The 57671-nt window shown below is 71.9% G+C and carries 45 protein-coding genes and 1 pseudogene (1 of these 46 running past the window's edge); 20 read left to right on the forward strand and 26 right to left on the reverse strand.

From position 1 onward, the window contains the following. Nucleotides 1-220: 220 nt before the first annotated feature. The 10 genes and pseudogenes from ACWGKU_RS13855 to ACWGKU_RS13900 form a co-directional block, all read right to left on the reverse strand. Nucleotides 221-550 (reverse strand): hypothetical protein, encoded by a 330-nt coding sequence (locus ACWGKU_RS13855; RefSeq protein WP_331768773.1) that lies wholly within the window; start codon nucleotides 548-550, stop codon nucleotides 221-223. Between the two features lie 2200 nt (nucleotides 551-2750). After that, nucleotides 2751-3029, reverse strand: coding sequence for a type I-E CRISPR-associated endoribonuclease Cas2e (gene cas2e, locus ACWGKU_RS13860; protein ID WP_331768775.1), 279 nt, complete (start codon nucleotides 3027-3029; stop codon nucleotides 2751-2753). Continuing rightward, complete coding sequence (gene cas1e, locus ACWGKU_RS13865; RefSeq protein ID WP_331768776.1) at nucleotides 3026-4048, reverse strand: type I-E CRISPR-associated endonuclease Cas1e; 1023 nt, start codon at nucleotides 4046-4048, stop codon at nucleotides 3026-3028. Before cas1e ends, cas2e begins: the two co-directional genes overlap by 4 nt. Nucleotides 4049-4051: 3 nt before the next feature. Continuing rightward, nucleotides 4052-4825 (reverse strand): type I-E CRISPR-associated protein Cas6/Cse3/CasE, encoded by a 774-nt coding sequence (gene cas6e / locus ACWGKU_RS13870; protein ID WP_331768777.1) that lies wholly within the window; start codon nucleotides 4823-4825, stop codon nucleotides 4052-4054. A gap of 4 nt (nucleotides 4826-4829) precedes the next feature. Further along, the gene (cas5e, locus tag ACWGKU_RS13875; protein WP_331768778.1) at nucleotides 4830-5696 is read right to left on the reverse strand and encodes a type I-E CRISPR-associated protein Cas5/CasD; all 867 of its coding nucleotides are present in this window, start codon (nucleotides 5694-5696) and stop codon (nucleotides 4830-4832) included. After that, nucleotides 5696-6835, reverse strand: a complete 1140-nt coding sequence (gene cas7e, locus ACWGKU_RS13880; RefSeq protein ID WP_331768779.1) for a type I-E CRISPR-associated protein Cas7/Cse4/CasC — start codon at nucleotides 6833-6835, stop codon at nucleotides 5696-5698. Before cas7e ends, cas5e begins: the two co-directional genes overlap by 1 nt. 71 nt (nucleotides 6836-6906) lie before the next feature. Continuing rightward, nucleotides 6907-9252 (reverse strand): type I-E CRISPR-associated protein Cse1/CasA, encoded by a 2346-nt coding sequence (gene casA, locus ACWGKU_RS13885; protein ID WP_331768780.1) that lies wholly within the window; start codon nucleotides 9250-9252, stop codon nucleotides 6907-6909. Nucleotides 9253-9485: 233 nt separating this feature from the next. Next, the gene (locus tag ACWGKU_RS13890) at nucleotides 9486-10586 is read right to left on the reverse strand and encodes a helicase-related protein (RefSeq protein ID WP_331768781.1); all 1101 of its coding nucleotides are present in this window, start codon (nucleotides 10584-10586) and stop codon (nucleotides 9486-9488) included. 36 nt (nucleotides 10587-10622) lie between these two features. Then, nucleotides 10623-11501, reverse strand: a complete 879-nt coding sequence (locus ACWGKU_RS13895) for a hypothetical protein (protein WP_452191442.1) — start codon at nucleotides 11499-11501, stop codon at nucleotides 10623-10625. Then, a pseudogene (locus tag ACWGKU_RS13900) lies at nucleotides 11456-12371 on the reverse strand (CRISPR-associated endonuclease Cas3''). The gene ACWGKU_RS13895 and the pseudogene ACWGKU_RS13900 overlap by 46 nt, the downstream one beginning before the upstream one ends. A gap of 1136 nt (nucleotides 12372-13507) precedes the next feature. On the opposite strand from ACWGKU_RS13900, the gene ACWGKU_RS13905 reads away from it, so the two are divergent. Beyond that, nucleotides 13508-15994: a hypothetical protein gene (locus ACWGKU_RS13905; RefSeq protein WP_452178423.1), complete on the forward strand. Its 2487-nt coding sequence runs from the start codon at nucleotides 13508-13510 to the stop codon at nucleotides 15992-15994. Between the two features lie 432 nt (nucleotides 15995-16426). On the opposite strand, the gene ACWGKU_RS13910 is transcribed toward ACWGKU_RS13905, so the two are convergent. Next, nucleotides 16427-17149, reverse strand: coding sequence for a hypothetical protein (locus ACWGKU_RS13910; protein ID WP_401050710.1), 723 nt, complete (start codon nucleotides 17147-17149; stop codon nucleotides 16427-16429). 322 nt (nucleotides 17150-17471) lie between these two features. Here ACWGKU_RS13910 and ACWGKU_RS13915 point away from each other — a divergent pair, with 322 nt between their 5' ends. From ACWGKU_RS13915 to ACWGKU_RS13930, 4 genes are all read left to right on the forward strand, one after another. After that, nucleotides 17472-19274 carry a hypothetical protein gene (locus ACWGKU_RS13915; protein ID WP_452178422.1) on the forward strand — a complete coding sequence of 601 codons (1803 nt, stop codon included), beginning with the start codon at nucleotides 17472-17474 and terminating at the stop codon, nucleotides 19272-19274. A 690-nt stretch (nucleotides 19275-19964) separates the two neighbouring features. After that, entirely contained in the window at nucleotides 19965-20438 is a 474-nt protein-coding gene (locus ACWGKU_RS13920) for a hypothetical protein (RefSeq protein ID WP_331768788.1), read from the forward strand. Nucleotides 20439-20527: 89 nt separating this feature from the next. Beyond that, nucleotides 20528-20893 (forward strand): hypothetical protein, encoded by a 366-nt coding sequence (locus ACWGKU_RS13925; protein ID WP_401050716.1) that lies wholly within the window; start codon nucleotides 20528-20530, stop codon nucleotides 20891-20893. Nucleotides 20894-21259: 366 nt separating this feature from the next. Beyond that, nucleotides 21260-21844: a DUF6434 domain-containing protein gene (locus ACWGKU_RS13930; protein ID WP_331768790.1), complete on the forward strand. Its 585-nt coding sequence runs from the start codon at nucleotides 21260-21262 to the stop codon at nucleotides 21842-21844. Nucleotides 21845-21922: 78 nt separating this feature from the next. Here ACWGKU_RS13930 and ACWGKU_RS13935 read toward each other — a convergent pair whose 3' ends face one another. After that, nucleotides 21923-22735: an isocitrate lyase/PEP mutase family protein gene (locus tag ACWGKU_RS13935; protein WP_331768791.1), complete on the reverse strand. Its 813-nt coding sequence runs from the start codon at nucleotides 22733-22735 to the stop codon at nucleotides 21923-21925. Nucleotides 22736-23126: 391 nt separating this feature from the next. After that, the gene (locus tag ACWGKU_RS13940) at nucleotides 23127-23738 is read right to left on the reverse strand and encodes a hypothetical protein (RefSeq protein WP_331768792.1); all 612 of its coding nucleotides are present in this window, start codon (nucleotides 23736-23738) and stop codon (nucleotides 23127-23129) included. Nucleotides 23739-23926: 188 nt separating this feature from the next. On the opposite strand from ACWGKU_RS13940, the gene ACWGKU_RS13945 reads away from it, so the two are divergent. After that, complete coding sequence (locus tag ACWGKU_RS13945) at nucleotides 23927-24100, forward strand: ATP-binding protein (RefSeq protein WP_331768886.1); 174 nt, start codon at nucleotides 23927-23929, stop codon at nucleotides 24098-24100. An 81-nt stretch (nucleotides 24101-24181) separates the two neighbouring features. On the opposite strand, the gene ACWGKU_RS13950 is transcribed toward ACWGKU_RS13945, so the two are convergent. The 4 genes from ACWGKU_RS13950 to ACWGKU_RS13965 form a co-directional block, all read right to left on the reverse strand. Beyond that, entirely contained in the window at nucleotides 24182-24670 is a 489-nt protein-coding gene (locus ACWGKU_RS13950; RefSeq protein ID WP_452178420.1) for a hypothetical protein, read from the reverse strand. Between the two features lie 416 nt (nucleotides 24671-25086). Then, nucleotides 25087-25491, reverse strand: a complete 405-nt coding sequence (locus ACWGKU_RS13955; RefSeq protein ID WP_331768794.1) for a DUF6009 family protein — start codon at nucleotides 25489-25491, stop codon at nucleotides 25087-25089. Continuing rightward, nucleotides 25488-27098 carry a DNA primase family protein gene (locus ACWGKU_RS13960; RefSeq protein ID WP_452178419.1) on the reverse strand — a complete coding sequence of 537 codons (1611 nt, stop codon included), beginning with the start codon at nucleotides 27096-27098 and terminating at the stop codon, nucleotides 25488-25490. Before ACWGKU_RS13960 ends, ACWGKU_RS13955 begins: the two co-directional genes overlap by 4 nt. Next, nucleotides 27095-28198: a bifunctional DNA primase/polymerase gene (locus ACWGKU_RS13965; RefSeq protein WP_331768796.1), complete on the reverse strand. Its 1104-nt coding sequence runs from the start codon at nucleotides 28196-28198 to the stop codon at nucleotides 27095-27097. Before ACWGKU_RS13965 ends, ACWGKU_RS13960 begins: the two co-directional genes overlap by 4 nt. 931 nt (nucleotides 28199-29129) lie before the next feature. Here ACWGKU_RS13965 and ACWGKU_RS13970 point away from each other — a divergent pair. From ACWGKU_RS13970 to ACWGKU_RS13980, 3 genes are all read left to right on the forward strand, one after another. After that, a complete protein-coding gene (locus ACWGKU_RS13970) occupies nucleotides 29130-29678 on the forward strand; it encodes an RNA polymerase sigma factor (protein ID WP_331768797.1) in 549 nt (182 codons plus the stop codon). Beyond that, nucleotides 29675-30172, forward strand: coding sequence for a transmembrane transport protein (locus ACWGKU_RS13975; RefSeq protein ID WP_331768798.1), 498 nt, complete (start codon nucleotides 29675-29677; stop codon nucleotides 30170-30172). Before ACWGKU_RS13970 ends, ACWGKU_RS13975 begins: the two co-directional genes overlap by 4 nt. 654 nt (nucleotides 30173-30826) lie before the next feature. Then, nucleotides 30827-35413 carry an ATP-binding protein gene (locus ACWGKU_RS13980; protein ID WP_331768799.1) on the forward strand — a complete coding sequence of 1529 codons (4587 nt, stop codon included), beginning with the start codon at nucleotides 30827-30829 and terminating at the stop codon, nucleotides 35411-35413. A gap of 156 nt (nucleotides 35414-35569) precedes the next feature. On the opposite strand, the gene ACWGKU_RS13985 is transcribed toward ACWGKU_RS13980, so the two are convergent. Then, on the reverse strand, nucleotides 35570-36217 hold the full coding sequence (locus tag ACWGKU_RS13985; protein WP_331768800.1) for a transglycosylase family protein: 648 nt from the start codon (nucleotides 36215-36217) through the stop codon (nucleotides 35570-35572). Nucleotides 36218-37227: 1010 nt separating this feature from the next. Between ACWGKU_RS13985 and ACWGKU_RS13990 the strand changes: the two genes are divergently transcribed. Both ACWGKU_RS13990 and ACWGKU_RS13995 read left to right on the forward strand, forming a co-directional pair. Then, entirely contained in the window at nucleotides 37228-37737 is a 510-nt protein-coding gene (locus ACWGKU_RS13990; protein ID WP_331768801.1) for a hypothetical protein, read from the forward strand. A gap of 265 nt (nucleotides 37738-38002) precedes the next feature. After that, nucleotides 38003-38482, forward strand: coding sequence for a nuclear transport factor 2 family protein (locus tag ACWGKU_RS13995; RefSeq protein WP_331768802.1), 480 nt, complete (start codon nucleotides 38003-38005; stop codon nucleotides 38480-38482). Between the two features lie 98 nt (nucleotides 38483-38580). On the opposite strand, the gene ACWGKU_RS14000 is transcribed toward ACWGKU_RS13995, so the two are convergent. Then, nucleotides 38581-38766 carry a hypothetical protein gene (locus tag ACWGKU_RS14000; protein WP_452191439.1) on the reverse strand — a complete coding sequence of 62 codons (186 nt, stop codon included), beginning with the start codon at nucleotides 38764-38766 and terminating at the stop codon, nucleotides 38581-38583. Nucleotides 38767-39663: 897 nt separating this feature from the next. On the opposite strand from ACWGKU_RS14000, the gene ACWGKU_RS14005 reads away from it, so the two are divergent. From ACWGKU_RS14005 to ACWGKU_RS14030, 6 genes are all read left to right on the forward strand, one after another. After that, entirely contained in the window at nucleotides 39664-40449 is a 786-nt protein-coding gene (locus ACWGKU_RS14005; protein WP_331768803.1) for a maleylpyruvate isomerase family mycothiol-dependent enzyme, read from the forward strand. Nucleotides 40450-41115: 666 nt separating this feature from the next. Further along, nucleotides 41116-41532: a hypothetical protein gene (locus ACWGKU_RS14010; protein ID WP_331768804.1), complete on the forward strand. Its 417-nt coding sequence runs from the start codon at nucleotides 41116-41118 to the stop codon at nucleotides 41530-41532. Between the two features lie 608 nt (nucleotides 41533-42140). Then, entirely contained in the window at nucleotides 42141-42551 is a 411-nt protein-coding gene (locus ACWGKU_RS14015) for a hypothetical protein (protein WP_331768805.1), read from the forward strand. A gap of 176 nt (nucleotides 42552-42727) precedes the next feature. Further along, entirely contained in the window at nucleotides 42728-45061 is a 2334-nt protein-coding gene (secD, locus tag ACWGKU_RS14020; protein WP_452178416.1) for a protein translocase subunit SecD, read from the forward strand. 75 nt (nucleotides 45062-45136) lie between these two features. Beyond that, nucleotides 45137-45271 carry a hypothetical protein gene (locus ACWGKU_RS14025; RefSeq protein ID WP_452178415.1) on the forward strand — a complete coding sequence of 45 codons (135 nt, stop codon included), beginning with the start codon at nucleotides 45137-45139 and terminating at the stop codon, nucleotides 45269-45271. Between the two features lie 152 nt (nucleotides 45272-45423). Further along, a complete protein-coding gene (locus ACWGKU_RS14030) occupies nucleotides 45424-46782 on the forward strand; it encodes an erythromycin esterase family protein (RefSeq protein ID WP_331768807.1) in 1359 nt (452 codons plus the stop codon). 324 nt (nucleotides 46783-47106) lie between these two features. On the opposite strand, the gene ACWGKU_RS14035 is transcribed toward ACWGKU_RS14030, so the two are convergent. From ACWGKU_RS14035 to ACWGKU_RS14060, 6 genes are all read right to left on the reverse strand, one after another. After that, a complete protein-coding gene (locus ACWGKU_RS14035) occupies nucleotides 47107-48327 on the reverse strand; it encodes a cytochrome P450 (RefSeq protein WP_331768809.1) in 1221 nt (406 codons plus the stop codon). Between the two features lie 92 nt (nucleotides 48328-48419). Beyond that, complete coding sequence (locus tag ACWGKU_RS14040) at nucleotides 48420-48638, reverse strand: ferredoxin (protein WP_331768810.1); 219 nt, start codon at nucleotides 48636-48638, stop codon at nucleotides 48420-48422. A gap of 468 nt (nucleotides 48639-49106) precedes the next feature. After that, nucleotides 49107-49571: a transposase family protein gene (locus ACWGKU_RS14045; RefSeq protein WP_331768811.1), complete on the reverse strand. Its 465-nt coding sequence runs from the start codon at nucleotides 49569-49571 to the stop codon at nucleotides 49107-49109. Next, nucleotides 49550-49732, reverse strand: coding sequence for a hypothetical protein (locus ACWGKU_RS14050; RefSeq protein ID WP_401049058.1), 183 nt, complete (start codon nucleotides 49730-49732; stop codon nucleotides 49550-49552). The genes ACWGKU_RS14045 and ACWGKU_RS14050 overlap by 22 nt, the downstream gene beginning before the upstream one ends. A gap of 381 nt (nucleotides 49733-50113) precedes the next feature. Then, a complete protein-coding gene (locus ACWGKU_RS14055) occupies nucleotides 50114-50797 on the reverse strand; it encodes a response regulator transcription factor (RefSeq protein ID WP_331768813.1) in 684 nt (227 codons plus the stop codon). Beyond that, the gene (locus ACWGKU_RS14060) at nucleotides 50794-52149 is read right to left on the reverse strand and encodes a sensor histidine kinase (protein ID WP_452178414.1); all 1356 of its coding nucleotides are present in this window, start codon (nucleotides 52147-52149) and stop codon (nucleotides 50794-50796) included. Before ACWGKU_RS14060 ends, ACWGKU_RS14055 begins: the two co-directional genes overlap by 4 nt. Here ACWGKU_RS14060 and ACWGKU_RS14065 point away from each other — a divergent pair. After that, entirely contained in the window at nucleotides 52148-52894 is a 747-nt protein-coding gene (locus tag ACWGKU_RS14065; protein ID WP_331768815.1) for an ABC transporter ATP-binding protein, read from the forward strand. The genes ACWGKU_RS14060 and ACWGKU_RS14065 overlap by 2 nt on opposite strands. Nucleotides 52895-53039: 145 nt before the next feature. Beyond that, the gene (locus ACWGKU_RS14070) at nucleotides 53040-55385 is read left to right on the forward strand and encodes an ABC transporter permease (RefSeq protein ID WP_452178413.1); all 2346 of its coding nucleotides are present in this window, start codon (nucleotides 53040-53042) and stop codon (nucleotides 55383-55385) included. A gap of 212 nt (nucleotides 55386-55597) precedes the next feature. On the opposite strand, the gene ACWGKU_RS14075 is transcribed toward ACWGKU_RS14070, so the two are convergent. Continuing rightward, entirely contained in the window at nucleotides 55598-56788 is a 1191-nt protein-coding gene (locus ACWGKU_RS14075; RefSeq protein WP_331768817.1) for an alpha/beta hydrolase family protein, read from the reverse strand. A gap of 167 nt (nucleotides 56789-56955) precedes the next feature. On the opposite strand from ACWGKU_RS14075, the gene ACWGKU_RS14080 reads away from it, so the two are divergent. Beyond that, nucleotides 56956-57671, forward strand: partial view of a sensor histidine kinase gene (locus tag ACWGKU_RS14080; protein WP_452178412.1) — the 5' portion only. Its footprint extends 424 nt past the window's final position; only the first 716 of its 1140 coding nucleotides appear in the window; its start codon is at nucleotides 56956-56958; the stop codon falls past the right edge of the window.

Genomic DNA, 57671 nt, shown 5'->3' on the forward strand with positions numbered 1-57671 from the left:
CCCTCGGAGGTGCCGCGCCCCGGTCGTTCTGTGCTCGGCCCGCATCCACCACCCGGTGGCCGTGGCGGAAGAGGGGGCGCGGGGGCGAAGGGCACGTCCTCGCCGGAGGCGGCGACGACGGCGTCCGAGGCGGGCAGGTCGAACGGGAGGGTCGCGGTCATCGGGGCGCGGCCGAGGGCGGCGTCCAGGACGACCTCATCCGCGGCGCCGAACTCCCCGATCAGCAGGGCCGCGTGCGGGGCCAGCGGGGTGAGGACGGCGGGGTGAACACGGCGGGCCGTTCCAGCTGGGCGGCGAAGACCGTGGGCACGGTAGCGGCCAGTGCGGTGAGCCGCTCGACCTCGGCCGGCTCGAACTCCAGCGAACCGCTGTGGAAGTGCTGTTCGAGCATGCCCTCGCGCCGCTCGTACGGGGTGGCGAGGCGGACCACCGCCAGGTCGGCCTGCTCCGGGTCCTCGACGACGGTGCCGTAACCCGCGGCGGCCTCCGGGTCGATGCCCTCGACGTAGAGCCGGGTGGCGGTGCGCGGCTCGCCGGCCAGGTGGACCACGGAGCGGCGCTGGGCCTCGCGGCCGAGCGCCCGGCCCTCCGGAGCGCAGCGCGGCGAGGACGTGTTCGGCGGCGTCGGAGAGGAAGACGTGCAGCGGCGCCGGCCGTTCGGGCTGGTCGGTCACCGGTCGCCGCCAGCGGCGCACCCGGGCGAAGACAGGTCCGGCTTCGTTGGGCGTACGGCAGAGACCTGACCGGGGATCGCAGGAAGTCCAGCTCCTTGGCGAGACGACTCCGGCCGAGTCCGATGGCTGGCTGCTTACCGACGTGCCGCAGCCGCACGGACACCGACCCGATCCACCCGTGTCGGCCGACGTCCACGCGGCCGGACGAGCGGGCACCACCGCGGCGGGACCGTGGTCACCCCGGCACCGCCGGGACGGAGCAACCACCGACACCCCGCATTCAGTTTCCTGGTGACCCGCCCCGACCCGTACGACGTCCTCACCCGGTGGCTCGCCGCCGGCCTCGGCAAGCACGGCCGCGCCCTGCAGGGCACCACCCCCACCCGCTACGAGGCCGACCTGCGGGACTGGCTGTACTTCACCCAGGAGACCACCGGCATCGGCGCCTGGAACGCCGACGAGTCGACGGCCACCACCTGGGCCTACGCCCCCGCCCTGCGCCGCCCCAACCCCGACCGGCCCTCACGCCGCCCGCTCGCACCACGCGTCCCCCTGCACAACCCCGCCCGCCGCCTGGCCGCCCTCGCGGCGTTCTACGCCTACGCCGCCGACGCCGGCCACATCCCCGAGCCCCCCTTCAACGCCGCCGCACTGCGCCCCGCACCACACCGCTCCCCCTGGAGCAGGCCGCGGCTCTCCAGTACGCCGCCGACGACGCCCTGCCCGGCCGCCACCGCCGCGGGCCGTACGACACCGCCCCGCACCGCGACCGCCTCCTCGTCCACTCCTCCTCGACGGCCTGCGCCCCTGCCAGGCTGTCGGCATCGACCTGGAGGACCTGCACGAGGAGGACCCGCACCGCCGGATCCGCACCCTCACCTGCCCCGCCCCCAAGGGCGACGGCAGCATCACCCACCAACCCTCCCGCGAGGTCTGGTAGGCCATCGCCGACCACCTGTCCCACCGCATCGACGGCCGCGACCCGGACACCGGCCGCCGCCCCCCTGCTGACCAGCCGCAACGGCAGGCGCGACTGGACTCCAGCACCATGCCCGAACGCATCGTCAAAGCGATCGCCGCGCGGGTGCCGGAGCTCGTCTTCGAACCCAACACCGTCACCCCCGACCGCCTCGCCATGGCCCCCGCCGTCCTCCTCGACCACCCCCTGCCCCCACCCGCCCCCGACGGCTGGGCCTCACCCGGCACCCCGCCCCTCGAACTCCTGTGCCTCGACCTGCGCCACGCCCTCGACGCCGCCCCGCTCTGCCCGCCCGTCGAAGGCGGCTGCCCCCGCCGACTGCGAACGCTGCGCCGTCCGCAAACGGCTGTGGGCCCGGTGGGAGGAGCGCTGGAGTACCGCCGCCCCCGCGTACCTGTCCTGGCCGATTCCGCCCTACGACCACCGCCAACGCCCCGCCGAACGCCTCCTCGCTTACCACCAGGGCCGCTGCGCCGTCTGCGGCTCCGCCCCGGAAGCCGGCCCCCGCACACACCGAGGACCATGACCTCCACACCGGCCTCACCCGCGGGCTCCTCTGCCACCCGCAGGCGGAGCAGGGCGCAGCCCCGTTCTGGGTCCGCTACCACGAGCGCCCGCCCGCCGCCGTCCTCGACCTGGAGCTGCGCTATCCCGCGCTCGCACCGGGCCGCCCGTGACACCCGTGGCGCCGCCAGGATCGGACGGGTATGGCCGAAGGACGGCACATGTCCGGTTCGCCGCCGACCGCTGACGGGACGCAACGTGCCGCATCGCCATGCCCCGTGGACATGGGCCTCCGGCGGCTGGAGTTCCGCACGTGCGGGGGGCCGACAAGCACCCGGCGATCATCGTCTTCGTTCTAGACGAGGAACCATCCCCGCGCGTACGGAGCCGACCCAGCAACGGCGCTCTCCTGAAAGGTGACTCCCGAACCATCCCCGCGCGTGCGGGGCCGACTCGCCGTCACGCGTGACGACCAGCCACGTGTTCGAACCATCCCCGCGCGTGCGGGGCCGACCCGGACCGTCGTGGACGATCCGGGGCCCCTCGGGAACCATCCCCGCGCGTGCGGGGCCGACACTTCGTGACCTGCGAGTTTATCGGCGGGAGCGGGCCGAGAGAATCAGTCCGTCGAAGTCGACGGGCTTCCAGCGGTCCTTGCCAGCGGTGCGGACGGTCCAGCCTTGTTCGTTGGTGGCGGGTTCGACGAGGACGGCTTGGCCGTCGCCGATGCGGGTGGCGAGGAGTTCCCAGAGCCGGTCGCGGATGCGGCGGCTGGGGTTGCCGACGAAGACGCCGGCGTTGACTTCGACCATCCAGCGGGTGAGGTGGCCGCGGAGGCCTTCGGGGGCTGCAATGAGGATGATGACGGTCACGGGCTGCTCGTGTCCTGGGTGAACTCCGGGCCGATGATGGCCAGGTGTTCGTCACCCATCCCTGGTTCGGAGGCGGCGGGCACCGACGGGCCTTCCGTGCCGGACCAGTTGACGCCACCCTGGACGGCGCCGACGCGTTCGTCCCAGAGTTCGTTGACCTCGACGTCGGGCATCTCGGTGTCGTCCGGGCTGAGGAGCGCCTTGACGTCGTTCACGATGCGGCCCAGCAGCTTGTCCCGGGCAATGCGGTCGCGCAGGCCGAGGCGGGCGTCGCGCTCCTCGGTGTGCCCCTGCTGGGCGAGGTCGAAGGCGAGGGGGATGGTGTACTCGGCCTTGTAGAGGTCCGCGATGTCCAGGACGAACGAGGTCGCCAGTCCGGTGTGGACGAAGCCGAGCCCCGGGCTGGCGCCCAGACCGGTGACGACCGCGTGGCAGATCCCGTAAAGCGCGGCGTTGGCCGCCGACAGGAGCCGGTTCAGGTCGTCGCCTGCGGCGTGGGCGTCGCCAGCCTTGTAGACCCGTCCGTTCCAGGGGACGCCGGTGCGGCGGGACTCGGCCTGGTAGAGCTTCCGGATGCGGGCGCCCTCACGGCCGCGCAGTTGCTGCATCGTGGCGGTGCTGACGTCCTCGCCGGGGAACCGCATCCGGTACATGGTCCGCGCGACGGCCAGGCGCTCCTTGGTGCGGCTGACCAGCCAGGCCTGCCGGTTGAGGAGGGCCGCTCCTCGGCTGGGGCCGAGGCCGGCCGCGTACATGCGCACGCCCTGCTCGCCGACCCAGCACACGGTGGTGCCGGAGTCGGCGAGGAGGTTGACGGCGCCGTGGGTGATGCGGGTGCCCGGACCGAGCAGCATGACGGCGACCATGGCAGCGGGGACGCGGACGGTCTCGCGCTTGTTGATGACGACGACGGCGTTCTCATCACGGTCGATGTGGCTGCGTTCGACGTAGACGCTGGAGACGCGGTCGGCGAGGCGGTGCAGGTCGTGGGGGTGGGCTTTCCACCAGATGTCGGCCATCGGTCAGCGGGCTCCGGCGGGCAGCGGAGCGAGGGTGAGCAGGCCGCAGCCGTAGGCCTTGGAGGGGCCGATGCCGCCGAGGAGGGCGGCCTGCAGGAGGCCTGGGTCGCTGATGCGCAGGTGGCCTTCGAAGGTAGCGGTGGTGAGGGTGACCGAGGTGCGGGTGCCGGGCTTGGTGAAGGTGTTGCGGCTGCGGTCGGTGATCCGCACCTCCCGGGCGGGCCGCGCGTCGGCCGGGGTGTCCGAGGCGTCGGGTTCGAGGCCCGGCGCCGGACCGTCCGTGCGTGCCTCGGGGATGGTGAAGCCCCAGCGCTCGGTGCGGTCCAGGAACCAGGTGAGCTGCTGGGCGGCGGTGCGATGGGCCATGCGGTAGGAGCGGTGGTGGAGTTCGGCGGCGGTCTTGGTGCGGTGCACGCTCGCCTTGTCGGGCTTGGCGGTGTTCTGGACGGGGCTGGCCTTGACCCGGAAGGCGAACTCGCGGCCCACGGCGAGCTGGCCGAGCAGGGGGCTGTAGTCGCGGATCGCGTAGTGCTCGCCGTCGGCGTCGGGCCACCCGGCCTGTTCGACGATGTGGGTCCAGTCCGGCTTGGACGGGGTGAGGACCAGCAGCGCGGGGCGGCGCGGGTGGTCGGCGTCCAGGCGCCACAGGACCCGGTCGCCGGGGGCGATGTCGGGGACGCCGGCCGTGACGGCGCCGTGCAGGGCGCGGGGGTTGGCGAGCAGGGTGCGGCTGGCGGCGCGCAGGGGGTTGATGCGGACGCGGGAGAGGTAGGTCATCGGGTCACCAGCCCAGCAGGGCGAACGGGTCGTGGCCGCCAGCCTCGGTGGCCGGCTGGGTGGTCGTGGTCGTGTTCGTCGGGTCGAGGCCGGTGGGAACGGTGAGCCAGGCGTGGCGGATTCTCCGAGTGGAGAAGCCGCGTTCGCGGGGGTCGAAGGAACGCGGGACGTCCTGGAGGGTGTCGTCACCCGACGGGTCGTCGAAGGTCGCGGCCAGGTCGATCCGGTGCGGGGAGAACGGCTCCGGGCTCTTCCGGGACCGCCGCCGGTAGGCCTCCTTGGCAGCGACGCCCGCCTGCCAGGGCTCGCCCGCCAGGGCATCCTCCAGGGTCCCGTCGCGTACCGCGCCGAGGGCGATCGGCTGGGTGGGGACGCAGGAACGCCGGCCGAGGGCGAGCGGGAAGGCTGGGCGGCGGATCGCCTCGGCGAGCATCTCGACGAGCGCGGCCGGGCCCTGGACGGCGGCGACGAACACCGCGTCCTGGAGGTAGTAGCGGTGGGTGACGTGGGTGTCCTTGGCCGGGGAGGTCGGCTTCTGGATCCCCTTGGCGTTGACCCCGGCCTGCGGCAGCGGCCGGCCCCGGTAGTCGCTGACGGTGTGGTAGTCGCGCAGCAGCGTTCCGGGCTGGTCGATGCGCACGCCCAGGCGCAGCCCGACCAGGTCGGTAATGTCCGCTTCGCGCGGACGGCCCGCGGCCGCGGCGAGCAGGCCGACGACGCCGGACTTGGTCGGCTGGGGCCTGCTGTCGCGGCGGTTGAAGGCGCTGCGGTCGCCCCAGGACTGGAGAGGACCTGCCAGCCGCAGCACGAGGACCGCCTGCGCCTCGCCCTGCGGGGCCGGGGCCGGTGCGGGGGTGGGGTCGGCGGGCATCAGTTGTCGTTCACCCCCTCGATGAGCACGGTGCGCAGGCCCTCGCGCAGGTCGGGGAAGGTGCGGTTCGCACCGAAGGCCTCCAGCAGCTTCCCCCCGGTCTCCTCCGTGTCGGCGCCGAGGGTGTGGCAGATGCCGACGTACAGCGGGGTGTCGCCCCACTGCTCGGTGGCGTTGGCGAACTCCGCCGCGAGGCGGCGCGCGGACTCGGCGACGATGCCCTGGCTCGCCGGGACGGGGTTCTCGTACGCGGATACGAGGTTGACTGGCTGGTCGGCGCGCACGACGACGGCCACCAGGCTCGGGCGGGTGCGGTGGGCGAAGGAGTTGCCGTAACCGGTGGGCATGGAACGGGCGAAGGAGTCGACGAACAGGTCGACGGCGTCGACGGCGGCCTTGTCGTCGCCGAGGTTCTCCCGCAGCTGGTGCAGGCCGACGGTCGCGTAGCGATAGAGGGTCGCGGAGTTGAAGCCGATGGTGCCGATCATGCCGGCGCCGGTCTCGTCCTCGCTGTTCTCGTCGTCGACAGCCGTGTAGTAGTCAAATTCGAGCTCGGCGGCGTGGGTGGAGATCGCGTGCGCGACCTGGGTGGCGGCGTCGACATTGAGTCCGGGGATGTCGGCGACCATGCGGCCGAACAACGCCACGTCGGCCGGGTGGCCGGTCTGCAGCTGCTCCTTGACCGGCAGGGTCTTGACGGCCTCCTCAAGGGCCTTGGCGTCGAGGGCGGCGAGGTCGGTGGCATTGTCGGCGACCAGGGCGACGATGGCGTCCAGCTGGCGGCGCCCGTAGAAGAGCAGGTAGGCGGTGTCGCCCGCCTTCTTGCCCGCGGAGATTCCGGTCGACTTGATCAGCGCATCGGCGATCCGCTGCGCGTCTTCGGCCGCGATGCCGCTGCGCTCGGCGATGCCCTTGGCGAGCTGGGAGGCGATCCGCTTGGTGCGGGTGGCGAGGTCCTGCGGGTCGCGGCTCTCGGTGAAGTGGATCCGGGTGGCGCGCTTCCAGGCCTGGGAGGAGACGCGGGAGCGTCGCTTGCCGCCGAAGTAGGCCTCCTTCGGGTTGCCGTTGTCGTCCCGGTTGAGGTTCGCCGGCGGGACGGTCTGCAGGATGTGCACGTCGATGTAGAGGCGGTCGGTCATGCGCTTCTCCTCGAAGGTGGTGGTGCCGGTGGTGGCGGGTGTGCCGGGGCTGCGGTTGCCCGCCGGCTCGGTCAGCTACCGGCGGCGCCCTTGTCCTTGTCCTTGTCCTTGCCCTTGTCCTTCCAGGCCTGATAGCCGATGGCCCACTTGAGGCGGACCTGCGGGCGCCGGTCGGTGTGGTGCCAGGCCTGGATGTCGGCCATCAGGTGGTTGTAGTCCAGCGGCTGCCCGACGGTCCGCAGCTGGGTGACCAGGCCGCGCAGATGCACCAGCAGCGCGGACACGCTGGTGGCGCCCGCGAGCTGGGCGACGCGGGTGTCGAGTGCCTCCTCGCTGAACTTGCCGCTGCGGCGCAGGGCTCGCAGGGCCTCGCCGAGCTTGACTCCTCGGCGGTGCATAGGCGTGGACTGGCTCTGCTGGTGCAGGCCGTAGAGGGCGAGGGCGGCGTGCTCGGCCTTCTGCTCGTCGGAGACCTCGTCGCGCAACGCCAGGACGTCGTTGACCTCGCAGCTGTAGAACGCACACATCTTGGGGCTGTCCATGACGGGGCGCCCGAGGCCGGAGCGCAGGGCCGCGAGGTCCTCGCCGGGCGGTCGGCGCGGCTGCTCGGTACGCGGGTCGATGCGCCAGGTGTGGTCGTGGGCGGTGAACCGGTCCCAGTACCGGCACCGCTTGGCGGCGGTGGTGTGCTCAGTAGTCAAGGTCCGCTCCGGAATCGGGATCGGGTCGGGTTCGAGGGCGGGTCCGGTCTCGGCCTCGCGGGCGGCGGCCGCTTCCCGAACGGCGTCGGCGTAACGGGGGAGAATCTCGTTGACCTGGCGCCGGAAGTTCGCGCCAGCGGTGCCGAGCCTGTAGGTCTGCGGTTTGCCCGACTTGCTTGCCGGGCCGACGATGCGGCCCGCGAAGGTGCTGGCAGGGGCGGCCAGCAGGAGCTCGTTCGCCGCCTCCCGTGCCAGGCGGTGGGCCAGTTCCTCCCAGGCGAGCCTGCCCCGCTCCAGGACGTCTTCGTCGGTTCCGGCGTCGCGGACGCCGGCGAGCAGGCGCCGCACCAGGGGGTCGAGGGTGTGCAGGAGGAGGTCGCCGGGGCGCTGGCCCTTGTCCCAGGGGATGGGGTCGGTCCCGGCGGCCCGGCGCAGGTCGGCGGAAAGGTTATTGACGGCCTTCGCGAGCTGTTCCGCCTGCTCGGCGACGTCCAGGAGGAGCTGGTGGGCCTCGCTGTCCTGGTGGAGGGCCAGCAGCGGCAGCGGGATCGCGTCGTGGATGACGTCCTCGACGACGGAGGACTGGGTGCCGTAGACCATGCCGAAGGTCTCGACCTGCAGCGGGTAGTCGGCCGTGAGTTTGCCGATCTCCCGCAGGGCGCTGGCCTCGTCGAGCAGAACGCTGGTCTCGAAGGCGCCGTCCGGGCCCTGGCGGATGGGGGTGAGGAGGGCGTCCAGGCCCCGCCAGGCGGCCTTGCCCTGGGTGTGCCGGCGCGGCCTGCGTTCGGGCAGTGCCGACACGGACTTCTTGGCGGGCGCGGTGAACGTCCAGGCGGTGTGCGGCTCCTGTACGGACAGGGCCGTGAGTCGGTCTCCGGCGCTGATGACCACCCGGGCGACCTTCAGCCGGCCGGAATCGTTCTCGTGCGGGATGAGCCGGATCCGCCGGGCCTGCCAGGTCCACAGGTCGAGCAGGCCCTCGGCCGCGCGCGGCTTCCAGGAGGGGCCGTGCGGACCCCTTGTCCACTGCGGGGCTCCGAGGACACCGATCGGCGTGACCGGCAGGTTCAGCAGAAGGGTCTCGTACAGGGTGCGCCCGATGGGGATGATGACGCCGAGCTGGCCGAGCGGACCGGTGGGATTCCCGGTCGTCTTGCCCGCCTTGACCTGGTCGTCGCCGACGACGCCGGTCTTGATCGCCGCGGTGTCCCAGCAGTGCGTGTGCACGAGCCAGTGGGCAGCCTGGGCCGGCGTCAGATCGAGCGGGTCCGCGTCGGTGCGGCTGGCGAAAACTGGCACGTTGTTGCCGCTCGCCGCGGTCGCCACCAGGGCCGCAGAGCCCTTCGTCTCGTCCTTGGCAGTCCGTAGCCCGGCGACCTGTGCGAACGGGTCGACCGGATCGAAGAGGTCGAACTTCGCGCGGTGCTCGTCTAGGTACGCCTGGAGCATGTTCAGCTCGTCCTCGGTGAACCCGTCCTTCTGCGCGAGCCGGTCACCCTTCTCCCGCAGCGTCCGGGGTGCGCCGGTGGCGTGGGCGACGACGGGCAACAGGACCTGGCGCAGGACGGCCGGCAGCTGGGTGGAGAACTCGACGACGAGGCCTTCCAGCTCGTGGGCACGGGCCAGGGCCTCGGCGATCCCCAGCTCCACGGGCGGCCCCCCGCCGACGGGGCGCACCGCCAACCACGGTTCGTCGACAAGGTTGTACCCAGGCACGCGCTGTTCTCCCAACTAGCCATGTTTAGCTCGTTGCTGGTTCATCGTGGCACCCGCGACTCTCCGGTGTGAGGCGAATGCTTGAATTGCCCCTCGGTCCCGCGGGTTTCATGCGCGGGGATGGCCCCTGGCCGTGTTTGCGAGCCGGGTTCGGCTGCAAGTAGGCCCCGCGCTCGCGGGGTTGGGGGTGTGTGGGCGGAGCGGCACTGCGTCTGTTCCGCCCACACGACCCGCTACCGGTACGGTCTTCCTCCGCTCACCACGAGGCCGAGCAGGTCGTCGTAGCGCAGCCGGAAGTCTCCGATGACCGCCTCGCCCTGACCGTCGAGCTCCAGGGCCAGGCTGTAGCGCAGCCACGGATGGTCCCGCCATCCCGGCAGGGGGCCGAGTGCCTGCTTCGCCGGTTCGGTCAGCCTGACGGGAAGGCGCACCGTCCCGGAGAGCACGTCGTCGACCACCGCCGCGGCGACTTCGCCGTTCGGCCCGAGCCTGCGGCCCGTCACCGCCCGGAAGCCGCCCTCCTCCCGGTGGACCAGGACCACCTCCACGCTGGGGTCCCCGTCCCGGACGAGGGCCTCGAACTGGCCTTCGGAGAGCGTGCCGTGGCCTCCGTAGTGCAGCCCTGCCAGCGTCGGCGACCCGTGCTCGCCCGCCCGGGTCAGCACGTACTCGGCGGCCTTCGCGCGACGCTCGGCCTGCCGCTGCTCCCACTCCTGCCGGCCCTGTGCCTCGGCCTTGGCCCATGCCGCCGGGACGACCGGGTCCGTGCCGTAGACCCGGGCGACCAGATCCGGCACCCGGCCCGGGATGTTCCACGCTCCTGCGGCGGCCGCCACCCGCTCGACCTCGGCGGCCGTCCGCAGGAGAAGGTAGCGGCCGTAGATCCCCTCGGAGGCGCGCAGGATGTACGGCGCGCCGTCACCGTCGAGGCCGACGCCGGTGACGACGACCGTGGGCCGGGACAGCGCGTGGGGGCGCTTGACGCCGTCGTGGCGGTGGAGGCGGCCGATGCGCTGGAGGAGGAGGTCGATCGGGGCGAGGTCGGTGATCAGCAGGTCGGCGTCGACGTCGAAGGACTGCTCCGCGAGCTGGGTGGCGACCACGATCAGTCTGCCGGGCCGCTCGACACCCTTCGCCGGCGGTCCGAGCTTGTCCAGCACCTCCTGCGTACGGTCGGCCCGATGGCCCGCGTGCAGGCGGCCGTGCAGAAGGCGGACGTCGGTGCCGTACTCCTTGTGGAGGGCGTCGAACGTGGCCTGGGCGCGGGCCACGGTGTTGCGGATGATCAGTACGCATCCGCCGTCGGCCAGCCTCTCCTTCAGATAGTCCGCCACGGCGGCGTCCGCCGGTTCCGGTACGTGCTGCGCGCCCTAGTGGGAAGCGCTACGCGTCGGCGGCTCGTCGAGCACCTCGATCCGCACCTTGAGGTCCTCGCGCCAGGATCCGGTGCTCTCGACCAGCAGCTGTGGGCTGCCGCCCTGTCCGGGCCAGGCCGCCGTCACGCTCGGGTAGCCCTGCGGCTCGGGGAGCTCCAGGGTCTCCGGAACCTCAGCGGACCGCGTACCAGCCAGGTATGCGGCGACCAAGCGGCGGCGCTGCTCGGGTGGCAGGGTCGCCGACAGCAGCACCACCGGCACCCCGGCCTGGCCGAGCCACCACAGGCCCTCCAGGAGGAACTGCGACATGTAGACGTCGGCGGCGTGGACCTCGTCCAGGATCACGACCTTGCCCACCAGGCCCGCCATCCGGAGCATCACGTGCTTGGTCCGGGTCGCGGCGTACAGGAGCTGGTCGATGGTGCCGACCGCGAACGGACTCAGCAGACCGCGGCGACGGCCCAGGAACCACTCGGCGGGAGCCCTGCGCTCCCCGTCCGGGCATCCGTCGCAGGAATCCGCGGACAGGCCGTACTCGTCCACGGTACGGAAGGGGTCGTCCGCCTCCTGACCCCACTCTCCTGCCCCCTCGAGCAGGCCACGCCATTCCTTGTTGAACATCCGCTTTCCATGCAGCAGCGCGACCTGGTCCTCCAGTCCGTCGCCGACCCCGCGCAGCCACGACCGGACCTGGGTGAACATCGGGTCCGCGGTCGCCTGGGTCGGCATGCCCAGGAACACCCCGTCCGCACCGTGACGCGCGGCCATCAACTCGGCCGCCGCCAGCGCCGCCTTCGTCTTCCCCTCCCCCATCGGCGCCTCGACGATCACCAGGCCCGCCCCGCCCATCCGGCGCACCACGTCGAGCACCAACTCCTGCGAGGGCCTGGGCCCGTGGCCGAAGCGGTCCCGGAACGTCTCCGGACCGGTACCGGCAACACTCCCCACCCACCACGCAGGCCGAGCCGCTCCCACGCCGCCGCGGCCCGCTGCCGCGCCTGCGGCATCGTCACCGCCGCCAGGTCCAACACCCCGGCGAAATGCCGCTCATCGCTGGCGATCCAGTCCGCCATCACCACGAAGCCGGACAGCTGGAGCTGCACCGCACGCCCCGGCACCAGGACAGGTTCCACCGCGGCCAACCGTGACTCTCCCTCGAAGCCGAGCTCCCGGGAGAACACCTCCACCAGCGCCGACTGAGCCAGCTTCCAGGACGGCCCCTTCCCCTGCAGGTCCGCCTTCTTCGGAGGCAACTGGCCCAGGGCGGGGAATCGGCCGTGGTGGCCGGCGACCAACGGCCAGACCCACTCGACCTGCTCCTCCGCCCACCCCGCGTCGGCGAGCACAGCCCGCAGCAGACGGCCGCCGGCCTTGTCGTGCCGCCAGGTCTCCGAGTTCACCGCGTACTTGTTCCAGGACAGGCCCGACCCGCGGACGGCGGCCTCCCCGGCGGGGTCAAGGCGTTGGAAGGCGGGCACGGCCTTGCCGCAGTCATGAATCCCGCACAGCCACGCGAACAGACGCCGCCCCATCCCCCGCCCCCCCGGCGACGGCGTCCAGACGCCGCCGCGTGACCGCTGGAAGGTAACGGTCCCACACGATCTCCGCCACCGCCGCGGTGTCCAGCATGTGCGACAACAGCAGGTTGGCAGTCCCCCCGGCCCGCCCCGCCGACTTGCCCCACAACGCCCCGAGCCAGCCCCTGGCCTCGGGCGGGTACAAGCGCCAGCGGTCCTCAACCATCGTCCTGAACCTCCATGAACGAGTACGCTCACGAGCCTAGGACCCAGCACTGACAACCCGCCCAGCCCATCGAAGAGATGACGTCACCACATGAGCACCACGACGGATCGCCGACCGAATCGAACTGAATCAACCAGCGCCTACTGAAACGCATCACCGCAGCTCAGGAAGTGTCGGCCCCGCGCTCGCGGGGGTTGCTCTTCGCGGACGCCCGCAACGGCAAAGTCTCCGTGGTCGGCCCCGCGCTCGCGGGGGTTGCTCCTCCACGTCGTCCCGCCCGCCCCGGACCCGGCGGTCGGCCCCGCGCTCGCGGGGGTTGCTCCCCGGATCTTGGGTTCCACGGGGAGGCCGGCGGGTCGGCCCCGCGCTCGCGGGGACTGTTCCGGCCGCGCGGGGATCGGCTGCCGCGGGTCTTCAGGGCGGTGGTGGCCTGGTCCACAGCCGGGCGGCGGTGGCGGTGGGGTCCTGGGCGGCGTCCAGCCGAGGGTCTGCAGCACGCGACCGCCGCCTACGGGCACTTCACGGTGGAGGAATCACCGGCTGAGGTCGCCGCCGCCCTGCGCGAACTGCTCGCGCGTCAGCCCGTTGCGCCGATCGGAGCAGCCGCTGGATGCACGCCGAGTGGTCGGCCAGGGCCAGGCGGTGGGCTCGAAGCGCAGCGCCCCGCCGCCCGGTGGGGGTGGAGGGCGCGCTCGCGGCAGACGAGCCACGCGTACACCGCGGTCGGAGGCCACTCGTCGTCACCGGCGCATCGGTCCCGGCGGCCCGGCACGAGTGCTCCGCATCCTCGTGGATGCGGAGTCCGGCCGTCGAAGTGACAGCCGGGCTCGGCCCCGGGCCCGAGCCTGGACTCGCCGTCGGCTTCGTGGGGTCCGTGGCTCGAGCAGGGCACGCCCGGCCATGCAATGTCTATTAATTGTTTACATGAGTCTTTTGTGTTCTCCGCGTTCGCTGCAAAAGTCGCCCGGCGTGGAATTCCATGATCAGCCGAGGTCATCGGTCTCCAACCGGTGCCCGCACAGCATCGAGGAGCCTCAGCCGGTCCACCGGAAGCCCCTCGCGCACAGGCGCCGGCCTGACAGCATGTCGCCGTGACTGGAGAGGTGCACAACCACAACGAGGGATCGCCTCGGAACTTGATCCAGGCGAGGAACATCGGCGCCGTCCACATCGGCTCCGTCCTCGCGCCCCGCCAGGGAGAGCCGGCCCCCGCCGACGCCGAGGAAAGCGCCTTGGACGGGCTGGCCCGCGAGGTCCTGGAGCAGTGGCGTGACGAGGCCAACGTCCGCGGTCTGCGGGAGCGGGTTCCGATGCTGGTTCCGTGGGAGCTGGAGCAACCTCACGGGAGCGACTCGCACAGGGGGGTGCCTGAGCAGCTCGGGTTCGAGGACGTGGTCGCTCGACTCCGGGCGCTCGCACCGCACCAGTTGGTGGTCACCGGTCCTGGCGGGGCGGGAAAGTCTTCCCTGGTCGTCCTGATCGTGGTCGAACTGCTGGAAGCCAGAGCCAGGGTCCCCGGCTCGCGGGAGAGCGTCCCGGTCATCCTGTCGATGTCCGAGTGGGAGCCGGGGATCAGCATCCAGGACTGGGTCGTCAGACGTATCGGCGAGGACTACGGGGATCTCGTGGCAGGTCTGGATCGGCCCACCGTCGAGTCCCTGGTGCGGAGTCGGCGGATCGTTCCCGTGCTCGACGGCTTCGACGAACTGCTGCCGCTGGCTCGCACGAACGCGGTGGAAGCACTGAAGCGCGCGCTCGGCAGCAAGGACCCCCTGGTCCTGACGTCCCGGCCGGAGGCGTACCGGCATGCCGTGGACTCCTCGCCGGTGCTGCGCGGTGTGCCCGTTCTGCGTGCCCGCCCCGTCCCGCCGCAGGCCGGCAGGGCCTACCTCGCCCAGATGTGCCATCGGGACCGGCTCGGCCCCTGGCAGGCTCTCTTCGACGCCATGGAGGGCGACCCCGAGGGCCCGGTCGCCACCGCCCTGTCCTCTCCGCTGATGCTCTGGCTCGCGGCGACGGTGTACGCGCCGAAGGAGTCCGATCCTCGGGAACTGCTCGATGCGACGCTGCTCCCCACGCAGGCGGACATCGAGGGCCATCTCCTGGACGGGCTGATCCCTGCCGTCTGCGCGCAAGGGCCGCGGCCCTCCTACCTCCCCGGGCCGGTGCCCCGTTGGAGGCCCGACTGCGCGCCCGCGTACTTCCGCTTCCTGGCCGATGACCTCCACCGCCGGCGCACCCATGACATCGCATGGTGGCAGCTGCGGAGCCTGCTGACCGAGCCGGGCGTCTGGGGCGCCGTCGTCCTCGTCGTCGTGGGCGTCTGCGGCACTGCGGCCGGCTACGCGATCGCAGGACTGGCCACCCTCCTGGGGGCCGCTCCCCCGCGACCCGGGCTCGGGATCCCGGGGGTGGGCCAGGCGCTCGGGGCCGTCGCCGCGGTCGCCATCATCGCCACGGCGTTCGGACGGGTCATCACCAGGCACTTGTTCAGCGGCTTCGACAACCGCCCACGAAGGCCGGCGGCGGGAATCGGCGGCCGGGTGCTCCTGGCCGCGTCGGCCGCTGCCTCGACAGCCGTCGGTGTGGCCCTGCCCGGCACCACATCGGCAAGCCTGTGCGTCTTCCTGCTTCCCCTCCTCTCCGGTGTGCTCCTGACGCGGTCGACCGAGTTCGACATGGCGGCCAGGCCGAGGCAGTTGCTGCGCGACGAGCGCAGGATCGCCCTGGTCGAATCCGCACTGGTCGCGCCGGCCGTCGCGGGCACCTCAGTGGCGTTCTTCCACTGGCTCGACGGCGATCCGCTGCTCATCGGTGGCGGCCTCGTCATCAGCTGGTCGTGCTCGGCCGCGGTGCTGATGGGCCTCAGCCGATGGGGCCGCTGGACCGCCACGTGCCTCATCCTGGCGGGTAGACGACGTCTGCCACGGGACCTGCTGGGTTTCCTTGAGGACGGCCGTCGGTTGGGCGTGCTGCGGCGAGTCGGCGGGGTCTACCAGTTCCGGCACGCCGAGTTGCGATCGCGGCTCACCGACGGGGCGCCGGGCGATATGCCCGCCGGTTCCGCAGGACCGCGCGAGGTGGTGCTCAGGAGCAGCGTGCGGAGCCTCGGGGCCCTGCGGGCGTTGGCATTCGATCTGTTGACGCCGGTCGTCGTGTTCCTCCTGGTGGTCTCCCCGATGTCCTCGGGCTCGGGCTTCCGGGACGACTGGTACCGGACCTGGCTGCTGCTGGTGCGCCAAGGGCCCGTACTGCTCGGCGCGCTCTGCGTCCTGGTCCTGGGGGCACTGGCCCTGCGGGCTGTCGCGACGCGACTGCGCATCGACGGCAAGGGCGTGGAGCTCGATGGTGGCCGCAAGCTGCGGCTGCGGTGGGAGGACGTGGCGGAGGTACGGGTACTCAGGATCCGGTCCCACAGGAACAGGGAGTCCGGCTCCTTCGGTCTGATCAGCTCGTACTACCTCGTGATGAAGCCGATGCCCGGACGGGAGTCGCCGCGGTTCCGTACCACCTCGGACGGCTGGGTCCGGGTGTGGGAGCTGGGCCCCACCGAGATGGTGCCGCTCGACCTGGAGGTCGCGCTGAACCGGTTCGCCGGCGACCGCTGGCGCCGTGACGTCTGAGGCCCGGAGCCTGTAGCCCGGGCCAGGAGTGCATCGGCCCGCCCTGGCGGATGCCCCATGGAACCGGCTGCGGCGGGAACGCCGGCGTCTCAGCCCTGGCCATCCGCACAGTGCTCCGCGGTTGCTCGGACCGCCTTGCCCCGCCGTCCTTCGGATGCCTCAGGATTTTCCGCGGAAAATTCCAAGGCATCCGGAGGGCCTCGGGCAGAGCCGGGGTGTCCGGGTCCCGGTTGAGGCGCCCGTGCGGATGGAGGCCGGACACGTCACCGTCGTGGCCGCACTGGGCACGAGGAATTTTCCGCGGAAAATCGTGCCCGCCTGTCGAGAGCTGCCCGGCAGGGTGACCGTTCGGTACAGCTCGGGCTGCTGTTGGCGCCTGCCCCTGTCGTTCTGCCGGCTCCTGCGAGAACCCAGCGCTTGGACGGCCGATCGCTACGGGCCGGGGCATTCGGCGGACGTGTACTCGTCCGCGATGTTGAACACGCTGGCACAGCGTGGGCATTCTGCACGGCCGAACAGATACCGGATCCCGGCGGCGAGTGCCTCCTGCCCGTCCCGGACGGCAGTGTCGTGCATCCAGCGGCCGGTCCCCGAGAGTTCCTCACCGGCCGCCGGCCGCAGGTCGTGTCGCTCCACGTCGCCCAGGTTCCACTCCCGGATCGCCGAGTAGCGCCCGTGGTCGCCGATGGCGATCGTCACCTCCGCACCGCAGTGGGGGCAGGCCAGGTGGTAGAAGTCGTCCGTGAAGTCCCCCAGGGCGGCGCTCCAGTGGTACTGCGCGTTGACCGCCAGCAGGTCGAGGAACGCCGCGAGGTAGTCGTTCGGCCGCGACGTCAGGTACCGGTCCAGCAGCACATGGAACTCGGCGATCGTCCCGGCGCAGTCGGCGAACAGATCGTCGCAGCCGTGGTGCCCTGCCGCGCGCCGTACGATCGTGCCGGCCAGTGCGCGCGCCCGCTGATCGCTCGATGCGAGCCGCACGAGGCGGGGAAGGGCTGCGAAGCTCGCGGGAAAGACGAGGTCGCCTTCCAGGCACAGCCGGTACCCGAGCTCCGTCCACGCCTCGGCATCGCCTTCGCGCTCCACGCGGTCCAGAAGCTCGGGAACGCGATCGACGTCCCCGTGGCAGTCGTACATCCGTGTCCAGTTCACCACCCGGGCATTCAACCGTCTGAAGGCTCCCGAGATGAATCCCCCGGGTACCGGCCGACTCTCCTGATGGCCGGTCGGCGGGCCGACCGATGACAGAGACGGACGACTTCGGCCAGACGAGAGCCGCAGAATTTTCCGCGGAAAATCGGTGAGGCGGCGAAACGGGCGGCCCCTCGGCGCAGGGACTGGAACCGCGTCGAGCCGATCCGGGTCGCACTCGCCAGCCCCTCGTCGCGGCCGGAGTCGCGGCCGGAGTCGCGGCCGCGGGCACTGTCCGTGCCCGTACTTGGAGTGTGCCGGTGTGAGATCACCTGAAGAGCTGCACATGATCGACTGGCCGTCTCTGGGACACGCCTTCGGCGACGGCAGCGACGTCCCCGGCTGGATACGCGCCCTGTACTCCGACGATCGGCACCTGGCGGACAAGGCGCTGTCCGCGTTCTTCGGCCGGGCACTGCACCAGGGGTCGGTGTCATCGGCCGCGGTGACGGCCGTTCCCTTCCTCGCCCACGCAGCGACGCACACCCGCCACGAACGGGCGGACCTGCTCGCCGCCCTGGCCGGATGCGGCGGCACCGAAGCCGAGCCGGAGTACGACGACGAGGTGCAGGGGTGTGCCCGGATCGCGGCCGAGGTGGCCGGGCTGCTGCACCTGCTGCGCGACGACGACCCGATGGTGCGCCGCAACATGGTGCGCGTCGCCCGCCGTGCCACCGGCGAGACCGTCCCCGCTGTCCTGCGCGAGCTGACCGCTCGCTGCACCTCCGACCCTGCCGCCGCTGTCCGCGCCGAGGCGCTCACCGTCCTGACGCTGCTCGACCCGGACGGCGATGCCGCCCGCCGCCGCCTCCGGTCGGCCCTGACGGACCCGATGCCGGCCGTCCGCGCCGCCGGCGCTCTGGCCCTGCTGGAACGTTCAGAGGCGCCCTACCCGGCCGACGTGGTCGCTGTCCTGGCCGAGGCCGGGGGCGACCCCGGCTTCGACGTCAGTGCCGGTGAGTTCGTCCCGGGGATCGGCAACACCGACGAACGCATCTGGATCCTGACCGAGGACGCGTACGCCCTGGCGGCGGTGGCCCGCGGATGGATCACCCACGGGGACCACCAGGGCCGCGGCACGCGCCGAGCCCGACACCTGTCGGCGATGTGGCGCGACCGCGAGGACGAGACCGTCAGTCTGCTCACCGAAGCCCTCCGCCACGAGCCCGACCGCTGGGACCTCGGCGGCCTGCTCGACGTGATCTCCCAGTACCTGTTCGGGGCTTCCCGCCCCGACCCGGCGCTCGCCGACAACCTCCTCCCCCACGTCCACACCGACACCCTCGCCGGCCGCCGCGCCCAGATGATCCTCGGTCAGCTCGGCGATCCGCGGCTCCTCACCCACGTTCCCGACCCGGCGCCGGAGGCACTGGCCGCGCTCGCTCTCCGTACCCGCGACCCCGAGCACCAGCGCCTCGCCCTGCGGCACCGGGACGCCACCCACCTGGACAGCCTCTACGACGCTCTCTCCGTCGAGGAGGCCCGCACCCATCTGCCCGACCTCACGCGCCTGCTGCGCGACCGCCCCACCCAGACCCTCGTCCGCCGCTTCGGCGACTGGGCGATCCGGGACTCCGGACTCCTCGACCGTTTGGAAGCCCTCACCCGCGCAACCGATGACGAGCTCGCGGCCGCGGCAGCCGTCACCACCGCCCTCCTCACCGACGATCCGGGCACTGTCCTGCGCCTGCTGGCACACCAGCTCGCCGAGGACAGTCGGCGGCTGGAGGAGGCAGGACGCCTGGGCGATGCGGCCGCTCCCCTGCTGCCGCTGATCGAGTGCTACCTGGACGACGGCTACGACTGGACCCGGCTGCACGCCGCCGAGGCCCACTGGCGGATCACCGGCGATCCGTCCGTCGCGCTCCCTGGTCTGACCGCGCTGCTGGATCCGTCCCGCCCCGTGGGTGTGCGGGCCCTTCAGGCAGTCCACCGGATCGGGCCTCCCTATCCGTCCGACCTCCGGCCGCAGCTGCTGCACTGGGCGACCAGTGAACGCCGACTGCTGCGCGAGTACGGCACCTGCTTCCCGGCCCAGCGGCACCGTGACGACCAGCTGCGCGAGACGGCGCGCCGGATGCTCGGCTGACACCACCGGGGGAGTGGGGCCAGGTCCCGGAGTTGAGCACGGGTACTCGCTCCCGCGACGACACACCCGTGACATCCGAGGGGAAGTCGGCGCGCCTGGCCCACCTCTCCGTACCGGCTCGGGTCCGCCGGGGGTGACCCGCGATCCGCGTGCAGAATTTTCCGCGGAAAATTCGGCGCCCCGGAAGCCGTCGTCCCGGGGAGGGTTCGAGGGTGATGCAGGATTTTCCGCGGAAAATCGGAATCCTCCACCGGGCCCCGATGACCGGGCCGACCGGGCCGACCAGGGCAGCGGTGCAGTGGGTCCCCTGCCTCCCGGCCATTCCGCCGGTCCCGGATCGATCCGCCGGTCCGGGGGCAGCGAGCAGTCGCGTGGTACCGGGGGTTGAGGCCGACGAGGTGTACCGGGGAGGCATGACCGGTCGCCGCCGGACGGTAGAGCCGGGAAGCGCACGACTCACCGAAGCACCACTGACTCCCACGTCGGATGCTGGTGAACAGGGAGCCGGCCCGGTCGGTCGGTTCGACGGTCCGGCGCTGACGGTGCGCATTCTGCGGCTGGGAATTTTCCGCGGAAAATCGTCCGGCTGCATCCGCGGAGCGGCGCCGACGGCCGAGGAGAGGATCCGGGGTCCTCCTCCCGACTGCCCAACCCTTCCCGAGTCGGCTTCCCGCGGCGATCATCGTCGGCATGAACAGTGGTCTCGGCGAGGACAGCACCTCGAACAGCAGCATCTCCCCGGCGAGCTGGATCGACGAAGTGAGCCTTCGGACCGTGGACCCGGACGGCCTCCTCCGACCTGTCGTCCTTCGCATCGGTCCGCCTTCCGGCGCACTCATCGCGCTCCTCGACGACGATGTTCTCACCGAGATCAGCGGAACCGACTACCTCGACTGCCTCGCCCAGGCCCGGCGGCAGCTGGAGCGCGACGGCCGTCTGCTCTGCTGCCAGGGAGCCCGTCCTGACGTTCATCCGTCGGGACAGTTGCGCCAGTTCAGTAACGGACGGCACGCGTACGTCCGCTTTCCGGACCTTCAAGGCGAGCCCCCTGAGATCGTCGACATCTTCGCCCCGGCCGAGCCCGGAGACGTCGTCGGTCTTGAGGACCAGCGAGCCGCCGTCATCCGAGCCTGGAATGCACGGCACCCGGGAAGTCGGATCTGACCGTCAACCAGTCACGCATGGCAGCACCCGCCTGTCGTACGGGCGGAATTCGGTGGAGGACCGCGGCTGGGTCGGCCATGCTCCACCCCATGGAGACGATCGTGGATCTCGACGAGGCGGCTGCGGAGGTGGCGGCGCGGACGTCCGGTTGGCGGGCCGCTGGTCTCGTGGTGGGCGAGATGACGTGGCGCGACGAGACGGCGCCGTGGCCGCAGCGCCTTGAGACGGACAGGACGCGGGTGGCCGATCCCGACTCGGTGGGGGTTCTTGTCTCCGGTCCCGAGGAGACCCAGCTGTCGGTGGTGCTGTTCCGAGGCGGCTGGGCCGACGTCGACCATCTCGCCGGCGTGGACGATGCCGGGACGTTTCCGGCTTCGGGGATCGATTCGGCGGTGGCGTTCGGCATCCGGCTCGACGAATGGGTGGTCCGCGTGTTCGGTGAGCGGGACGTGTGACGGAACACCTTCCTCGGCGCCGCGGATGGCAGCCGGGGAAGGCCCTGCTGTTGTCAGGGGAAGTCGCGCCGGGGCCTGACGAGCAGACCATCCCGCGAACCACTCAGCGGGCTGTCGCCCTCCTTCGCTCCCCTTCCGGAGTGAAGGTGACGGAGCCGGGTTCGGCCCGCAGGGCGGACGGCGGGCCAGGCGCGGGCGTCCTTGCGTGCACCGACGACGCCGTCTCTCCCGGGGCCGTGGAATTTTCCGCGGAAAATCGTCCGCCCTCAGCCTCGAAGCAACGCCTGCAACCAATGGGGGAGAGGTGACGGGGGAGGGAGAGTGCGGGGACGGACCCCCTGAACAGGATCCGGCAGAATCACGACCGTGATCGAGAGCCGGAACACCAGTACGACAATCATCGAGTCCAGGCCCCCGCTGACGGCCGGCCTCACCGGCGACGAACTGCTGCGCTGGTACTGGACGCTGGACGAGCTGACGGTTCTCGCCCGCTCGATGGACGTCGCGCGGCACGGCGGAAAGGCGGCGCTCACCGCCCGGCTCGCCGCGGCACTGGACGGCCTGCCGCTACCGGCCACCCCGGCGGGCCGTTCCCGGGCGACCGCGCAGCTGGCCGCGCCCGTTGACGGCGACACGGTGATCCCGCCGGGCCAGCGGTGCAGCCAGGTCCTACGGGAGTACTTCGTCGGAACGATCGGCCCCGGCTTCCACTTCGACGCCTTCATGCGCGAGTTCATCGCCCGGGGAGCCGGCCTGACCCTGGCCGATGCGGTGACCCACTGGCATTCCACGCGCCCGGAGATACTCCGGCCCCGCGAGATCGGGGAGCAGTTCGAGTTCAACCGCTTCACCAGCGCCTGGCACCGTACGAACCCGACCGGCACTCGCGCCCAGGCCCGCGAGGCCTGGTACGCCCACCGCGCACTCCCCAAACCCCCCACCGGCGGCTGACGGCACGCGCTCGCGGGGAGGGCCGAGGGAGCAGGGCACACCGCGTCCGGACTGCCCCGGGCGTGCAGCCGGGGGTGGTCAGCCGGTCGCGGTGAACAGGCTGTTGAGCTCCGGGTAGTCGATGCTCTGCCGGAGGCAGTCGTAGCCGCCGACGCGGTGCAGTTCGAGCGCCGCATGCCGTGCCACGGCGTAGGCGGCCTGCGCCACGCTCGAACCGAGGCTGACACGGGCCACGCCGAGGGCACCCAGCTCGTCCACCGGCACGGTGCCCGGCCCCGCCATGATGTTGAGGGGGACCGTCAGCCCTGCGGCCAGGTCCTTGATGACGCCGGGGTCCGTGACGCCGGGGACGAAGATCCCGTCTGCCCCGGCGTCGATGTAGGAGCGTGCCCGTCCCAGTGTGTCCTGCAGCCGGGTGGCGGGGTCGCCCAGTCCGAGCAGGTAGGTGTCGATGCGGGCGTTGACGAACAGGTCGACGCCCGCCCTCTGCGCTGCACCGCGGGCGGCCGCGAGCCGGTCGACGAGCGTGCCCGGGGGGCGGATGCCGTCCTCGATGTTGATGCCCACCACGCCGGCTTCCAGTACCCGCGTGACGGTCTCCGCGACCTCGGCGGGGTTCTGTCCGTAGCCGGCTTCGATGTCGGCGGTCACCGGAACGGTGACCGCCGACGCGATGCGGGCGATGGCGTCCAGCACGGGGCCCCGGGGGACGCGGTCCCCGTCCGGGGCGCCGAGCGACCAGGCCACCCCGGCGCTGGTGGTGGCGATCGCGGTCGCCCCTGCGGCTTCGATGACGCGGGCGCTGGCGACGTCCCAGGCGTTCGCGAGTGCGAGTGGGCGAGCGGGCGTGTGGAGGGATCGGAAGAGCGAGGACTTGCTTGCGTTGGACATGCCCCTCAGAAAACCAGCAGGTGAGGCCGTTGTCCGGCGGGAAACAGACACGAACGTGCGCGAGCCCGGGCCACCTCCGAGCGATGGGCTTCGCGATCACGAGACGCTGCCGGTTCTCGTGATTGGTTCGGTCGGACGCTGCTCGATCTCAGGAGCAGCGCCACCTCCGCTGTGTCCACCGGGCACGGTGGGTGGTGCGGCGCCTCGGAGCCCTTCGGGAGCGGGGGAGGGGCTGTCGGACGGACCTTGTCCGTCACGACTGTCAGTGTGGCTCTGTCCGCGAGAACAGGTTCTGACTCAAGTTCCGTTCCGTGAACGATCTCCGTGGGTCTGTGGAGGTTTCCGGCTCGCCGCCGGTGGAGGGTGGTCGACCCGCAGCCGCAGGCCCTGCCTACTCCGGTGTGGTCGAGACGGCCAGTCGGCCCTGTACGGCGTCGATCATGGTGTCGCACCACTTGGCGATCTGTTCGAGTTGAGTCCTCACCTCGGCGGCCAACTTGTCTGCCTCCCGCCGACGGCCGGCGCGGCGCAGAGACCGGACTTCCTCGGTTGCTTCAGCAACGGCTGACTCCAGCTGATTGACCGTCGCCCGGAGTGTGTAGGGCGCGCTCCGGGTGGCTTTCACAATCCCGGTGGCGACTCGAGCGATCGCGAGCAGTTGATCGGCACTTAGGCCCGCCTGTCGGGAGAAGGCGATGGTCTCCGTGTAGCCGCCTTGTGGCAGCTGGTCTTGCCTGAGGGTTTCCCGCGCACCGCACGCTCGCAGGAACGCCAGGATGGCCTGCTCCGCGACGAAGGCCTGCCGTCCGTCGTCGAAGACGATCTCAGCCGTCGTGCGCCACCCGTGTCGGGCATGCCGTCGAACCCGGCTGGTGCGACTGGCCCGGCTTGTGACACCTACCTTCAGGGCATTCAGCTCGTCGTACTCTGCGATGTACAGCACAGCGCCGGCCTCGACCAGAGCATGGAAGTTCCGGCCTGGGTGGGCGCTGGCGTCTGCCATCTCGGTATGCATACCGCGATAGTGCTGGGCGGCACCGACAGTCTCCCCCGCTGGCGGTGCTCACGAGACCGGGATCTGGTTCAACTTCTGGGTGTGTTGCCGGTCTCCCACTCGCGGCGATCGAGGTTCGGCGACGGCGGCCACCGAAAATTGGATCAAGCGCGATTCTGTGAAGTCCGCACGTAGCGATCGCTTCCAGCCGGCCCTTCACCGAGTGGGACCAGACCTTCACCGAGAAGCGGCTCTGCCAGGCGATCGTCGACCGGCTCACCTTCGAGGCCCACATCATCGAGACCGAAACCCAGTCCTTCCGCCTGGCCGGCACCGCTGCCCAGCGCCAGGCCGCCGTAGCTGCCGCCTGAACACAAGCCCTCGACAACCCGCACAGATCAGCGGGACCGGCCAAGGCCAGGGTGGCGGCCACGGGCAGGCGGCTCGCCGGCTCAGTCTGTGGTCGAGCGCACCCGGCCAGGGTCCAGGTGCAGTTCGTAGGCGGTGTTGCACTCGCTGATCAGCGTGCCCACCTCCACACCGCAGGGGCACAGTTGGTTCATACCGCTTTGGCCGTCGAGGCCGCAGCATCCCCCGGAATGCTTCTTCCAGTCAGGATGCGGCTGGAGTCCCGGTGCGTCCTGCGGGTGCAGGACGACCGTGCTCCGGGGGCCTGCGGACACCAGGAATCCGTCGCCGTCCGGGTCACCGAGGCAGGGCCCGCCGGCGAAGACTTCCCGACATTCGTCGGAGGGGACGAGCGGGGCGCCCCACGGCTCGGGTTCCAGAGCGAAGAAGCCGAGTGGCAGGGTGGGAGTAGCCCGACGTGATCCGTCCGCTTTGGGAAACCCTTGATCCATCGAACGCGCTGGCACCTCGGGCAGCTTGGTCAACGGCCCCGCGATCGGACGATCACAGGCCGCACACACGAACACAGTCACCTGGAATTGGTAGCACCCACCCGACGCCCTTCCAAACGGATTATCAGCCGACGACCGCCGTTGGTCCCGACTCACCATCGGCCCCGACACGGCTGCCGGCTTCCGCTCCGACGCTCCCAGGCGCCCCGCATCGAACACAGCGGTGCCCGCCCTGACGCCTCACCCGGTCGAGGGTGGGGCCACCCCGAACCGTTCCTTCCGGAGACCGCTCCCACCATCACCCACACGGCCCAGAAGTGGGGCCACTTGAACCCGTTCAGCCGGAGCCAGAGCTCCCCGTCAAAACAGAACGGCTTCCCAGCGCCTGCCCGCGTGGGCCGGCCTCCGAGTCTCATCCGCCGAGTTCCGCTTCGTACATGAGCGAGGGGCGGCTCGACAACGAGCCGCCCCTCTCCCGCCCCCACGTCCCCAAGCCGTCAGGCCTTCGGAAGCGTTATCCCCAGTTCGAGCATGGCGGGGGAGGCCGGGCCGCCCTCGGAGCGCTCGGTCTTGTAGCCCTTGACGCCCGGGGCGACGGTGCGCGGGTCCACGGCCTCGGAGGGGGCGCCGGTGGTGTAGAGGCCCTCGGGGTCCTGGTCGCGGTCGTGCGGCAGGAGCCAGAAGACGCGGCGGCGGAAGGTGCCGGAGGCCCGCGAGGACTTGGCGTCGGGGCCGAGGATCGCGTAGCCGACCATGCGGCCGTCGCGGTGGTAGGCCGGGCGGCCGCGGCGGGTGGTGAGGCGGTCCAGCGACTGACGGACGTAGTCGAGGTCGGAGGTGTCCTCCAGCCAGACGAGGTCGGTTTCGTGGGCGAGCTCGGCCGGGTCGATCAGCGCGCTCACGCGTTGTGCTCCTCTGTGTCGTCGGTGATCAGGCCGATGCCCGGGTAGTACTTGCGGCTGTTGGACAGGACCATCTCCTTGGGAGATGTCATACCCAGTGTCTCGCGAACTCGTGCGGCGAAGGCACGCCCGGATACGGGATTGGCCCCCTCGAAGCCGCACCAACGGGTGTAGGCGCCGAAGAGCTGGGACTGTTCGGCACGCATGCCCTCGCCTGTGACGCACGCCTCCTTGAGGAAGCGGCCGACGTGGTCCTCGGTCTCGGCGTAGGCGGTGGTGGCGGTCTGGACGGCCTGGGGGCCGGCGAGGTCCTTCTCCCCGGCGAAGTAGCGGCGGGCGCCCTCGATGAGCCAGGCCAGGATCCCGGGGCCTTCCTCGGCGACGAGGACGTGGGCGAGGTTGTCGATCTTGCGCTCCTCGGGCACGACCCGTTCGAACGGGATCAGGCGCATGCGCCGCCAGAAGGCGAAGCCGCCGGTGCCGACCTCGGGGCGGTGGTTGCCGAGCAGCCAGAGCTTGTGGGTGGGCTCGAAGGAGAAGAAGTCCTGGCGCATCCGGCGGGCCTTGATCTTGTCACCGCCGGTGAGCAGCTTGACCCGGGCCTCGTCGAAGCGGTCGCCGGGCTTGAGTTCGGAGCAGACGATGATGCGGCGGCCGTGGAGCTCGGCGAGGTCGGTGGGGTGGCCGTCGAAGGTCTTGGCCATGAGGAAGCCGGGCGGGGCCGCGTCGGCGTAGTCGCCGAGGAGCTGGATCATGACGTCGAGCAGGACGGACTTGCCGTTCTTGCCCTGGCCGTAGAGGAAGGGCATGACCTGTGCGCCGACGTCGCCGCTGATGGAGTAGCCGAGCAGCAGGTGGAGGAAGTCGCGGGTCTGGCGGCCTTCCTTGTCGTCGCCGAAGGTGTCGGTCAGGAAGCGGTTCCAGCGCGGGGTGGGCATCCGGGCCGGGGCCAGGGTGGTGGAGCGCGAGTGGTGGTGGACCTTCGGGTCCGGCGGGACGATCGCGCCGGTGCGCAGGTCGACCACGCCGCCGGGGGTGCACAGGGCGTACGCGTCGGCGTCGAGGAGGGCCGCGTTGAGCACCATGCCGGGGGCGGACTTGGCCTGGGTGAGCATGGCGTTCATGCCGGAGGTGGACAGGGCCCGGCGGCGGTGCCGGCGCAGGTCGGTGTTGGTGTAGAGGCCGCGCGAGTCGTGGGTGGCGATGCTCTCGGCCATCTCGCCGGCCGCCCACAGGACGGTGTCGTCCTCGTCGAGCTGCCAGCGGTGGGCGGACCACCGGTACCAGCCGAGGCCGGGGACGTGGCGGTAGTCGCTTCCGTAGAGGTGGACGAAGAGCTTGGCGTTGCCGCGGTCGGAGAGCGAGTCGGGCAGCAGGCCGTGCGCGGTCGCCTGCGGGCCTGTCGCAGAGGCCTGTGCGGGCTCCGGCGCCGCCTGCGGTACCACGGGAGCCGCTGTCGTCGGCGTCGGGTCGAGGAGGCTCTCCTGGACGGCGGTGCCGTGCCACGGGGGGTGGGCGGGGCCCGGGACGGGCGGGTAGTCCAGGATCTGTTGCGCCGTGGCCACGGGGTCGAAGACCGTCCTCTTGCGGCGGGTGCTGTCGGTCATCCGCGGACCTTCCCGATGTGGAGGGGTTGCCGGGTGCCGGCTGCCAGGCCGGAACGGATGACGGCGGAGTTGTGCCTGTCCTGGGCGGGACGGGCGGTGCGGGCCGCGTCGAGGAGGAGCTGCTCGGCGACGGCGTGGGTGAGGTGGCCGGCCGAGACCAGGCCGCCCACGGTGTAGGCGGCACGGTTGAGCTTGCCGGTGAAGCCGGCGCCCTCGGGGGTGTTGGCGCAGTCGGTGACGTCCTGGAGCACGGTGTCGAGCACCTTCTCCGCACCCTTCTTGCCCCCGCCCGCGGCGACGACGGCCTGGCGGGCACGGTCGGGGACGGCCGGCTGCGGCACGCTCGGTCGGCCGGGACGGTCCTGGAGGTGTCCGGTGCGGACGAGTTCCTCGGCGAGCCACTCGGGCAGGGGGGCAGGGGTCCTGGCTCCGGGGAGCGGGGTGTAGGCGCCTGCCGCGGTCACGGTCCCGGGAGCGACGATGTAGCCTCCGTGCGCCCGGACGTCGACCTGCCAGGCCAGGGCACGGCCCGCGGAGGATCCGGTGGAGCAGGCGAACCGGCGGTCGGCGTGGTCCTGGTACCAGATGTGCTGGCCGCCGGAGGGGGTGCGTACGCGCAGGGTGCCCTCGTCCGTGGTCGGGTCGGGAGCCCTGCGGAGGGCGGCCAGCAGGGCCAGGGTGTGGTACCCGTTCTCGAGCCCGTCGAGGTCGACGTCCTCGTGGATCGGGATCCCGGGCAGGATGCGGTCGCGGGCGGGGACGACGTCGGTGTGGCTGTCGACGTCGATGACCACCAGGCCGGCCGGGCCGCAGGCAACTGCGGTGCCGAAGTCCGGGTTGATCCGCCACCAGGCGGTGAGGACGTCCTGGTCCAGAGTCGCTGCGTGGAAGCCGTGGCACCAGCGGCCCGCGGCGGGGCAGGGGCAGTCGGTGGGGGAGTGGGGGGACTCCTGGCAGGGGCGGCAGTTGGCGGGCGGGGTCTTGCGTCCGGGGGCGAGCGGATGGACGGGCCATCCCTGGGTGGCACACCACCGGGCAACGGCCAGCGCATCCGGCTGGCGGCCCGCTCGGTCGCTCCCCACGGCCATCGGCGCCGTCACGCTGGTCCCTTCCCCTTGTTCGGTAGCTGCTCGGACTTCAGTCGCTCGTTCGGTCGCTGAGGGTAAAAAGCCAGGTCAGGGCACTGGCAGGACCCAGATCAGCGACTGAAGCGACCGAAGTTCAGAAGATAGCTCACACAGACTAGCCGAGCGGGGACGTGTGAATCGTTACTACCGGGGCTTACGAACAAACTCAGCGACCGAGTCCTGGGGGAGCGACTGAGCCCGTTCAGTCGCTGGTTCGGTCGCTCCGACGTTTTTGCAGGTCAGGAGCGACTTTCACAGCGAACAGCGACTGAAGCGACTGTAGCCCGGGTCTATGACGCACACACGCACACGGGAATGTCTTCATATACCCGAGCTTGAGTCGCTTCGGTCGCTGTTCGGGTGGGTGAATGCGCTCTGACCTGGTGTTTTGTGGAGCGACCGAAGCCCAGCGACTGAAAGCGACTGAGTCTCTCGGGGCGTTCTCCCCGGCGTGTCGGGCGTGTCAGGACTGGCCGAAGGCCAGGAGCGAGTCGCTTGGGTCGCTTCGGTAGCTCCAGCGACCGTTCTCGGGGGATGACCTGTGCAGAGCCGGCTCCGAAGAGGGGCGTCGTCCCAGGTAGAGCCGTGGCGCCGGTCAACAGTCGCTTGGGTCGCTGCTCCGGCCTGTACGTCAGGTGCTGAACCAGGCCGGGCTATCGGGCTCCCTTCCCTCGTCCCGGGAATGTCGTTCAATGAACGACATGTCGGCCAGCGATTCAGCGACCCAAGCGACTGTTGACCGCGCCCCTGGCAGAGCCGGGCACCGCATCGCTGGCTAGCCACGGGGAGCCTGTCTTTTGGCTCGGTGAGGAGGGTCCGACCGGACCGCTCAAGGCCCTGTGAACCTTTCTGCCCCGGATGCCGACTGTTCCGGTGACGCGCGGCGCGGGACCAGGAGGTGCGGGTGGACGAGGACAGGCACAACGGACTGCTGTTGGTGGTGCGTTGCCAGCTCGGGGAGCGGGAGGCGTTCAGCGAGCTGGTACGCGTCTGGCACACGCCGCTGTGGCGTTATGTGCGGAGCATGGTGGGATCCCCGGACATCGCGGACGACCTTTCCCAGGAGGCGTGGGTTGCCGTGGTGCGCGGATTCCCGCGCCTGCGGCAGCCTGAGCGTTTCGCCCCGTGGCTGTTCACCATCGCCCGGCGCACGGTGGTCGACCACCTGCGGCAGGCGTACACGGCCCAGGCGCCCTCGGCCGCGGAGGGCGAGGCTGTCGCCGATCACGACGACTCCTCCAGCGGCGTCCTGAACACGATGGAGATCGAAGCGGGCCTTTCCGACCTGCCGCCGCTGGAGCGCGAAGCGCTGATCCTGTTCCACCTGCAGGATCTGTCCCTGGCTGCCTGCGCGGAGGTGCTGGGCGTGCCGCCCGGCACGGTCAAGAGCAGGCTGCACCGCGCCCGCCGCATGTTGCGGGACGTCCTGATCGAGAAGGGATACGAGGCATGAGCGAGCAGAGCCACGGGGCACCCCGGGAGGTGCCGGCGGAGCTGGAGCGCGCGCTGGCGGCGGAGGTCTCGCTGCGCTCGCGGATGCGGCACGTTGCCGTGGGACTGGCGGGAGGGTGCGGGGCGGCGCTGGTCGCGGTGCTGTGGGCAACCGAGCCGGGGCCGCTCCCCGCGCGGACTCAGGTTGCCTTCGCCGGGCTGATCACGGTGGGGCTGGCCTGGGCCGCCTTCGCCGGCTGGGTTCTGAGCAGGCGGCGGCCGCTGTTCGCCCGGGACCGGGTGCTGGGTGCCCGGCTCGCTCTGGTGGTGACCGCGGTGACCGGCGTCGCCGGGGTCGCGGTGGCCGCAGTGCGCGGAACCGTGGCCGGGACACTGGCAGTCGCATTGGCCGGTGCCGCCCTTGTTGCCACCGCGGGACTGCTCCTGGTCCGGGCGCAGTCCCGCCGTCGCGAACTGCTGCGGCTGCGCGACAGCCTTCGTGAGGACCCTTCGTGAGGACCGTCACGGAGCGTGCTTCTGGCCACGGGCGGGGGACCATCCACGGCCGTCAGCGGGGCGCCACAGGTGGCCGTCCCCGGGGAATTCCAAAAGCGCAGTGCTCTCGTCCAGGATGCCGGCAGAGACTTGGGCCGGCAGTCGCTTGGGTCGCTGCCCTTCCTACGGGCGCTTTTGTGCAGGGAGCGAGACCGTTTCGTCGTGGGTTGACGGGACGGCGGGCAGCGACTGAGCGACCCAAGCGACTCAAGTACGGACTTGCCCGCGTCCTGGACACGTCTTCAGCGACTGTTCTCCGGAAGCCCGCCCACTGACCGCCGGTTGTCCGACACCGCACGGTGTCGGACAACCGGACAGGCCTGTCGAGGCGACTGCGAGGCGAGCCCCCGGGCCCGTGCTCCGGGCGGACGGGGAACGCAGTAGCACGTGCCACTGACAACGATCGCTGTTCCCGTACTCGATCCAGCCGGGGTTGCGTGCCTGGTCGCGGCCGGACCGGGCCACGACCCGCCCACTCCCGGCCCGTCGGCAGCTGCGATCGGTGGGTCCACGGCCGTCGGGCATGTGGCCGGATTCGGACGGTGGGGACTCGAACCACCGCTCCCGTGCAGATCCTTTTCCCCAGGACCGTACCGGGGGGAGAGGAGATGCAGTGTGACCAGGGGTGGGAATGACGATGAACTGGCCGAGGCCGTACGGGCCCTGTTGGAGGGGAAGACCGATCCGGGCATCGAGGCGCGGACACCGGAGGAGGCCGCCCGCGCCATCGGGCTGTTCGACAAAGGCATCCGTGAGGTACCGGGGCTCTTCCGGCAGATAGCGGAGGGCGCCCAGGAGGGCGCCGAGACGCTCTCCTCGGACCGGTTGCAGGTGCTCTCCGAGATGGTCCAGAACGCCGACGACACCGGAGCCCGTGAGATCCGCTTCCACTGGCTGCCGACCGAGCTCCTGATCGCACACAACGGCAGCGGCCTGCGCCTGGCCGACATCCCGAGGCTCGGGCTGCCGTGGATCAGCGGCAAGCGCCTGGACTCCGCGAGCACCGGTCGGTTCGGCATCGGCCTGACGACGCTGCGGATGCTCTCGACCTCCTGGGAGGTGCACGGCCACCCGTACCACGTCGGATTCACCGACATCACCCTGGCACCGGCCGACCCCCCGCGCCTGCCCGCGGACATCTCCGGGCGGGAATGGACGGTCTTCCGCATCCCGCTGGACCCCGGGGTCCTCGCGGCCGAGGAACTCCTCGCGTGGTTCGAGAACTGGCAGGACAGCTCCCTGCTCTTCCTGCGCCACCTCGAACAGGTCACGGTGGCGACCGCCGACCCCACCGGCCGGGAGCAGAGGGTCCTGCGGCTGAGCTGGCAGGACGTCACGACCCTGAGCTTGCCCGTCGACGGAGCGGAGCACGCCGTCCGGGTGCGGGAGGCCCGGACCACCGGGGGCGCCCGCTGGCGTGTCTACGACACGTTGATCCCGTCCCGGCCCGGGTGGCGCCGCTTGCACAAGAAGCTCGGCCCCACCGTTCCGGTGGCCGTGGCGCTGCCGATGGACGGAGCGGCCACGGGGTACGTCCATGCGGGACTGCCGGTGGCCCGGCTGGCCGTCTCGGCCCGGGTGCACTCGCAGTTCGACCCGATCGTCAGCCGCGAGGGCTTCGCCGCGAGCATCCTGAACTCGGCACTGGTCCCGGTCGTCGCCGACCTGTGGCAGGCCGCGGTACTCGACGTCCTCGAACGGGTGGAGCCGTCGGCCTGGCACCTGCTGCCCCTGGCCGAGACCTCCGCCCATGGCAAGGCCGGGCTCCCCGACCGCCTCGCCGGCACGTTCCTGGAGCGTGCCAGGGCGAAGGTGGCCGCCACGCTCGCACTGCCGGTGCCGGACGGGACGGCCGTCCCGCTCGCCGACCTCGCGGTCGAGGCGGAGGAGCTCACCGGAGTGGTCTCGGAGCGGGACACCGCACAGCTCGCGGAACTGGAGCACTGCTTCCCGGGCGCCGCCCGCGACCGGGACGGCCGTTGGCGCGAGGTGCTCTCCGACTGGAGGACCGCCGGTGCGGTGGAACTCCCGGACGAGGTCGACGTCTCGGACGCGGTCGGACTGCTCAAGCGGCCCGCCTACGACGTCGACCGCACGGTCCGCCTCACCGCCGTTGCCCTGCGCGCCGGCCTGGAGTTCGAGATGCGCTTCCGCGCGTGCCTGGCCACGGCCGACGGCCAGCGGCTCGCGCCGTACGAGCACCTGTTCGCCGATCGTCGGGGAACAGGACTGCTGGATCCGCTGGGCATCCTCCGGGACCTGCATCCCGCCTACTGGAGCGACGACGACGCGGCCCGGCGGGTAACCGGCTGGTTGAGCAGGAGCGGTTATCTGGTCCGCCGTGACAACACCGCGGCCGTCCTGCGCCGCATCGCGCACCTGGGGAGCACCGGCGGTCGTCTGCCCGCTACCGACATCTCCGCGACCGACCGGTTGGTCCTGCTCCAACGGGCCCTGGCCGAACTCCCGGCCGCGGAGCGCGAGCGCCTGGGCCCGGGAGTCGGCCGGACCGTGCGGCTCGACGCGTACCAGTACGGGGCGAACGGGGAAGAGAATGCCTGCCAGGCGATGCCGGACCGGCTCTATCTCCCCCGGTCGTTGGAGAGCACAGGAAGCGACCGGTTCGCGACCGCCGCGCACAGGACCCCGGGGCTCCTCTGGGCGCACCGCTCCTACGCCAAGACGCTTCTGCCCGTCTCGCGGAGCGGTGGTCTGAGTCCCACGGCCTTCCTCCGTCTGCTGGGCGTGGCGGACACTCCCCGGCTCGCCCCGGTCGTGCTGGGGGTGAAGAAGTACGACCGGTCCCGCGACACAAGGGCAGGACTGCCCCACGACCACTGGCTGTCCTCCCGGACACGCACCCAAGCGGTGCAGCGGCTCAGGGCCACGCACACCCTGGATGACAGGGCCTCGCAGGACCTCGAACGGGTCGTCAAGGACATCACCGCGGAGCGCAACGTCGACGAGCGGCGGCGGCGTACGGCCGCGCTGCTCCATTCCCTGGCCAAGCTGATCACCGGCCCCGAGGCGACGGTCGAGGCCGCCACGGCCTATCACGGCTGGACCGTGAAAGGCTCCGTTCCCGCGCTGTGGGTCTGGAACCTGCGCGACAGCGCATGGCTGGAGGACGAGAAGGGCAACCTGTGCCGCCCCGGCCACCTCCAGTTGCGCACCCCCGACGCCGAAGCGCTCTACGGACAGGACGAGCCGAACTACGTGCACGCGGAGCTCCAGCACGTGCTGGCCAACCGTGCCGACGTGCTCGCGGCCCTGGGAGTGGTCGGCGACCCCGACGTCCCCCAGCTGATCGACCGCCTCCGGCGGCTGCGCAAGCGGCCGCTGGGCACCGGAGCCACGGCGGAGGCCCTGCGGACCGAGGTCTACCTGGTCTACCGCGCGCTCGCCAGGCGCCTGACGGAACGCACGGCGGACACCGCTCGCGCGCAGGTCGAGAAGCGGGTGACGGCGGCGCTGCGGGGCGATGACGCCCTCGTCCTCACCGACCTCGGCTGGCGCCGTCCCGAGGACTGCTTCCGGGGCACCGCCATCCTGTACGGCCTGCGCGCCTTCGTCCCGCCCGGGCCCGAGCTGCTGCCGCTCTGGCAGGTCCTGGGGATCGGGGAGCCGGGGCCCGAGGACCTGGTCGAGGCCCTCAAGGAGCTCGCCGCCGACGGATCCCCGACGGGAGGGGACGGGGAGCGGCTGATGCTGGAGGCGCTGCGGTCGCTGAACACGCTGGTCGGCGGCACGGGTGCCGGCATCGCGCCGGGTCTGAGGGAGAAGCTGCGCTGGCTGCCGCTGTGGACCAGCGCCGGATGGATCAAACAGCAGAACTCGGTCTACGCCGTGGCTGCCCACCGGTCGGTCGAACTGGCCCTGGCGGACCGCGTCCCGATCTGGCAGCCGGGCGGCGACGCGGAGCAGTTCGCCGGGCTGCTGGGCCCGCTCGGCGTGCAGCAGCTGGACCTGGCCTCGGCCGAGGCCGTCGAACCCGACACGGCGGTACCCGATTCCGGTCTCACCGGGAGCTTCCGGCGGGCCGTCACCGCTCTGCAGGACCGTCTGGTCCGGGACGAGCCGGCGGCCGCCGAGTCCTTCACGGGCTGGGCGTGGCTCGCAAGCCTGGAGGTGCGCGTCCTGCCGGGTCTGCGCGTCCGGGCGGACCCGGGCAAGGACCGCGAGCCGCTGGAGATCCCCATCGGCGCGCACATCGACCGGTCGGCCAAAGCCCTGTTCCTCTCCGCCCCGGCCGAACTGTTCTCCCGGCTGGGCACCGGCGCCGCGTTGGCCTGCCATTTCGCGGGCTCCCGCGGCCAGGTGGCCCGCCACTGGCGGGACTTCTGGGAGGAGGACGCCGTCACCACCGGTCACGCCGTACCCCTCACCTCGGCCGGCCAGCGGGACTTCGAGGAACAACAGCGCCGGGACGAACTGCTGCGCGACCGCTCCCTGCGGGCCGCGCAGGCGCCGACGCCCGCGAAGCCGGCGAGGGACGGACGCGGTACCCCGGCGAAGCCCGCCGGGCCGGTGCCCGGGCCCCGGCCCGCTCCCGGCGGCAAGGCGGCGACGACACCCAAGGCAGCACTTCCGAAGCCGCGCAACGCCGTCGTGCCCGAGCCACCGCGGCTGGTCGGCCTCGACCGGCTCGGTCGGCCCACGGTCCGCCGGACCGGGCCGGCCCCCAGCACCACGGGGGGACCGGTGCCGACCCAGGCGCAGCGTCCGTCCCGCACCCGGGCCGGCGGCCTGTCGACCCCCAGGCCGGGTGGTGCCGTACCCCGCGAACAGTCCGCTCGGCACGGATTCCAGGACAGCAGCTCCAAGGAGGCCCTGGTCATCCGAACCCTCGCCGCCGTTCTCGGGGAGGACGCGGACAGCCTCGACCAGCGCGGAAAGCTGAACGTCGGAGCCGACGTGGTCGACAGCGCCGGCCGCTACTACGAGATCAAGGCACACGGCGGCGCCCGACCGAGCGACGTCACCCTCACGGCCGCGGAGTACAACCGCGCCCGGGAACAGGGAGAGAACTACATCCTGCTCCTCGCCGAACACCTCAACGAGGGCAGCGGAGGTGAACCGGTTCTGACCCTGATCAGCGACCCGTTGGCCAAGCTCGATCTGGAGCCCGTGTCGGACGTCCGGCTCAAGGGTCTGCGCGCGGCCTCGCTGGAGGCCGAACGGTGGGAGTGGCCGACGACCTGACACCGGGCGACAGGTGGGCTCGACCCGGAGGCGCCCGGGCTGCGAGCGGTGTCGGGAAGGTGCTCGTGGCCCCGGCCACGCAGTGCCCTCGACCCGGCCGGCGCGGGCTCCTCAGGTCGAGCCGCCGCTCGTACGGGCCCGGTCCACCGTCGGGCGTCAGCGCAGTGCGAGGACCTGGCCGGGCAGGAGCAGGTCGGGGTCGTCGCCGACGGTGTCGCGGTTGAGTTCGTAGAGGGCGGGCCAGCCGCCGTCGGTGGCGAAGGCCTGGGCGATGCCGCCGAGGGTGTCGCCGACCTCCACGGTCCAGCTGTCCGGGCAGTCTTCGTCGTCCGTGCAGACCGGAGCGGGGGCGTCGGCGTGGGATGGCGGGATGGCGGAGGCATGGGGCCGGGTGTGCGCCGGCCGGTGGCTGCGGGCGTGAGCGGTCGGCCGGTCGCCGCTGTGTGCGGCACGGGCTCCGCAGGCCGGCCACGGGGTCAGGCCGCGGCGCTCGGCCAGGTGCTCGGCCACGGCGATCTGCTGTTCGCGGGTCGCCCGGTCCGCGCGCGGCGCGTAGGCGAGGCCTCCGTTCGAACGCCAGGTCGGGCTGTCGAACTGCAGCCCCCCGTAGTAGCCATTACCGGTGTCGGCCTGCCAGCGCCCTCCGCTCTCGCACCTGGCGACGGCCTCCCAGTCCACTCCCGTTCGGAGGACCCCCGCGCTCGCCGCGGCGGCGGAGGCTGTTGCCGCGCCGCCGGCGACGGCGACGGCGAGCAGGGACAGGAAAACGACGACCAGGCGACGGGCCACGGACAGCGGTGACATGAATGCTCCGTACTCCGGGAACAGGGACCGGGCACCGAAGTGCCCCTCCCACCCATGCACCTGACGTCCTCGACGGATGGGAGCGAAGCGCCGATCTCGTTCGACCGGCGGCTCGACACCACTCGAACGCGGGGCCGGGCGACTGGGCCGGGTGATCGCCCGGGCGGGCCCGGAACATCTCCTCGCGCCGTCCGGGTGGGCTACTCGTGATCCACGACGGGGGGAGCGGGGCGCGGACTTGACGGCGCGGTGGCAACGGAGTGCTGCGGCGAGCGGACAGGGTCGATGCGGGGCGCGTCCGCAGTCCGGGGCACGGCTCGTCGGGAGGCCGGCCCTGATGGCGGGGACGGCGCCCGCCGGTGATGGCCCGGAGCGTGCGTCTCGGGTCCGGCGGGCACCAAGGCGAAGCGTAGGGCGGTGAGGGGTAGACGACCCGGCTCCTACCGCTCGGGGTGACGCAGGCGTCGCGGACGACGGCGGTGATCCGCACGGCCAGGTCCTCTGGGAGCGGGGGCCTCTCGGGAACCCGGCCGGCAGGAGGCCGGCGGCGCCCGGGGACGTGGCGCGGCTGCTCTGCTCGGCGGCCCGGAGGCCCGGGCGCGGAGGCGACGCGCGAACGCGAGGACCGGTTGCCTTGCAGGCGCGGTCCGGGGCCGGTGCGCGGTGGTGGAACCGTTCGCAGCACCTGCCGCTCCGTCCCCTGCCGCTCAGCACGCCGCCCCCGCCGCGGCGCCGGACGATGCCGGGCTGCCGGCGAAGTGCATCCTGTACGTCATTTCCAGAGGCGCCGAACGACAACGGAATCGGCACCTTGTCGCGAAGCTCCCCGACTGAACCAGGATTCCTGGGCGAGCCGCACAGAGGCGAGCGGGAGGCAGAAGCGCACCGGGCCTCGCCGTCAGGCCGGTCAACCCGCTACCGCGCGTAGCGGGGAAATCTGCCCTTCACCAGCCGTGCACCGCGCCGGAGCGGTAAGTTGACGGCCGCCAACCATGGGGAGAACCGCTGACATGACCATCGATCAGGCTGCCCTCGGCAGCGCGGTGAAGGCGGTCGTCGTCGCCGCGCACGCCGATGACCAGGCCGCGCTGTACCGGGCCGTGATGCCGCCGGCAGGCACGGACACGCCCCCGGCCGAGGTCACCGCCTGGTTCGGGACGCTCCTCATCCACCTGGCGCTCGCTGCCGCGATCACCTCGAAGCTGCAGCGAGGCTGCCCCCGGGAGGCCGTCTCGGGGTGGATCGGGGAGGTGCTGGGCCCGCCGCCCACCCCGGCGCTGCTGCGTGCTGCGGATCCTGGCCGCATCGACCATGTCGAAGCGGTGAGCGCCGCAGCGGACTACTCCCAGTGCCACGAGTACGCCGTCGACCTGATCCGGTTGGGTCTGGCCGAGCCGGACGAGGCACCGGACGAGCGAGGCGTCGACGCCCACTGTGCGGTGACCAACGACAGTAAGACGCGGATCACCGTGATCGCGATGCTCGGCCGCCTCGCCGCCGTTCCTGGCGGGCGGGCTTGACGGTGCCGCTCCGGCAGCGCACGGGCGCCGGGCCGTTGTCGGGCTGCTCTGCGTCGTGACCTGGAAAGCGGCCTTCCTGTCCAGGCCGACCGGTCTCGGCGACGGCCGAAAGCGGTTCAGGCACGGATTCCGTGAAGTCGATCAGCTGGCGTGACGGTCTGTAGTCGGAAGCTGGTGGGTGGCAATGACGATCGATGCCGCGCTTGTGCTGGGCATTGCCCAAGACCGCTGCCCTGCACCGTGATCGAGCTGGTAGGAAGGGGGAATGGACGACAAGATCATCGCCCCGATCGACCAGATGCTCGCAGAACGCGCGTGCGAGCGGATCATTGTGGACTTCATCCACCGTCTCGACCTTGGCGAGCCGAGCTCGGTGGCTGAGCTGTTCACGCCCGACGGCATCTGGCAATGGCCTTACGGTGACCGCCGCATCGAAGGCCGTGACGCCCTGCGGGCCTACTTCGCCTCGCGCCCGTCGGACAGGCTCTCGCGTCGCCTGATGACGAACATCCTGGTCACGGTGGAGTCCACGACGACGGCCCGCGCTGTCTCCTATCTGACGACGTATCGGGTCGACGGCTACGACGGCGGCATGATCGAGCCTCGCCTCCCGGCCAACGTGGGCCACTACGAGGACACCTTCCGTAACCTCGATGGCAACTGGCTCCTCGCAACCCGCACCGTCTTCCTCCCCTTCGGTGCCGACACGGAGCGACTCCCCTCCCGGACCGCGGCTCGCACATGACGGGAAGCGCTTCGCAGCCCGAGTAACCGGCACTTCGGCGCGCCACGGTGCCGCCCGCGTTTTTCCCCTGCCGTCGGCGATGGGGCGTACGGACGGGGTCACCGAACGTCGTGCCCTGCTGTTCCGTAAACGGAGAGGTAGTGGTGATCGCGGCGGCTGGCTGCGGTCAGGAGGAGCCGCTTGCGCAGCAGCGGTGGCTTCGCTCGGCCGAACACGCTGCGCTTGAGCGCCTTCAGGTCGTTGACGCGGCCCTCGACCGGCCCGGAGGACCAGTCGGTGCTCATGCCGTAGACGACGGCGTCGAGGTCGGTGAGCAGTCCGGCGTCGAAGCCGGCCGGGCCGCACTGCTCGTCCGCGCAGACGTCGGCGATCCAGCGGGTCAGCTGGTCTCCTCGCGGTTGGTCATGATGGCCGCGAAGGTGCGGCCGTGGACGGCCGCGGCCGCGAGCTCGGGTGATCGGGCCAGCAGGATCTTGAGCTGCTGCGGCCAGCCTCCTCGAAGGCGTCGCGGTCGCCCGGCAGGCCATACCGTTGAGGAGGCCCTCGCGGAGGTCGAGGGCCGGCCGCCGGGCTCGAAGGGCGGCACCGCCCCGGCCGGCAGTACGACAACTGCGGTACCGTCGTCGCCCGCCTTCAGTGGGCCGAGCCGTTCTGCTCGACCGGCTCCGGCGTCAAGGTGTACCTGATGGCGCGTAACGGTGACATCGGCGCCCCGGTCTACGCCGGCACCGTTTCGATGGATGTCTACGCCTACGTCTGGCTTTGTACGCGAGGACGGGAGTCGTTTGTCGTCGGCTTCGGGGGTCACCGCGTGGGCCTGTTCCATGATCAATGTCGATGAGTTTGGGAGTCACTCACGGTCCGGCGAGCGATTCAGGGTCCATCCCTCGGTGAAGGCCCTGAGCTGATCTCGCTACCGTTCCTCCTCTGTGATCCGGTCGGTGAGAACGCGGCGGTCGATGTACGGCGCGACGGCGGCGAGGACCAGGCGCTGAGGCTCGGCCGGGCCGAGAGCCTCAACCTCCCACTGCACCGGCTGTTCGGCGGCGAGTTTGTACCGACGGGCGAACCCCGGCCAACGCGGGTCGCCCGCCTTGCCCGGCGGTTCGGGCGGATGGTTCGGACGGCGGCGGCCGGGAAATTCGCTTTCGGCCGCCGGAGTGCGGTGATAGACAGCCGTAGTGCAGAAGAATCTTGAACTCCCTGACCTGCTGCGACTGATCGACGAGCGGGCGACGGCCTTCCGGGCCGCGATCGCCGCCGCGCCCAGCCTGGACGTGCAGGTGCCGACCTGTCCCGAGTGGACGCTGTTCGACCTGGCGCGGCACCTGGGCTCGGGCCGCCCCTTCTGGGCCGCCGTCGTCGAGGCCGGTCCGGCCGACGCCCCGCCGGCCGAGGCCGTGGCGGCGCGCTCCGAGGCGCAGGCGCCCCGGGAGCGCGAGGCGTTGGTGGCCTGGCTGGCCGCGTCGACGCAGGAGCTGCTGGACACCCTGCGGGAGGTCGGCCCGGACGCCGAGTGCTGGACGTGGTGGGGCGCCTCGCAATCGCCGCGGACCAGCGGTGCCGTCGCCCGGCACCAGCTTCAGGAGATCGCGATGCACACCTATGACGCCCAGCTCACCGTGGGCGCCGCGCAGCCGCTGCCGGCGGAGGTGGCGCTGGACGGCGTCGAGGACTTCCTGTTCACCTGCTGCGCGTGGTCGGGCGTCTGGCCGCACGAGCCGGCCGTCGTCGACTACCACGCCACCGAGGGCCGCTCCTGGCGCTTCACGGTCGAGGCGGATGGCGCCCGCGCCGTCCGCCTCCCGGCTGCCGGCGAGGGCGAGGCCCAGGCCGACGCCTCCGCCCGGGGCACGGCCGGTGAGCTGGTCCTGTGGTTCTACGGACGCACCCCGCTGGACTCGGTGAAGATCGACGGCGACCGGGCCATCTTCGAGCGGCTCTTCGCCTGGGACCCGAACGCGTAAGGCGGTGTCGACGACGCGGCGCCCGGTCGCGTCGTCGGCTCATCCGACCGTGCCCTGGGCGGAGCGTCGGCGTGGCGTTACCGTCCTGACATGGTTGAGAGCAGGGGGTTTCGCGTCCTTCGAGGATTTAACACCCGCCGGTCTGGTCGTAGCTGGTGACGAGCGCGGCGGCAACGATGCGCGGCCACTGGAGTCTGGGCACACCGGTACATGTACCCATCAGCTCAGCGGCGGGTGCCTCCCAAACTCGTGAACATCGACCTGCCCGCCAGCAGGGCGCCTCCCGAGCTCATCGACAAACGACTCCCGTTCTCGCGTACAAAGCCACCTACGTCGATATCCATGCCGACGTCCTGGGCGCTTGGGGGCCGTGGCGACGGTCAGCCAGGGGCGCATCACGGTGGGGACGATGCATGACCACTCGCGGCAGCACCGCCCGGGGCTGCGTGATGCCCACTGCACCGCGCCGAGCCGGTGGTTTGACGTCTTGTACCCGCCCGTCCGGCTGCCTGGCGGGGGTTGACTTGGCCGCGCGGGCGGGCCCGGACACGGTGGGCGGTGGTGTCGCCGTGGGCGTGCTGCGTGCTGACACCGTGTGCGGTGCCGCCGTTGGGGCTGGCCTACCCTGGTTCGCGACAGGGGGAGGGCGGGGTTGTGGACGTGAGGGTGCGCGGCAGGCGTTGGGCGGTGGTGGTGGCGTTGATCGCGGTCGTGGTGTCGGGGTGCTCCGCGGGGGAGGGTGAATCCGACTATCCGTTGCCGTACAAGCGGCGGGACGCATCGGTTCTGCGCCGCATCGCGCTCGCCGACCCGTCCACGAAGAACACGGTCGTGGCGGCGGATGACCGTACGATCACGATGGAGGTCTCCTGGAGCGGCTGCGACTACAAGCCCGACCTGGTGGCACGGGAGACGGACAAGCAGGTCGCACTACTGCTCAGGCGCCGTGACGCTTCGGGTCCGGACGTCGGGTGCGAGGACGGCGGCATCGCCGAGCTGAAGGTCGTCCTGCGTCAGCCACTCCGCCCCCGGGCCCTGACCGACACCCTCACCGGCGAACCCGTCCCCCACACCCATGCCTGACAACAGCCCGCGAAGGCTCAGGCCCGGCTCGTAAGGGCGCAGCGGGGATGATGGCCTCTGGGGCGTCGGCCCCGCACACGTGGGGCCCCGGATTCGAACTGAATGGATTGGCGCACTCTGCGCCCAATCACAGCAGGTCAGGAAGTGTCGGCCCCGCGCCCGCGGGGATAGCTCCGCCGCCCAGCTCCTGGCCGGTGCCTAACGGATGTCGGCCCCGCGCCCGCGGGGATAGCTCCCAGATTGCGTACGTGCTCAACGGCGGTGGTGAGTCGGCCCCGCGCCCGCGGGGGTGACCCCCAAGCCGTGACCTCTCGCGAGGTGTGCCTCCCATCAGCCCAGCCCGCTCGGGGGGCGGCCCGGAGCACTGACAGTTCGTCACCGATTCCGGAAAGTGACCGCCTGTCCCGGTTCGGCGCGCGGGCGGCACAGCAGAGGAGACCCACTGATGGAGAGCACCGTGCAGGCCCCCGCCGGACCGTGACCCCGGCCCCGGCCGATCCGCCGCCCGAACCTCCCCGCGCGGCTGCACCGTCGCCTACAGTGAGAGCTTCTTGCGGACGGGACCGGGTGACGGCACGAGCGGGGAGGGGGCCGGAGTGGAGCGACGCGTGCGTCGGACCGCGGCGGCCGCGCTGTCCTGGGCGTTCCTCGCGGCCTGGGCCGTCTGCCAGGTCCTCCTCGGCACGGCGACGGGCGCGGCGCAGCCGGCTCCCGGCGCGCCGCCCGCCGTCGCCGCCCCGGCCGCCCCGGCCGCTGTACGGCTCGGCCCGGCGGGCGCGGAGGTCCGGCGCTCCGCGGACCGCCCCGGCTCCGACGTCGCCCAGCGGCAGTCGGCCGCCGCCGAGCCCGGCGTCCGGTTGCCCGCGCTCCCGCCGGCCGTGCTCCCGGTCGACTGGACGGACGCCCCCCGGTTCCGGCCCGGGGTGTACGCCGCGGGGCCGCGTCAGGAGCGGGCGCCGCCGTCCGACCGCTACGACCCCCGCCACACCCGCGGTCCCCCCTCCACCCGGTCCAGCTGACGTCCCATCGCGCCCGCCGACCCGGGTGCCGCGGCCTGCCCGCGGCCCGGACGGGAGGACTCCGGCCACCGTGCCCGGAGCGTTCCCGGCGGCGCGCCGTCCCCTCGCGTCCGCCCGTCCCGGGTGCGGCGTCCCCCGAGGACGCCCGGCTCCCGCGGACCGCCCGTGGAGTACCCATGCCTACTCGCCGTACCGTGTTCTGGCGCGCGCTCGTCGCGCTCGCCGTCGTCGGTGTCTCGCTCTACGTCGCCCTGACCATGCCGCCCCGCCTCGGCCTCGACCTGCGCGGCGGCACCCGGATCGTCCTGGAGACCCAGGACTCGCCCACCGTCCGCGCCGACGCGGACGCCACCGACCGGGCGCTGGAGGTGCTGCGCCGCCGGGTCGACGGCCTCGGCGTCGTCGAACCCTCGCTCGCCCGCGCCGGGGAGCGGCGCATCGTCGTCGAACTCCCCGGCGTCCAGGACCCCCGCGAGGCCGCCGGGGTCATCGGCCGCACCGCCCAGCTTGCCTTCCACCCCGTCGTGGCGACCGCCGACGGCCCGGCCGGGCCCCCTGCGGCGGACGGGTCCCGGGTCCTCGCCGACCCCGGCCTCCCCGGCGGCCACCTGCGGCTGGGCCCGCCAGTGTTGACCGGCGACGGCGTCAAGGACGCCTCGGCCGTCCTCGACACCCGGACGGGCCTCGGCTGGAGCGTCGACCTCTCCTTCCGCGGTTCGGCCGGCGACGCCTGGGCCCGGCTCACCGGGGAGGCGGCGTGCGCCGCGCCGGCCGACCCCGCCCGCCGGGTCGCCATCGTGCTCGACGACCGCGTCCTGTCCGCCCCCGGTGTCCAGGACAGCGTGCTCTGCGGGCAGGGGATCACCGGCGGTTCGACGCAGATCACCGGCGGCTTCTCGGCCGACGAGGCCCGCGACCTCGCCGCCCTGGTCAAGGGCGGCGCCCTGCCCGTCCCGGTGACGGTGATCGAGCAGAGCACCGTCGGCCCCACCCTCGGCGCCGAGGCGATCCGGGCCAGCGCCCTGGCCGCGGCCATCGGCCTGCTCTGCACCGGGGCCTTCATCATCGCGGTGTACCGCCTGCTCGGTGTGCTGGCCACCGTCGCCCTCGCCCTCTACGGACTGATCTCGTACGCCGCCGTGGTCGCGCTCGGCACGACGCTCACCCTGCCCGGGCTGGCCGGCTTCGTCCTCGCCATCGGCATGGCGGTGGACGCCAACGTGCTGGTCTTCGAACGGGCCAGGGAGGAGTACACCGCTCCCCGGGCGACCGGCCCCGGCAAGGAGCGCGACCTGCGGCGCCCGCTCCGCGTCGGGTTCGCGAAGGCATGGAGCGCGGTGGCCGACTCCAACGTGACGACGCTGCTCGCCGCCGGTCTGCTCTTCGTGTTCGCCACCGGCCCGGTCAAGGGCTTCGGGGTGACGCTCTCGATCGGCGTGCTGGCCTCGATGTTCTCGGCCATGCTGATCACCCGGCTGCTCGCCGAGTGGGCGGTGCGCCGGCCCGCCGTCGCCCGGCGGCCCACCCTGACCGGCATGGCCACCGTCGGCCGGCTCCGGACCCGGCTGACCCGGCGGCCGCCCCGGCTGATGCGCCACCGGCGGCGCTGGCTGGGCGCCTGCGCCGGCCTGCTGCTGCTCGCCCTGGCCGGGATCGGCGGGCGCGGCCTGGACTTCGGCGTCGAGTTCACCGGCGGCCGGGTGGCGCAATACACCGCCGCGCAGCGGGTCGACGCGGACGCCGCCCGCGCGGCGGTGGTCGGCGCAGGGTTCCCGCAGGCCGTGGTGCAGACCACCGGCGACACCGGCGTGTCCGTCCGCACCAAGGAGACCGGCGACGACCAGCAGCAGCGCATCCGGGAGGCGCTCACCGGCGTCACCGGCGAACTGTCCGTGGAGCGGGACGAACTGATCGGGCCGAGCCTCGGCAGCGAGCTGCGCGGCTACGCGCTGGCCGCGCTCGGGCTCGCGGTCGCCGCCCAGCTGCTCTACCTCACGATCCGCTTCCGGTGGACCTTCGCGACCGCCGCGGTGATCGCGATGGCGCAGGACCTGCTGCTCGTCCTCGGCCTCTTCGCCTGGCTGGGCAAGCCGGTGGACAGCGTCTTCCTCGCCGCGCTGCTCACCATCGTCGGGTACTCGGTCAACGACACGGTGGTGGTCCTGGACCGGCTGCGCGAGCTGCGCCGGACCGGGACGAAGGCGAGCTGGGCGGCTCTCGCGGACCGCGCCGTGGCGCAGACCCTCCCCCGGACGGTGAACACCGGCATGGGGGCGCTGTTCGTCCTGGTGGCCCTGGCGGCCCTCGGCGGGGACTCGCTCGCCGACTTCTCGGTGGCGCTGCTGGCCGGGGTCCTGACGGGCACGGCGTCGACGGTGTTCACCGCGATGCCGGTGGTCGTACTGCTCCAGGAGCGGTTCCCGGACCGGCCGCGGGAGGTCGGGGCGGCACGGGCGCCTCACACGGCGGGCGCGGCGCGGGCACGGGACCACAACGGGGCGGTGGTCTGAGCGGCGCCGGTTCGGTGGGGAGGCCGTGCGTCCCGCGACCGGCCGGCCGAGTGCCGGCGCCTGCCCCCTGGCGACGTGCGCGTCGCTCTCGACCCGAAGCTGTTCGGCGACTGGTGGGCGCCGGCCGGCTGGACGGTCAACCCCGACGTCGACATGGTCGTCCATACCACCGGGCACGAGCCCCCTGCCCGGACGGGGCCCGGGAGGTGACCGCCAGCACGCGGAGTGGCGGGACTCGTGTGCCTTCGGATGAGGGGGGGTTAGCCCCCGGAAGAGTTCGGTGGCTGCCCTGAGCGCGGGGCAACGGATCACACGAAAGGATCTTCTCACGTCGTCATACGCAAGTTGAGGGGCAAGAAAGCATGGCTATTAGGTATCCGAAGCGCATCAGTCGGCGGGGGCTGCTGGTGACGGCGGTGACCGTGGCGGGGGCGGTCCTCGTTCCGGTGGCGGTCCAGTCGGCCACCGCCGCCACGGCCGACGGGAAGCAGGATCCGGTACGTGCACTGGAGCGGGCAGCCCACCCGCTGCGTGCGACCGAGCCCGGCGGAAGTACGGCCGACCTGCGAGCCCTGTCCGCAATGATCGGCAACGCCAAGGTGGTCGGCCTCGGCGAGGCCACCCACGGCTCCCACGAGTTCTTCACCATGAAGGAGCGGGTCTTCCGCCACCTTGTCGAAGAGAAGGGCTTCACCACCTTCGCCCTGGAGCTGAGCTGGTCCGCGGGACTCCAGATCGACGACTATCTCCAGACCGGCAAGGGCGGTGACGCCCGCAGCGTCGCCAAGCAGACCTTCGCCGACTCGCCCTGGGACCGCGAGGAGTTCGTGAGCCTCATCGAGTGGATGCGCGACTACAACCGCCACCACCCCGACCGCCCCGTGCACTTCATGGGCGACGACATCGGCGCCCCCTCGTTGAATGACGCGTTCTTCGAACGGGTGACCGGTTACGTACAGAAGAACCACCCCGAGGCACTGCCGCGGCTCAACGAGCTCTACACCGGCCTGCGGCCCATCGACAACGTCTTCGCCTACCTGGGCAAGCCGCTCGCCGAACGGCAGCAGCTCGCAGCCAAGGCGCAGCAGGCCCTGGAACTGGTCAGCAGCCGGAAGGGCTCCGGCGGAGACGCGTTCGACTGGGCCGAGCAGAACGCCCGTTCAATCGCCCAGACCGCCAAGTTCCTCACCATCGACCCGAACGACCCCAAGTCGCTGCCCGATTTCGAGCTGTTCCGAGACGAGGTGATGGCCCAGAACGTGGCCTGGTGGCGGCAGCACACCGGCGACAAGATCCTGGTGTCGGCGCAGAACAACCACGTCGGCTACGTCTCCGACAACCCCGAGCTGTACTCCAAGACGCAGGGGTCGTTCCTGCGCGACACCATGGGCAAGGACTACCTGCCCATCGGCTTCACCTTCAACCAGGGCTCCTTCCTGTCGAAGGACGCCGCCCTCGGCGGCGACTGGAAGAAGTTCACCGTGGGCGCCGCCGAGCCCGGCAGGAACGAGCACACCCTCGACCAGGTCGGTTACCAGGACTTCTACCTCGACGTCCGCAAGGCCCCGGCCGCCGCGCGCGCCTGGTTGAACGTCGCCCGGCCCACGCTCAACATCGGCACGCAGTTCCCCGAGAAGCCCCGCGACACCGCGATCGCCCAGTCCTTCGACGTCCTCATCCACCTCCACGAAGTCCGGGAGGCCAACAAACTGAAGCCGTGACGACGCTGCCGTGCGACCACGTCCTCGCCACGCTGTGCCTTGTCCACGCGAAGCCGTAGCAGAGGCAGCCGTTTCGATCCCGCCGAACACTCGGACGGCCCTGGTCCGCCGCGGGCGTATCCATGCCCGGTTCTGAGGGGGCCGGGCCACGGCAACGTGGCCCGGCCACCCGACCACGCCCGAGCGGTCGCAACCCGATACGACAAGCGCGGATACGTCTACCTCGGCACCGTCACCGCAGCCGCTCTCGTCATCCGGCTCCGCACATGATCGCCCGGACAGCTCCGCCTAGTACTCCAGTGAGAGTTCTCCAGTGGGCCCCGCTCACCAGGTCACGGGCAGTGACCGCATCCCGTAGATGAACGACTCGGTACGGAACTCGCGCTCGCCGGTCAGCCGCAGCCGCAGCCGCAGCCCCGGCAGTCGGCGGAACAGCGTCTCCAGGGCGATCTGGAGTTCGGCGCGGGCCAGCGGCTGGCCCAGGCACTGGTGTACGCCGAAGCCGAACGCCAGGTGCCGCCGGGCGTCCCGGTCCAGGTCCAGCTCGTCCGTCGCCCGATGGCCGGCGCCGCCGAACACCGCCTCGTCCCGGTTGGCGGTGGAGAGCATCGCCATCACGCCCTCCCCGGCCCGGACGGTGACGCCGCCCAGCTCCACGTCCTCCAGCGCCACCCGGGGCAGGCCGGTGTGCACGATGGTCAGCAGCCGCAACAGCTCCTCCACCGCGCCCGGCAGGGTGGCCGGGTCGGCCAGGCCGGGGATCTGCTCGGGGTGCTCCAGCAGCAGCGCGGTCGACAGCGAGATCATGTTCGCGGTCGTCTCGTGCCCGGCGATCAGCAGCAGTACGCCCATGCCGGCCACGTCGTCCGGGGTCAGGTCGTCCCGCGCCGCGAGTCGGCTGAGGGCGTCGTCCTCCGGTTGTGCGCGCTTGCGGGCCGTCAGGTCGCGAAGGTAGTCGCGGACCTCCTCCTGGGCCTCCCGGAGCTGCTCCACGGTGCTCTCCCGGCTGAGCATCGTGCGGCTCAGGCTCTGGAAGCGGTCGTGGTCCTCGTACGGCACGCCGAGCAGCAGGCAGATCACCAGCGAGGGCACCGGCAGCGCGAAGTCGGTGACCAGGTCGGCCGTGGTCCGGCCCGCGGTCATCCGGTCCAGTGCCTCGTCCACGATCCGCTGGATCTCCGGGCGCAGCGCCTCCACCCGCTTGACCAGGAATTCCCCGGTGATGATGCGGCGCTGGCGGGCGTGCTCGGGGTCGTCGAGCCGCAGGAAGTCCGGATTGTCGGTGATCAGCTCGCGAGCGCCGGCGACCAGCAGCGGGAAGGCCGGGTGGCGTATGTCGGCACTGAACCGGCGGTCGGACAGCACGGTGCGGACCTCGGCGAAGCCGGTGACCAGCCAGCAGAGGTCGCCGTCGGGCAGCTCGGCCCTGGTCACCGGCCCGGTGGCGGCGGCCTCGGAGTACGCGGGCGGCGGGCCGAACGGGCAGCCGCCGGAGTGCGGGGCCGGCAGCAGCGGGACGGCGGGGGCGGTGGGTGTGGCGGTCACGGCGGGGGTCTCCTCATGTCGCGGGGGTCCTCGTGGGGCTGTCGGGGGTGCAGGGAGTCCCCGGCGGCCTGTGGGGCCGGCGGTGGGGCCGGTCAGGCCCCGGTCTGCGCGGGCTGGTCCTCGGTGACGGTGATCGCCCGGCCCGGGCAGAGGTCGGCGGCGAGCCTGACGTCGTCGAACTGCTCGGGCAGCAGCACGATCTGACGGAGTCTCACCAGGCTGTCCCGGTCGTCCTGGTCGAAGACCGCGGGGGCGTTCGTCACGCACATGCCGGAGCTGCAGCAGCGGTCCCGGTCGACGCTCACCTGCATGTCGGGCACCTTTCGTCAGGGCGGCGCCGGCTGCCCGGCGGCCGCCTCTCGTTGTCACGGTCAAACTAGCCGTCGCTGGTCCGTTTACGGACGGGTACGGTGGCCGGACCGAGAACGGCCGATTCGGCCCCTGTGTGTGAACCCCTCTGGCGGCACAATGCGTTTCAACCCGCGGTACTTCGCCGGACGGGTCGGCGGACCCGGCCGCGCGGACGGCCTCACAAGCCTTCGGCGGTGGCCAACTCCCGTACGGAGGCCACCGTGTCGGCCTCGGCGGCGCTCTTGTCCGGCCGGTAGCGCACCACCCGGGCGAACCGCAGGGCCGGCCCGGCGGGGTAGCGGGGGCTGCGCCGGAGGCCTCGAAGGCGACCTCGACGACCAGTTCCGGCCGGACCAGCACCGTCCGGGCGTCCCGCCCGGTCTCCCGGGCGAGCAACTCGGCGGTCTGCCAGGCGAGCGTCCGTTCGGTCAGCCCCTTGAAGGCAGGCTCGTGGCCCGGGTCGGGTTGAGCCGCAGCCGGGTGAGGATGCGCCAGTTCTTGAGCGCGGCGAAGCCGTGCTCGACGGGGGCGCGGGCGGCGGCGATGATCTGGTTGGCGGTCTTCCGGCCGGCGGTGAGCTTCTTCTTGCGGGTCCGCTTGGCCCCGGTGATGACCACCGGGTCGTCGCGGTCGGCATCGAGGCCGACGAAGCCGAGATCGGCCGGGGAGCCCAGGCCTGCGGTGCGCAGGTGCCGGCAGATCTTGTCGTGCCGGGCGGTCTTGATCTCGCCGGCCGTGCCGCGGCGGGCCGAGGAGATCCGGATAAGGTTGCCGCGCTCGTCGGTGAGGGCCAGGAACAGCAGGCCGTGGGACGTGTGTTTCCCGCTGTAGTTCTTGCGGTTGGCCTTCCCGGCGCGGCGGCGGGTGCGGATCAGGGTGCCGTCCAGCAGCACGACCTCGCCCCGGCCCGGGTGATCTTCTTCAGGGCGCGGTCCAGGCGCGGGGCCTTGGCCGCGAGCAGGGCGATCACCTCGTCGCACCAGCGGCGGATCGTGGTGGCCGCCACGGCGTTGCCGCCGGCCAGGTCGGCGGCGCGCTGGTCGTGGCGCAGCACGCGAGCACCAGCACCGCGAGCACCAGCACTGCGAGCACCAGCACCGCGATCTGTCCGGCCGAGCGGGACCGCCACCGGGAGCCGATCGCCTTCAGGTGGGCGCGCATCAGGTCGGCGACGTAGTTGACGGTGTTCGAGGACAGCGGCAGCGCGCACTGACATAAGACCGCAACGGTGGCCCGGACGCCCACCGCCGTTCCGCGCGACATCGCCGACTGTTCGGCATCCTCGCCTGCCGTGCAGGTCAGGGTTCGTTTCGCGGCCCGCGACGGATACTCCCCGAAGCCCAATCCTGCTGCGACCGGGGTGTGCCGGCGCATCTGGAACGCGGTGGACTCGTGGTCGCGATCGTTCTTCTGATCCTGCCCCTACCGTCTGCCCCTACCGTCTACGCGGCACGAGTCCGGTTTCGAAGGCGATGATCGCCAGCTGGACGCGGTCCCGAGCCTCGAGCTTGGCGAACAGACGCGCGACATGGGTCTTCGCGGTCGCCGCGCTGATCACCAGCCGCTCGGCTATCTCGGTGTTCGACAGTCCCTGCCCGACCAGTGCCAGCACCTCGCGCTCCCGGTCGGTGATCCCCGCGAGGGGACTCGAGTCCGCGGCGGGCGCGGCGTCCGGTTCGGGGGCCGCGGGGCCGGACGTTCCGGCGAAGTCCGCGATCAGCCGTCGGGTCACGCTCGGCGCGATCAGCGCGTCGCCCGCGGCCACCACGCGGATCGCTTCCAGGATCGCGTCCAGGGCCATGCTCTTGAGCAGGAATCCGCTGGCCCCGGCGCGCAGTGCGCCGTAGACGTACTCGTCGTGGTCGAAGGTCGTCAGCACCAGCACCTTGGGTGGGTCCGGCTCGGCGCTCGCCTGCCGGGTCGCCTCGATCCCGTCCATGCCCGGCATCCGGATGTCCATCACCACGACGTCCGGCCGCAGTTCACGCACCAGGCGCACCGCTTCGCGGCCGTCGCCGGCCTGGCCGACCACCTCCAGGTCGTCGGTGTCGCCGATCAGGATCCCGAGCCCGACCAGCATCAGCGGCTGGTCGTCGACCAGCAGCACCCGCACGCTCATGCCGGGAGCCTCGCCGTCACCCGGAATCCGCCCTCCGGACGCTGGCCGGCGCTGAACTGGCCGGACAGCAACGTCACCCGCTCGCGCATGCCGAGCAGGCCGAAGCCGCTGCCGCCGGCCCCCGCCGCGAACCTCGGACGGCCCGGCCCGCCGAGACCGTCGTCCCCGTCGTCCACCACTTCGATCCTCACTCCTGTCGGCTCGTAACCGACCGCGACCCGGCAGGTCCGCGCCCCGGAATGCCGCACCACGTTCGTCACCGACTCCTGGATGATCCGGAATGCCGACAGTTCGATCTCCGGCGGCAGTGGACGCCGCTCGCCCCGCCAGGTCACATGAACCCGCACCCCGGCGCCGGCCGTGCGTTCGGCGAGCTGCGGGACGTCGGCCAGGCTGCCGGCCGGCGCCAGCGGAGCGGCCTGCGGCATGGCGTCGTCGGGCTCGGCGCGGCGGAGCGCCCCGAGCATGCGCTGCAGCTCCAGCAGCGTCTCCCGGCTGGTGGTCTCGATGCCGGTCAGCGCCTGCCGCGTCTGCTCGGGCTTGGTCGCCACGACCCGCGCCGCCGCTCCCGACAGCACCGTGATGATCCCGATGCTGTGCGCGACGCTGTCGTGCAGCTCGCGGGCGATCCGCAGCCGCTCGGCCATGACGACGCGGGCCGCGGTCTGCTCCTGCAGGGCTTCGAGGTATTCACGGCGTTTGCGGTACACCCCCCCGAAGACCCACGCGACCGTGAACCACAACGCGAACTGTCCGGCCCACTGGGACGCGTCGCCGACGGTCTGCTCGCGGACGTGGAGGTCGTTGAAGAACGCGGCCGCGACGGCCGCGACGGCGCCGACGGCGGCAGCCTTGGGCCGCCGGACGGCGAGGTACCCGCCCAAGCCGACGAGCAGGACGAACACGATCGAGGGCCGTGCGCCGAAGGCGTCGCCGAGGACGGCTTCGCCCAGGACCGCGGCGAAGACCGCCGCCGGCAGACGGCGCACCAGCAGAACCGGCAGGGCGAGCACGACGCAGAGACCGAGTATCTGGAAGGGCGCGAGGTCGGGGAACCGGAACAGGCCCTCGTAGTGCGCCCAATCAGTGGGCAGCATCGTCAAGGCGAGAATCAGCGCGTACAAGCAGGTGGTGGCCAGCACCACGGCCTGTGACATCAGCCAGGTCACGCGTTTCGATGTCGAGAGACGCTGGAGAAGCTGTTCCATACGAAGATCGTATTCAGTGGCGTCGGCTCTGCGCGTCGCCCCGGGGATGTACGCCGGATACGCCCCCGGGCCGATGGCCTGGGAAGAGGTGACATCCGCCGGCCGACGCGGTGGATCGTGGTCCGTTCCTAGGTTCATGGTCATGACGAATGCACCGATGATCGATCTTCGCGACACGACAAAGAAGTACGACGACGGCCCGCCCGCACTGGCCGGCGTCACCTTGTCCGTGGCGGCTGGTGAGTGCGTGGCGATCCTCGGCCATTCCGGCAGTGGCAAGTCCACGCTGCTGAACCTGATCGCGGGTCTGGACAAGCCTTCCAGTGGCACCGTGACCGTCGACGGCACCCGCGTCGACCAGCTCGGCGAGGCCGGTTCGGCGAAGTACCGCCGGGCCTCCATCGGCATGATCTTCCAGTTCTTCAACCTGCTGGACGACCTGACCGTGTTGGACAACGTCATGGTTCCGGCGCAGCTGGCCGGGATGGGCAAGGGCGAAGCGAAGCGGCGGGCCGTCGAGCTGCTCGACTCGCTGGGCATCGACCGGCACGCCAAGGCCTACCCGCAGCGGCTGTCCGGCGGGGAACGGCAGCGGGTGGCGGTGGCCAGGGCCCTGATGAACGAGCCGGCGCTGCTGCTGGCCGACGAGCCGACCGGCGCTCTGGACTCGAGCTCGGCCGAGGACGTGCGCGAGCTGCTGCTGGACCTGAACAGCGACGGCCAGACCATCCTGCTGGTCACCCACGACGTGCAGCTGGCCGCGAGCACCGCGCGCCGCACGATCGAGTTGGTGGACGGCGCGGTCGAGCGGGACGTCGTCAACGACGGCAGCGGTGCCGGCCTGGCCGCCCGCACACCGCTGATTCGTCCGGCGGGAGAGGTCCGATGACACTGCGCAAGCCGCCGATGCCCCGGCGCGTCTTCGAGGTCGGTTTCCGGGCCGTGGCCCGCATGCTGCCGGCGGTGAGCCGGTGAGCGCCTTGGGCAAGGTCGTACGCTCGGGCGTGGGCCGGCGTCGGGTCCAGTCCCTCGTCATGGCCCTGACGACGTTCGCCGCGGTGACGTCCTCAGTGCTCTCCCTCGGTCTGCTGACTGTCGTGCAGGCCCCGTTCGAGCACGCTTTCCGTGCGCGGAACGGGGCGCACCTGGCGGTCCAGTTCGACGGCTCGAAGGTCACGGCCGCGCAGGCCGCCGCCACCGCGCACGCCGCCGGCGTCACCGAGGCGGCCGGGCCGTACCCGGTCGCCGCCGCCCTGGACACGACGATCGGCACGGACTGCTCCAAGAAGGATCGGGCCGGTCACGACAACGGTCCGATCACCGTCACCACCCGGCCCGACCTGGGCAGCACCTCCGGGATGGACCAGCTGGCGCTGACCCAGGGGCGCTGGCCGACGAGCCCGGACGAGATCGCCCTGCCGTGGCAGCACTATGCCGCCGACTGCTTCGGCGATTCGGTGGTGTTCTCCTCCCTGCCGGGCAAGCCGTCGTTCAAGGTCGTCGGCTTCGCCGGCTCGGTGACCGACAGCGCGACCGGCTTCGCCACCGCCGACGGTTTCGCGCGGCTCACCGCCGCCGGTGCCGAGTCCGACGAGCAGATGCTCTACCGGTTCGCCAAGGCCGGGACCGCCGCGGACATCGCCACCGACAAGCAGGCGGTGGCCGCCGCCGCGCCGGCCGGCGCGGTCGAGGCCGGACAGTCGTACCTGACCGCGGAGCAGCAGGCGACCGGCAACGCCAAGGCCTACGTGCCGTTCCTGATCGCCTTCGGGATCCTCGGGCTGTTCATGTCGGTGCTGATCATCTCGATCGTGGTCAGCGGGGCCGTGGCCTCGGGAATCCGGCGCATCGGGATTCTGAAGTCGTTGGGCTTCACCCCTTCGCAGGTGGCCCGCGCCTACACCGCGCAGGCCGTGATCCCGGCGACACTCGGCCTGGTGCTCGGCACGGTTTTCGGCAACCTCCTGGCCGTGCCGATCCTGGACGGGGCCACCAAGCAGCTCGGCGCGGCCAGTGCCACGATCCCGTTGTGGGTCAGCGCCGTGGTGCCGCTGGGCACCCTGCTGATCGTCGGCGTCACGGCTTTGATCCCGGCACTGCGGGCCGGCCGGATGCCGACGGTGCGGGCCCTGGTGGTCGGCCGCGCCCCCAGAGCCGGGGGCGGTCGGGTGGCGCAGCGTCTGGCTTCGCGGCTGCCGCTGCCCCGGGCCGTGTCGTTGGGGCTGGCCCAGCCGTTCGCCCGGCCGGCCCGGGTCGTACTGGTCGGTGCGGCGGTACTGTTCGGCGTCGTGAGCGTCACGTTCGCGGTGGGGCTGGAGTCCGGGTTCAACAAGTACCTGGACACCAGCACCTCGGGCTTCAACGTCGCGTCGAAGTTCGTGATGCCCACAGCCGACGTGGGCGTGCCCTGGGGTCGCTACGGCCCCAACGACCCGCGCACCCCGCACCTGGACGCCGCCGAGGTGGCCGCCGCGCTCGCCGAGATCCCGGGCACGAAGACCGCGTTCGGCTGGGGCGACAGCGGCGCGACCATGGTCGGCGCCCCGGCCGGCGGCGAACCGCCGAGGGTGTTCACGGTCACCGGCGACTTCTCCTGGACGCACCTGGAGCTGCTGTCCGGCCGCTGGTACTCGGCGCTGGGTGAGGCGGTGGTCGGCGACAAGCTGGCCTCGGCGGCGGGGATCCACGTCGGTGACGACGTCGCCGTGGTGCAGCAGAACAGGCAACTGTCGCTGAAGGTCGTCGGCATCAACTTCGACACCAACCAGGGCGACTACACGGTCATGACGGATGCGGCCACCTTCACCGCCGCCGGCCTGACCCCGCACATCGACCTGTTCAACGTGGAGCTGGCCGACAACGTCAGCGGATCGGACTGGTCCACCTCGGCCGCCGCCGCGCTGACCCCGCTGAACGCCTCGGTCCAGCCGAACTCGGGCGGGGGCAAGAACATTATAGTGATCACCATGGGCGCCCTGGTGGCCACGCTCACGCTGATGATGATCGCGGTCGCCGCGCTCGGGGTGCTGAGCACGGTGGTGCAGGACACCCGGGAACGGGTTCATGACCTGGGGATCCTCAAGGCCCTCGGGATGACGCCCAAGCAGACCGTCGCGATGGTGCTGACCTCGGTGTCCCTCACCGGCCTGATCGCCGGGCTGATCGGGGTCCCGCTCGGGGTCGCGGTGGAGAAGGCGACGCTGACCCCGATGGGGAACGCGATCGGCCGGCACCTGCCGCCGAGCGTGTCCCACGTCTACACCGCCGGGCTGCTCATCCCCCTGCTGGCCGGCGGGATCGTGATCGCCCTGCTCGGCGCACTGCTGCCGGCCGGCTGGGCGGCCCGGTCGCGGACCGCCACCGCGCTGCGGACCGAGTAGGACCGAGGGCGTGGAGCCCTACGGATGCAGGCCCCGTCCAGGGCACCGCTGCCCTGTCGGGACGGTGGAGGCGCCGCCCCGCAGGATTCCCCGGGTCGTGATCCTCCCGGCGAAGCCGAGGACACCGACGGCCCTCCTCGCTGGACCCCGCCCGGTGAACGCCCCGGCGTCGTACCTCGGAGCCCGGACGGGCGGGCCCGGCGCCAAGGCGTTCACCGGGCGTAGTCGACCTCGGGGAAGCCGGGGGAGGGACCGTCGAGCAGTCGCCCCCGGTCGCGGAGGTGGAGGTCGAAGAAGGCTCGCGGGTAGGCGCGTTGGAAGGCCTGTGCCCGGTGCTCGGGAATCGTCCCGACCTCTTCCTCCAGATCGGCCGGTGACTTGCCCAGGAGAGGGGCGATCAGCGGCAGGATCAGCACGTCGTCGCCGAACGACTGGTGCGCGGCTCCCCGTACGGTCAGGTGCAGGCGCCAGCCGCGCAGATGCGACCAGAACGCGCGCAGGGCGGGGTTGTTCTCCATGCTGCCCTTGCCGGGGGTGTCCACGACCAGGAACGGACGGTCGAGGCCGGCGTCCACCACCGGGCCCGCCGCGCCCCCGTCCAGGCTCATGCCCGCCGTGATCCGCCCGTCGGTGAGCATCGTCGCGGCGGTGGTGGCGCCGCCCAGGGAGTGGCCGAGCATCCCGACGCGCCGCAGGTCGAGCGCCCCGTGCAGGCCTGTGGGCAGCGGGGTGCGGCAGACGCCGGGGTGGCCACCCGAGCGGAGGACGGCGAGCCGGTCCAGGACGAAGCGGATGTCGGCGGTACGGACCGCGAGGGCCTTGGCGTAGTCGTTGATCCCGCCCAGCGGATTCGTCTCGACGCGTCCACCGGGGAAGGCGACCGCCGCCGCGTCGTAGGTGTGGTCGACGGTGACGACCAGGAAGCCGTGACTGGCGAGGTCTTCCACGATGCCGGTGCCGAACGACCGTGACGCGTCGGCGCCGGGGGAGTAGAGCACGACGGGCAGGGGGCCCGGTGGGCCGCCGACGGGAGCGCCCTCGTGGCCGTGGGTGCTTCCCAGTCGTACCCGGCCGGGAGGCAGACCGAGGAGGCTCAGGTACCGGTCGGCCGCCGCCGGAGGCATCCAGGGAACGGTGGGGCGGTCCGCGCGGCCGCGGGCGGGGTACCAGAGGCTGATCATCAGCTCACGGCAGGGGCGGGAGGGCACCCAGGGGTCGGGCCGCGCGGTGTCGGCCAGGTGCAGCGCGATCGTACCCAGCGGGTACGGTCCGTTCGGGGCGGGCAGCTGGAACCGCACGGGTTCCTCCTGCCTCGGTCGCGCGACGGCCAGCGGCGCGAGCGGACCCGGGATCATGGCGGCGGCCAGTGCGGCGGACGAGGACAGCAGTGTTCTCCGATTCATGGCTCCACTGTTGCGTCCGACGGGCCCGGCGGCTTCGCCCCCGGGGAGGAACCCGGTGTCAGCCCAGGAGGGTATGACGGGCATCGGCCGCGCGGATGAGTCAGCCCGCGAGATGACGTCCTCCGGGCTGACAGGCCCTGGGCCCCCGCTTGGATAGCGTGGCCGGCATGGGCGACGGGGAGTCACGGCCGCTGGTGGCCGGACGTCTGAGGGACGGACAGTGGCACGGCGTGGACACGGTCGCGGCCGTGCTCCTCGCCCTGGCGTTCGGCGCGAGCGAGACGCGCAGCGGTGGCTGGGGCGCGGGAGCCGTGGCGGCGGCGGTCTGGCTTCCGGTCGCGGTACGGCGCAGATGGTCCGTCCGGGTTCTGTACACGGTCCTGGCCGGTGCGGTCTTCGCCATGGCGTTCACCGGATGGGAGGAGTCCTGGGTCCCCGTCGGGGCCGCTCTGTACACGGTGGCGGCGCGGGAACCGCGGCGCCGGTCCGCGACGGCGCTCGGCTGCTCGCTGGGCGCCGTCGCGGCGGCCATGGCCCTCGTACCGCGACCGGTCCCGGCCTCCGGGGTCGCGTGGGGCGTCGTCTTCGCGTCTTTGATGATGACGTTGCCCTGGCTGGTGGGCACCGCGCTGAGAGAGCAGCGGTCGTACGCGGAACTCGCCGCCCGGCAGGCCGTGACGGACGAGCGCCTGCGGATCGCCCGCGAGCTCCACGACGTGGTGGCCCATCATCTGACTGTCATCGCGGTACGGGCCGAGGTGGCCCGTGCGGTGGCCTCCACCAACCCGCAGGAGGCCGAGCGGACCCTCGCACTGGTCGGGACAGCGGGCCGGACGGCGCTCACCGAGATGCGCCGCATGCTCGGCGTTCTGCGATCACCCGG

It is taken from the genome of Kitasatospora sp. NPDC054768, from assembly GCF_053612025.1.

Bases quoted from the DNA above. Each gene is read 5' to 3' on its own strand.
- cas1e (WP_331768776.1), bottom strand. From the start codon at position 4,048: ATGGCCGACATCTGGTGGAAAGCCCACCCCCACGACCTGCACCGCCTC.
- cas6e (WP_331768777.1), bottom strand. From the start codon at position 4,825: ATGACCTACCTCTCCCGCGTCCGCATCAACCCCCTGCGCGCCGCCAGC.
- cas5e (WP_331768778.1), bottom strand. From the start codon at position 5,696: ATGCCCGCCGACCCCACCCCCGCACCGGCCCCGGCCCCGCAGGGCGAG.
- cas7e (WP_331768779.1), bottom strand. From the start codon at position 6,835: ATGACCGACCGCCTCTACATCGACGTGCACATCCTGCAGACCGTCCCG.
- ACWGKU_RS13915 (WP_452178422.1), top strand. From the start codon at position 17,472: ATGATCGACTGGCCGTCTCTGGGACACGCCTTCGGCGACGGCAGCGAC.
- ACWGKU_RS13920 (WP_331768788.1), top strand. From the start codon at position 19,965: ATGAACAGTGGTCTCGGCGAGGACAGCACCTCGAACAGCAGCATCTCC.
- ACWGKU_RS13925 (WP_401050716.1), top strand. From the start codon at position 20,528: ATGGAGACGATCGTGGATCTCGACGAGGCGGCTGCGGAGGTGGCGGCG.
- ACWGKU_RS13935 (WP_331768791.1), bottom strand. From the start codon at position 22,735: ATGTCCAACGCAAGCAAGTCCTCGCTCTTCCGATCCCTCCACACGCCC.
- ACWGKU_RS13940 (WP_331768792.1), bottom strand. From the start codon at position 23,738: ATGGCAGACGCCAGCGCCCACCCAGGCCGGAACTTCCATGCTCTGGTC.
- ACWGKU_RS13960 (WP_452178419.1), bottom strand. From the start codon at position 27,098: ATGACCGACAGCACCCGCCGCAAGAGGACGGTCTTCGACCCCGTGGCC.
- ACWGKU_RS13975 (WP_331768798.1), top strand. From the start codon at position 29,675: ATGAGCGAGCAGAGCCACGGGGCACCCCGGGAGGTGCCGGCGGAGCTG.
- ACWGKU_RS13985 (WP_331768800.1), bottom strand. From the start codon at position 36,217: ATGTCACCGCTGTCCGTGGCCCGTCGCCTGGTCGTCGTTTTCCTGTCC.
- ACWGKU_RS13990 (WP_331768801.1), top strand. From the start codon at position 37,228: ATGACCATCGATCAGGCTGCCCTCGGCAGCGCGGTGAAGGCGGTCGTC.
- ACWGKU_RS13995 (WP_331768802.1), top strand. From the start codon at position 38,003: ATGGACGACAAGATCATCGCCCCGATCGACCAGATGCTCGCAGAACGC.
- ACWGKU_RS14000 (WP_452191439.1), bottom strand. From the start codon at position 38,766: ATGAGCACCGACTGGTCCTCCGGGCCGGTCGAGGGCCGCGTCAACGAC.
- secD (WP_452178416.1), top strand. From the start codon at position 42,728: ATGCCTACTCGCCGTACCGTGTTCTGGCGCGCGCTCGTCGCGCTCGCC.
- ACWGKU_RS14030 (WP_331768807.1), top strand. From the start codon at position 45,424: ATGGCTATTAGGTATCCGAAGCGCATCAGTCGGCGGGGGCTGCTGGTG.
- ACWGKU_RS14040 (WP_331768810.1), bottom strand. From the start codon at position 48,638: ATGCAGGTGAGCGTCGACCGGGACCGCTGCTGCAGCTCCGGCATGTGC.
- ACWGKU_RS14055 (WP_331768813.1), bottom strand. From the start codon at position 50,797: ATGAGCGTGCGGGTGCTGCTGGTCGACGACCAGCCGCTGATGCTGGTC.
- ACWGKU_RS14065 (WP_331768815.1), top strand. From the start codon at position 52,148: ATGACGAATGCACCGATGATCGATCTTCGCGACACGACAAAGAAGTAC.
- ACWGKU_RS14060 (WP_452178414.1), bottom strand. From the start codon at position 52,149: ATGACCATGAACCTAGGAACGGACCACGATCCACCGCGTCGGCCGGCG.
- ACWGKU_RS14070 (WP_452178413.1), top strand. From the start codon at position 53,040: ATGGCCCTGACGACGTTCGCCGCGGTGACGTCCTCAGTGCTCTCCCTC.
- ACWGKU_RS14075 (WP_331768817.1), bottom strand. From the start codon at position 56,788: ATGAATCGGAGAACACTGCTGTCCTCGTCCGCCGCACTGGCCGCCGCC.